This is a genomic window from Streptomyces sp. NPDC058470 (genome assembly GCF_042721055.1).
Lineage (GTDB): Bacteria > Actinomycetota > Actinomycetes > Streptomycetales > Streptomycetaceae > Streptomyces.
The window spans coordinates 1-57671 of sequence record NZ_JBHXMF010000007.1; the positions used below are offsets into that span (position 1 = coordinate 1).

Consider the following 57671-nt stretch of genomic DNA (forward strand, 5'->3'; position numbering starts at 1 on the left):
CCCGCTTCGCGTCCCGCCAGGACGACTCACCGCAGATGAAGATGGTCGCGGCACTACGCAACCAGTTCGGCGGCCACGCGGTCGAGAAGAAGTAATCCACAGATCCACAGGCCGAGGGCCCGCGGATCCACAACCTGGGGGAGGTCGGCGAACGACCATGCACGTCACGCATCTGTCGCTGGCCGACTTCCGTTCCTACGCCCGGGTCGAGGTCCCGCTCGACCCGGGCGTCACCGCGTTCGTGGGCCCCAACGGACAGGGCAAGACGAACCTGGTCGAGGCGATCGGCTACCTCGCGACCCTCGGCAGTCACCGCGTCTCCTCCGACGCCCCGCTGGTGCGCATGGGCGCCGACCGCGCGATCATCCGGGCCAATGTCCGTCAGGGCGAGCGCCAGCAGCTCATCGAGCTGGAGCTGAACCCCGGCAAGGCGAATCGTGCCCGCATCAACAGGTCCTCGCAGGTCAGACCCCGTGACGTGCTGGGCATCGTACGTACGGTGCTGTTCGCTCCCGAGGATCTCGCCCTCGTCAAGGGCGACCCCGGCGAGCGGCGCCGCTTCCTCGACGAGCTGATCACCGCCCGCTCCCCGCGCATGGCGGGCGTCCGCTCCGACTACGACCGGGTCCTCAGGCAGCGCAACACGCTCCTGAAGTCGGCCGCACTGGCCCGGCGGCACGGCGGTCGCACCATGGACCTGTCCACCCTCGACGTCTGGGACCAGCACCTCGCGCGGGTGGGCGCCGAGCTGCTCGCCCAGCGGCTCGACCTGGTCTCCGCGATCCAGCCGCTGTCCGACAAGGCGTACGAGCAGCTGGCGCCCGGCGGCGGCCCGATCGCGCTGGAGTACAAGCCCTCGTCACCCGAAATCGTCGGCCACGCGCGCGAGGAGCTGTACGAGCAGCTCATGGCCGCCCTCCTGGAGTCCCGCAAGCAGGAGATCGAGCGGGGTGTCACCCTGGTGGGCCCTCACCGGGACGAACTGCTGCTCAGGCTCGGCCAGCTGCCCGCGAAGGGATATGCGTCACACGGTGAGTCCTGGTCGTACGCGCTGGCGCTGCGCCTGGCCTCGTACGACCTGCTCAGGTCCGAGGGCAACGAGCCGGTGCTGGTTCTGGACGATGTCTTCGCCGAGCTGGACACCCGCAGGAGGGAACGGCTCGCGGAACTCGTCGCTCCGGGCGAGCAGGTGCTGGTGACCGCCGCGGTCGACGACGACGTACCCGGCGTACTGACGGGCACGCGTTACTCCGTTTCCGAGGGCGGGGTGGAGCGCGTATGACGGAGAACACACCCGACCCGGGAGCGGCACCCAAGGTGCCCGAGCCGTCCGGCGTCGACCTCGCGCGGGTGGCCCTGCGTGCCGCGAAGGAACAGGCACGCGCGCGTGGGGACGCCGCTCAGCAGAAGAAGCAGGCGCGGCGCGGTGGCGGGCTGCGCTCCGGCGCGCGCGCCGACGGGCGCGACCCCATGGCGCTCGGTGCCGCCATCAACCGGCTGCTCACCGAGCGCGGCTGGGAGACCCCGGCTGCGGTGGGCGGTGTGATGGGGCGCTGGCCGGAGATAGTCGGCGACGACCTGGCCAAGCACTGCGTTCCGCTGCGGTACGACGACGATCCGGCCGAGCGGGTGCTGACCGTGCAGTGCGACTCGACCGCCTGGGCGACCCAGTTGCGGCTGCTCGCCCCGGAGTTGGTGAAACGGCTGAATCAGGACCTCGGGCACGGCACGGTGCGGCTGATCAAGGTGCAGGGTCCCGGGGGTCCCCCCCGCCGCTTCGGGCCCCTGCGCGCCCCTGGAAGCAAGGGTCCCGGCGACACCTACGGGTGATCGGCACAGGCTGGAACCGTCGGCCGTGGTTGACCGGATGCGGTTGCGAACACCGACCTGACTCGGCAGTAGCCAAGGGTTGACACCCGGAAGCGCTGAGTGCCGCTGTAAGCCTCTTTGAGCCCGGGTCCGCATATGGGGAGTCGGCAGAGACCGGTTCAGGGCGGCACATGCGGACTCAGGTACCGGCAAACCCCCATCACTGTCGGCGCTACCGGTAGACTGGAAGCTAATCCCGCCCCACTTGTGGGACAGACCGAGCAACGCTGACTAGGGCTTACCAACGCAACACGCCGCAGCCTCTCCGGCCACCCGCCAGGAGTTTGGCTTGTGCTGTGCCAGAAAGGGCGCTTCGTGGCCGATTCCGGCAACCCCAACGAGAACATCCCGTCCACCGACGCAGGCGCGAACGGCGAGGCAATCTCCTCGAACGGCGAGGTCTCCGCCTCGTACGACGCCAACGCCATCACCGTCCTCGAGGGTCTGGACGCGGTCCGCAAGCGACCCGGTATGTACATCGGCTCGACCGGTGAGCGCGGCCTGCACCACCTGGTGCAGGAGGTCGTGGACAACTCCGTCGACGAGGCGCTGGCCGGTCACGCGGACACCATCGACGTGACGATCCTGGCCGATGGCGGCGTGCGAGTCATCGACAACGGCCGCGGCATCCCGGTGGGCATCGTCCCGTCCGAGGGCAAGCCCGCCGTCGAGGTCGTGCTGACCGTGCTGCACGCGGGCGGCAAGTTCGGCGGCGGCGGCTACGCGGTCTCCGGCGGTCTGCACGGCGTGGGCGTCTCCGTCGTCAACGCGCTGTCCACGAAGGTCGCCGTCGAGGTCAAGACCGACGGCTACCGCTGGACGCAGGACTACAAGCTGGGCGTCCCCACCGCACCGCTGGCGCGCAACGAAGAGACGGACAAGACCGGTACGACGGTCACGTTCTGGGCCGATCCGGACATCTTCGAGACCACCGACTACTCCTTCGAGACGCTGTCGCGGCGCCTCCAGGAGATGGCGTTCCTCAACAAGGGTTTGACCATCAAACTCACTGATGAGCGCGAGTCGGCGAAGGCCACGGCCGGTGCGGACGAGGCGGGGGCGGACGAGATCGCCGAGGTCAAGTCCGTCACGTACCACTACGCGGGCGGCATCGTCGACTTCGTGAAGTACCTGAACTCCCGCAAGGGAGAGGTCGTCCACGACACCGTGATCGACATCGAGGCCGAGGACAAGGAGCGCCTGCTCTCCCTCGAGGTCGCGATGCAGTGGAACAGCGGCTACAGCGAGGGTGTGTACTCCTTCGCCAACACCATCCACACGCACGAGGGCGGCACGCACGAAGAGGGCTTCCGGGCCGCTCTGACCGGTCTGATCAACCGGTACGCGCGCGACAAGAAGCTGCTGCGCGAGAAGGACGACAACCTCACGGGTGACGACATCCGCGAGGGTCTGACCGCGATCATCTCGGTCAAGCTCGGCGAGCCGCAGTTCGAGGGTCAGACCAAGACGAAGCTGGGCAACACCGAGGCGAAGACCTTCGTACAGAAGGTCGTGCACGAGCGTCTGACGGACTGGCTGGACCGCAATCCGAACGAGGCTTCGGACATCATCCGCAAGTCCATCCAGGCGGCCACCGCGCGCGTGGCGGCCCGCAAGGCGCGTGACCTCACCCGCCGCAAGGGCCTGCTGGAGTCGGCGTCCCTGCCCGGCAAGCTCTCCGACTGCCAGTCGAACGACCCCACCAAGTGCGAGATCTTCATCGTCGAGGGTGACTCCGCCGGAGGCTCGGCCAAGTCGGGCCGCAACCCGCAGTACCAGGCGATCCTTCCGATCCGAGGCAAGATCCTCAACGTCGAGAAGTCGCGGATCGACAAGATCCTGCAGAACCAGGAGATCCAGGCGCTGATCTCGGCCTTCGGTACCGGGGTCCACGAGGACTTCGACATCGCGAAGCTCCGCTATCACAAGATCATCCTGATGGCGGACGCCGACGTCGATGGGCAGCACATCAACACTCTGCTGCTGACGTTCCTGTTCCGCTTCATGCGGCCGCTGGTCGAGGCCGGGCACGTGTTCCTCTCGCGTCCGCCGCTCTACAAGATCAAGTGGGGCCGCGAGGACTTCGAGTACGCCTACTCGGACCGGGAGCGTGACGCGCTGATCGAGCTGGGCAAGCAGGCCGGGAAGCGCATCCGCGAGGACTCGGTCCAGCGCTTCAAGGGTCTCGGCGAGATGAACGCCGAGGAGCTGCGCATCACGACCATGGACCAGGAACACCGCGTCCTCGGCCAGGTCACCCTCGACGACGCCGCCCAGGCCGACGACCTGTTCTCGGTCCTCATGGGCGAGGACGTCGAGGCGCGCCGCGCGTTCATCCAGCGCAATGCCAAGGACGTCCGCTTCCTCGACATCTGAGTCGGTCTCAGCTGACCGCACCAGGAAGGATCTTCACCAGCAATGGCCGACGAGAACACTCCCAGTACGCCTGAAGAGGGCGCCATCGCCCAGCGCGTCGAGCCCGTCGGGCTCGAGACCGAGATGCAGCGCTCCTACCTCGACTACGCGATGTCCGTCATCGTGTCGCGCGCGCTGCCCGACGTACGGGACGGTCTCAAGCCCGTCCACCGCCGCGTCCTGTACGCCATGTACGACGGCGGCTACCGGCCCGAGAAGGGCTTCTACAAGTGCGCCCGCGTCGTCGGCGACGTCATGGGCAACTACCACCCGCACGGTGACTCCTCGATCTACGACGCGCTGGTCCGCCTCGCGCAGCCGTGGTCGATGCGGATGCCGCTCGTGGACTCCAACGGCAACTTCGGTTCCCCGGGCAACGACCCGGCCGCCGCCATGCGGTACACCGAGTGCAAGCTGATGACGCTGTCCATGGAGATGGTCCGTGACATCGACGAGGAGACCGTCGACTTCACGGACAACTACGACGGCCGCTCCCAGGAGCCGACCGTCCTGCCGGCCCGCTTCCCGAACCTGCTGATCAACGGCTCGGCGGGCATCGCGGTCGGCATGGCGACCAACATCCCGCCGCACAACCTCCGCGAGGTCGCGGCCGGCGCCCAGTGGTACCTGGAGAACCCCGAGGCCTCCCACGAGGAGCTCCTGGACGCCCTGATCGAGCGCATCAAGGGGCCCGATTTCCCGAGTGGTGCCCTAGTAGTGGGCCGAAAAGGCATCGAGGAGGCCTACCGCACGGGTCGTGGCTCCATCACGATGCGCGCGGTCATCGAGGTCGAGGAGATCCAGAACCGCCAGTGTCTGGTGGTCACCGAACTCCCCTACCAGGTCAACCCGGACAACCTCGCGCAGAAGATCGCCGACCTCGTCAAGGACGGCAAGGTCGGCGGCATCGCCGACGTCCGTGACGAGACGTCCTCGCGCACGGGCCAGCGCCTGGTCATCGTCCTGAAGCGGGACGCGGTCGCCAAGGTCGTACTGAACAACCTCTACAAGCACACCGATCTGCAGTCGAACTTCAGCGCCAACATGCTGGCGCTGGTCGACGGCGTCCCGCGCACGCTGTCGCTCGACGCGTTCATCCGCCACTGGGTGACGCACCAGATCGAGGTCATCGTCCGCCGGACGAAGTTCCGGCTGCGCAAGGCCGAGGAGCGCGCGCACATCCTGCGTGGCCTCCTGAAGGCCCTGGACGCCATCGACGACGTCATCGCGCTGATCCGGCGCAGTGACACCGTCGAGATCGCGCGCGTGGGCCTGATGGGCCTCCTGGAGATCGACGAGATCCAGGCCAACGCCATCCTTGAGATGCAGCTGCGCCGACTGGCCGCCCTGGAGCGCCAGAAGATCATCCAGGAGCACGACGAACTCCAGGCGAAGATCACCGAGTACAACGCGATCCTTGCTTCGCCGGTGCGTCAGCGGCAGATCATCAGCGAGGAACTCGCCGCGATCGTCGACAAGTTCGGCGACGACCGCCGCTCCAAGCTGATTCCCTTCGACGGCGACATGTCCATGGAGGACCTGATCGCCGAAGAGGACATCGTCGTCACCATCACGCGCGGCGGCTACATCAAGCGCACCAAGACCGAGGACTACCGCTCGCAGAAGCGCGGCGGCAAGGGCGTACGCGGCACGAAGCTGAAGCAGGACGACATCGTCGACCACTTCTTCGTGTCGACGACGCACCACTGGTTGCTGTTCTTCACCAACAAGGGCCGCGTCTACCGCGCGAAGGCGTACGAGCTTCCGGACGCCGGCCGCGACGCGCGTGGCCAGCACGTCGCCAACCTGCTGGCCTTCCAGCCGGATGAGCAGATCGCGCAGATCCTCGCGATCCGTGACTACGAAGCGGCGCCCTATCTGATCCTGGCCACCAAGGGGGGTCTGGTGAAGAAGACGCCTCTTAAGGATTACGATTCCCCGCGTTCGGGCGGCGTCATCGCGATCAATCTCCGTGAAACGGAGGACGGTTCCGACGACGAACTGATCGGAGCCGAACTCGTCTCGGCCGAGGACGATCTGCTTCTGATCAGCAAGAAGGCACAATCGATCAGGTTCACGGCTACGGACGACGCGCTGCGACCGATGGGCCGCGCGACCTCGGGTGTCAAGGGCATGAGCTTCCGCGAGGGAGACCAGCTGCTCTCGATGAATGTTGTTCGACCCGGTACGTTCGTGTTCACTGCCACAGACGGTGGGTACGCGAAGCGGACCAACGTCGCCGAGTACCGCGTCCAGGGTCGCGGTGGCCTGGGCATCAAGGCCGCCAAGATCGTCGAGGACCGTGGATCTCTCGTGGGCGCGTTGGTGGTCGAGGAGACCGATGAGATTCTCGCCATCACGCTGTCCGGTGGTGTGATTCGTACGCGAGTCAACGAGGTCAGGGAGACGGGCCGTGACACCATGGGCGTTCAACTGATCAATCTGGGCAAGCGCGATGCCGTCGTCGGTATCGCTCGTAACGCCGAGGCCGGTCGCGAGGCGGAGGAAGTCGACGGCGAGGACGCCGTGGACGAGACCGCCGAAGGCGTCGAGGCAGTCGGTACGGAAGAGGGCGAGCCGTCCTCGGCCGAGTAGCGCGAGGAGTGAGTCATCGTGAGCGGAGCCACGGGCGCCGGATCGACCGGTACGGAAACGGACGGCGGCCGTGGCCCCGCCATGGATGCGACTGACTCCCATGATTCTCATGGATCCCAGGGGGGAACTGTGACGGACACCCGAGGCCCGCAGGCCCAGAGTTACATGGGCGGGGAGGCCCCGGCAGGAGCGCCGCAGGCACCTGGTTCGCCGGTGGCGGGGCCACCGCAGCAGGGTTCGTCCCTGCCGGGCGCGCCCCTGTCGGGTTCACCATTGCCCGGTTCGCCGCTGCCAGGGGAGCGGCAGTCGTCGCAGCCCGCACAGCCGTACCACCCGCCGCAGGCGTACCCGGCTCAGGCGCCTTCGGGCGCGGTCCGCCGACCGCGCACCGGCGCGCGCACGGTGCCGCGGACGCGCAAGGCACGGCTGCGGGTCGCCAAGGCCGACCCGTGGTCGGTGATGAAGGTCAGCTTCCTGCTCTCCATCGCCCTCGGCATCTGCACGATCGTCGCGGCCGCGGTGCTGTGGATGGTCATGGACGCGATGGGCGTCTTCTCGACGGTCGGCGGCACCATCTCCGAGGCAACGGGCTCGAACGAGTCGAACGGCTTCGACCTGCAGTCGTACCTCTCCCTGCCGCACGTCCTGATGTTCACGTCGGTCATCGCGGTCATCGACGTCGTCCTCGCCACCGCGCTCGGCACGCTCGGCGCGTTCATCTACAACCTCTCCGCCGGCTTCGTCGGTGGCATCGAGCTGACCCTGGCCGAGGACGAGTAGGCACGAGTCGGCAGCCTCTCAAACGTCCGCCGACTATCGATTTTGGGACTGGCCGCGTCGTGCGCTAATCTTCAGAGGTCAGCGCGCGGGACGTACACCGCAAAGCGCGGCGGGGCTATAGCTCAGTTGGTTAGAGCGCATCCCTGATAAGGATGAGGCCACAGGTTCAAATCCTGTTAGCCCCACATCATGAAGGCCCCCAATCAATCGTGGTTGGGGGTCTTTGTTACGTCCTGACCTTTGCCACGTCCGTACCTTGTTGGCACCTACGTCCAGCGACGACCGCGGGCGGCGGCGGACGATGGACGGGGCCGTCGGCTCTCGTGTCGGACGACGCCGGAAGCGGCGTCGAGGAGGCCCTGGAATCGGCCGACGGCCCGTGGTGGCGCGGGCCTGATCGTGGACGGTCAGACGGTCAGACGGTCAGACGGTCAGACGGTCAGACGGTCAGCGGGTTCGGGGGCGAGGCCGTGCTGTCTATATTCAATCTTCGCGTAGATGTAGATAACATCAGAAGACAAGAGCCCGTGTGGACCGAGAGCACTGAGGGGTACGCCGTAGGACACGGGCAGCGCGGAATGTCACCCGTTCCCGGAATATTGGACGTCGAGCTGCGACCTACTTGCGCAAGCGGATGGTGTTGGTCGATGCTCGCAAACGTGACCAAACGCCCTCATCCATCCGGCGAACTCAGCTCCAGTGCGGACTTCGCCCACGGGGGTGAAGACCTGGCTGCCCTGTTGGAACGCCTTCTTACCCAAGCGCCGGGCCGGACACAGAAGGATCTGGCCGAGCAGGCAGGCATCTCGTACCCCACGCTCAACGCGTGGGTGAACCGGACCCGCGGCACGTCCCGCATCGACCGGGAGAAACTGCAGGCGATGGTGGAGGTGTTCCGTCGCTGGGGTGTGAAGACCACACCGCGGGACTTCTTCGCCTCCGTCGGACGGTCGGTACCCGGTCCCAGCTGCGAGGAACGAGAAGCGCAGCTGCTGCGGCTCTACCGGCAGCTGCCCGAGTCCAGGCAGCGTGACCTGGTCAAGAACGCCGAGGCGATGCTCCAGCTCAGCCGCGTCCTCTGAAGGTCACTGGCACCGCTGCGACTTGGGGGAATTGTGTCCACTTTCTCTGGAACTGCAGGAGATCCTCGCGACCGACCTGGACGCGCCGGCCACCGCCGAGGCGACACCGTTCTGCTTCTGCGGCACGCGCGTCGAACTGCCTGGCGAACTCGCGTGACACGGCTCAGGTAGATCTGCTGGCACCCTCTGACGTACGGGGCGGCACCTGTTGGTCATCGAGCGCCGGTGAGGCAGTCGACCGTGCTGGTGGATCCGGTTTCCGTCGTCGTGCCTGTTGTGGCCGAGGAGTCGGTCACCTCGGGCGCGGTTGCGTCCAGAGGCGGGCGATGACGGCAGGAGGGGGACGAACCGTGGGCCTCTGCCCGGATGCGCTGCTTCATCGTCGGAGGCAGGCCCCGATCGTGGGCCCCGGACCCGAGGGGCGCCGCCTGAACCGTCACGGCCGGGGCCCCGGCGTTGCGGACGGGCGCAGACTGAGGTACGGCCGCGGCTGCGGTCGTCGTGATGAATCCGGCCGCCGTGCACACGGAGAGGAGGAGCGTCACGATGGCGGTCCACAGCTTCATTGCCTGGTTCCTGGCCATGATCCCTCACTTTCGGGTTGGGTGATTTGCGTACTTTCCTCATGATGTGTATGGGGGTCGTGAAGTGGTGGACCGACGCTCGTGGCGTGTCGATCTTCCGATGAACTGTCACTCGGACGGGCGCATGAGGCCCGCAATCCGGAGAAGAGCCGGAGAAGAGAGAGCCAGGACGGAGGCGGTCACCTTCCGAAGGGGGGTGATCACCCTTTGATCGGAGCGGTTTCCCTGGCCTCTAATGCGCTGCCCCGGTGGTGAGTTGGTCGTCGACGCAGGTCACCGATCGATATCGGTCGGTGTGTATAGTCGGGCGCCAGAAGTCCCCTACGTCAAGGAAAGACGAGGTCGCGCGGTGAAGAAGCTCCTCCTGGTCGCACTGGCCGCCATCGGCGGGCTCCTCGTGTACCGCCAGATCCAGGCGGATCGCGCCGAGCAGGATCTGTGGACGGAGGCGACTGACTCCGTGCCCACGGGTTCGTGAGTATCGACAACAGTCGAGACGACAGTCTCAGAGCAGACCCCGGCCGCCTCGCGGTCGGGGTTTTGTGTTGCCCGGGAACCTTCGATTCACGAGAGCAAACGATTGAATTGCGATGAGGAACTCGAGCACTACGTAGAGGGGTCTTTCGGCCGCTCGTCCGGATAGCGCGGGTAGCGAGGTCGCGGTCGGGGCAGGATGGGCCACGATCCAGGGCGGCCACGGCTGTGCCGTACGGCTGCGTATACGCGTACGACCATGTCTACGAACATGCTGAGACAAGCTGACGGACAAGCTGACGAACATGCCGACGGACAAGCTGACGGACAAGCTGACGGGCATGCGAGAGGGCATGCCGACGGATAGGCCGACGGATAGGCCAACGGGTAGGCCTACAACGAGGGGTGGCGCGCGATGGGGCGGCGCAGGGCACGGTGGCGCGCGATGTCGTGGCACGGCCGGGCGCTCGCGGCCACCACGGCGATGACGGTCGTGGCAACGGCCCTGTGCGCGGCGGTCGCACTGCCGGGGCAGAGAGCCGCAGCCGGTACGCAGGTGCGAGCCGCCGATAAGCAGGTGGGAGCTTCCGGTACGCAGTGGGAAGCCTCCGGTACGCCGAAGCCGTACGCTTTCGCCGAGGACGCCACCCCGGTCGAAGGCACCGCGGACACCACCCACTCCGTACGTCTGGAGCCAGGAAGGGCATACAGGAGCTCCATAGGAAGGGACGGCAAGCTCTACTACCGTCTCGAACTCGATGCCACATCCAACGCGTACGTCTCTGCCACCGCCATTCCCGGGACGGGCGAAACGGTCACCTACGGGGATGGCATCAGGGTGTCCGTGCAGGACGGCAACAGCCGCAACTGCTCCTTCTCCGGGACCACCCACTTCGGCGCCACCCAGAGCTCCCACCCCATTGCCGCCTGGGCGTCGCGGGAGAGCGACGGTGAGCAGTACGCCTGCCAGACAGCGGGGACGTACTACGTCGTCGTCGAGCGCAGTGGTACGACGGGCTCCTCCTCCGGCGACTGGGACCTGGAGCTCACCTATGCGTCGGAGCCCAGCCTGAAGAAGGCCGGTTCGACGAGCGCGCCCGAGACGTGGAACTCCGCCCCGCCGGACGCCCTCACGGGTGACCCGGAGTCCCGCGGAGGTGGCGCGGGCTTCACCCGGGCGACCAGCCTTGAACAGGGAGTCTGGCAGGACACGATCAGTCCCGGACAGACGCTCTTCTACAAGGTGCCCGTCGACTGGGGACAACAGCTCTACACCACCGCCGAACTGGGCAGCTCGAACAGCGGCGGCGACGGCTATCTGGGCACGGCCCTGGCGATGTCCCTGTACAACCCCGTACGTGGCCTCGTCGACGACGAGGGTTCCGGATACGACGGCAGCCAGCGTTCGGCCACGCTGGATCCGCTGCCTCCCGTCGCCTATGAAAACCGCTATGCCCCCAGCAACCGCGTGAGCGAGATGCGGTTCGCCGGCTCGTACTACCTCGTGGTCCATCTCGCCGAGCAGGTCGCCGACAAGTTCGGCGACGGGCCGTTCGGGCTGACCCTTCGTGTGCGGGTGGGCGGCGCCGCGCAGGCGGGGCCGGCGTACGCGGGGCGGGCGCAGCCGCGGGACGCGTTCGACGTTCCGTCAGGGCCTTTTGAGGGCGCGGCGGGCGACGACGGTGATCGTGGCGGTAGCGGACGTAGCAGCGGTAGCGGCGGCGGCAGCGGCACGATGAAGCTGGTGGCCGCGGGTGGGATCGGCGTGGGGAGTTTCCTGGTGCTGGCGCTCGTCATGTGGACGGTGGTCGCGCGCCGGGCGGGGCGGGTGCCGGAGGATGCGGACGCGGACGCGGTTCCGGTTCCGGTTCCGGCTCCGAGTCCGCAGACGTCGACTCCGAGAAACCGTCGCGCGCCGCGCCACCGGTAGACCGACGAACCGGCCGTGCTGCGAGTCGTTGCTCCGGACGGGCTCCATTCAGATCTGGGTCAACGCCCAGAAACCCACCGCGAAGCAGACCAGCGCGAGAAGCAGCACCGGGACGGCCACCTTCGCGGGAGGTCCTGGACGCCGTCGCGCCCAGCCGAGGCCATGCTCCGAAAATGCCCCCGCCCGAGGTGGAACCTGCGGGGACCGAGCGGTGTATGAACCAGTAGGGGCGTAAACGTGCTGCGGCATCGCGGCGGACAGGGAGACGGGCCGATGGGGGGAGGGCACTTGTGTAGGCGTGGGCGTGGGTTCGAAAGGCTGAGCGTAGGGGGGAGTTGGAGCCGGGAGCGCGACCGCGGTGGGGGGAGTGGGGGGCTGCTCGGGCTGGTGTGGCGGCTGGTGCGGTGGTTGGTGGGGGGCGGGGTATTGCTGCGTCTCGTGCCACGCCTGGTGCGGCTCTTGCTGGGGGTGGGGCTGGGTGTGGGGGATGGCCGCCTGGGGTGGGGGCAGGTGGAAGCTTCCGGTGTCCGACATCGAGGAGGGCTGTGGAGGTACGGGGGCGGACGCGGGGTGCGGGGGTGCGGCACCATCATTGGCGGGGGGATTCGGTCGTACGTTGGTGGGGACAGATCCCGGCTGTCCACCATCGTCCCTGGACTCGGGGCGTATGCCATCGGAGACGGACCTCGGCCACGTCGCACCGGAGACGGGCCTCTGGGACAGGGATCCCGAGCCGTGATGCCATGGCCCGGAGCCGGAGCCGGAGCCGGAGCCGGAGCCGGAGCCGGAGCCGGAGCCCGAACCCGAACCGGAGCCCGAACCGGAGCCGGGCCCCGACCCGGGCCCCGACCCGGGCCCCGACCCGGGCCTCGACCCGGACCCAGACCCGGACCCAGACCCGGAGTCCTCACCTTGGTCGTAGCCCGAGCCCGGTTGCCAGGACCGGGAGTCGTGGGCAGAGCCGGGAACCGGGTCGAGCCCAGTCCCTGCCTCCGCCTCGGCCCCAGTGCCTGCCTTCGCCTCAGCCCAAGTGTCAGCTTCAGAAGCCCCCACGCCAGCCTCAGAAGCCCCAGTGCCAGCCTCAGACCGATGGTGAGAGCCAGCGCCGACCCCGGTACGAGTTCCACGGCCAGCGTCGGGGCCGGCTCCACCCTCAGCGTCAAGGCCGGCTCCACGCCCAGCGCCACGTGCCGAGCCAGGGGCAGGGCCAGACACAGGCTCCGCCCCCAACGGCACCTCACCCAGATCGAGTTGTGCCGCTACGGCGGTCGAGCCCGGCCGGAGAGATACGTCACCGGCGCGCACGCCCGGTGTGGCCCCGAGCGGACCCTCTGGGCCGAACCCCTCAGGGAGCGGCCCGAGTTGGTCGAATACGTCGATCAACTCGTCGTCGGGGCCAGGCTCCGGCAGCAGCTCGGCGGCGGAGACGAGCGCCTTGCGCGCCCCCGTGGCGGTGCGGAACCGCGCCTGCGGGTCGGGCTGCACCAAGGTGGCCACGACCTGCCACAGCGGTTCCGGGATGCCACGGGGAGCCGCCGGCGTGCCGTTCTCCGCGAAGTACTCGATCAGCGCCTTGGCATCCGGCCTGGCACCCTCCAGCAGATACAGGGCGACCAGACCCACCGCGAACAGATCGGCGGGAAAGTCCGGCTCGGCGCCCAGCATCTGCTCCGGAGCGAAGTAACCGGGCGTCCCCACCACGTAGTTGGGCTCCGTCAGCCGTGGCTCGCCCAGCCGCATCGCGATGCCGAAGTCGGACAGACGAAGCCGTGGCCGAGCCTTGCCGGTAGCCTCCAGCAGCACGTTGGCAGGCTTGATGTCCCGGTGCACGACCCCCTCGGCGTGCACGGCGGTAAGCCCGGACAGAAGCTGGTCGAGCAGGGTGCAGACGAACAGTGGCGGCAAGGGACCATAGTCCGCTACCAGGTGGACCAGCGAACCCCCGGCGACCAGGTCCATCGTGAACAGGACCTTGTCGTCGTCGGCGGCCCAGCTGGCGGGAGCGAGGACATGCGGATGATCGATGCGCATCGCCTGCTCACGGACGAAGCGGAGCAGGGCATGCGCGTCGCTCTGCTGCAACACCTTGGCCGCCACATACCGGCGCCGCCGGTGATCCCAGGCGCGCCAGACGGCACCGACTCCCCCACGCCCGATCGGGTCGACCAGTTCGTACCGGCCGGCGAAAACCTCACCCATGGTCGTGCGTCGCCCCCCTGCGGTGGTCGGTCCGATGACCTCTTCCGACGTGCACGGACGCCGGGACCTCTGTGAAGTCCCGGCCGTCCGGTACTTCACAGAGGCGCCCGGCCGCGCGAACCCCGATGAGGCGCTCGGTTGCCTGACATGCGGCGTCCGGAAACATCGCAAGCCCCCCAGGCGCCCGGCGCCCGGCGTGCGGCGGCCGGGCTTTGCTCAGCTCTGGTGCGACTGGTAGTGAGCGACCGCGTCAGAAGTGCGGCCGGCGCCGTACACCCGAAGGAACTCTGCCAGTTCCGGGTGGGTCGGGGCGAGAGTGTCCGCCGCGTCGATGATGTCCCCCGCAGCTGCGACCGAGCGCAGCAGGGACTGGATCTCCCGGACCACCCGCTTCACCGTGGGCGCCCCTGAACTGCTCGTAGATTGTGTGGTGTTGCTGAGCACCGAGCCCCCCTGCGACTTCTTGATCTCGTCCATACGCTCAGTTGCCTCAGCGGCGCTTACGCTGCCGTCCACGACCTGCCCCGCCAGGTCCTGCAACAGCTGCACACGCTGCACCACCGCCGGATTGCCGATCTTGGCGCGCTGACCGCTCATCAGCTGCGACAACATGGGCGCGGACAGGCCCAACACCCCGGCAAGACGCGCCTGGTTGAGCCCCAGATCGTCTATGAGCCTACGGAAGAGCTCCCCCAACGGCTCCCCGTACCAGTTCCGCTGCAGCTCCCGGGCTCTCGCGGTTGCTTCCTGCTGTGCGGCGTCCATTTGCGTCTCCCCATCGCTTCCCCAAAAACCGCGGTTCGCTGTAGCGAACCACGTCGAGCATCTTACGGAGAGTGGTTGTCCACGGGGACCCCAATCTTTTTGCGAGATCCCGGGGGTGACCCGGTACTCTGGTCTCCGGCGCCAGTCGGAAGGGGTTCTTTCGGCCGGACGTTCCACTTCCGGGGCCTTAGCTCAGTTGGTAGAGCGCTGTCTTTGCATGGCAGATGTCAGGGGTTCGACTCCCCTAGGCTCCACTCATATAGCCCCTCTGAACTGCGGAAACGCAGTTCGGAGGGGCTTTTTGTGTGCTGACATGTCAGCACGGTGGTGCTGACGGGGGCCCAAGGAGGCCCAATTTCTCCGGCGTTTGCGGAGCTCCCCGCTCCCCTGGCGTTTCCCTGGGTTTCATGGCTGGTCGGAGGCGTCGAGGGCGATGACAGCTTCGGACTTCCAGCTTTCCTACTTGTTTGTCAAACCGGGAGTATGCCCGGGACGACGTACAAAATCTGCGAGGGCCCGGCGACGCGGGTGAGCCTTTCGCTTCCGGAGGGGACGGCGGAGGCGATCAAGGCGCGGGTGGGCAAGCAGGAGTTCTCCGCGTTCGTCGCGACGGCGCCGGAGCTGTCGCGAAGGCGAGGCCGATGATCCGGCCCTGCTGACCGAGCAGCATCTTCAGTCGGAGTCGGAGTCGGAGTCGGAGTCGGAGTCGAAGTCGGAGTCGGAGTCGGAGTCGGAGTCGGAGTCGGAGTCGGAGTCGAATCGGTCGTACACGCGCCGGGAGAAGGGGTGCCGGAGATGGTCGTAGATCTACTGTGCTGGCCGCGCATCGATTCCCCGATTCTTCACCTGTCGGCGTACGGGGATGTCGCGGGTAGTTCCACAGTGATGCGGATTCCGCCGGCAGAGCGCGGGGTGAGGGTGAGGGTTCCGTCGTGTGCCTGGGTGATGGTTTTGACGATGGCCAGGCCCAGACCGACGCCTGTCCGGCCGGTGTGGATGCGCTCGGTGTCGCGCTGGAAGGGTTCGGTGAGGGTCGAGACCAGCTGGGGGGTGAGCTGCCTGCCGGTGTTTTCGACAGTGAGCACCACGGTCTTGGGGCGGACGCTGGTGTGGACCCATACGGTGCCGTGTTCCGGCAGGTTGTGGACGATCGCGTTCTGTACGAGGTTCGTGGTCAGCTGCAGCAGGAGCGCCTGCGATCCGATCGTGGGGGCGATGTCGCCGTTGCTCTCGAGGGTGACGCCATGCTTTTCCGCGAGGGGGAGGAGTGTTTCGGTGGCTTCTTCCGCAATGAGGGACAGGTCGACGTGTTCTCGGGTGAAGGACCGCTGGTTGGCGCGGCTGAGCAGGAGCAGTGCCTCGGTGAGGTCGATGGCGCGGGCGTTGACGGCGTGGAGGCGGTCGACGAGTTCGCCGGTGTCGTGGTTCGGATCGGTGCGGGCCACGTCGAGAAGTGCCTTCGAGATCGCCAGCGGGGTGCGCAGTTCGTGGGAGGCGTTGGCGGCGAATCTCTGCTGTTCGGCGACCTGTGCTTCGAGTCGTTCGAGCATGGTGTCGAAGGCGTCGGCGAGTTCGCGGAACTCGTCTTTGCGGCCCGGTAGCCGGATTCGGTGGGAGAGTGATCCGTTCGTCGCCATGCGGGTGGCGTCCGTGATGCGGGTCAGGGGGGCGAGCATGCGGCCGGCGAGGATCCACCCTCCCCCGAGGCCGAACACCAGCAGGAACGCCAGTACTGCGGCTGCCCTCGGCGCGAAAACGTCCAGGAGGTTGGACCGGACGGGAAAAACACCATTAGTGGGCTTGTCATCGGGGTTGATGAGCATCGCGCGGTCGGGGACATAACGGAGGAGGAACACCCACACCGCCGCGAGCAGCAGGGCACCGGCCACCATGAGGAACCCGGCGTAGCTGAGGGTGAGTTTGAGGCGAACACTCACCCCAGGTGACCTATCCACGCTCGTCTCCCTCGTGTCCGGCCACTGGTTGCGCGTCGATGCGGTAGCCGACGCCTGGCACGGTGGCGATCAGCCAGGGTTCGCCGAGCCGTTTGCGCAGGGCCGAGACGGTGATGCGCACGGCGTTGGTGAACGGGTCGGCGTTCTCGTCCCATGCGCGTTCCAGGAGTTCTTCGGCGCTGACGACACCGCCTTCGGCAGCGACGAGGACTTCGAGCACGGCGAACTGTTTGCGGGTGAGCGCGACGTAGCGGCCGTCGCGGTATACCTCGCGGCGGAACGGATCCAGCCGCAGGCCTGCGATCTCCCGCACGGGCGGCCTGTTGTGGGCGCGCCTGCGGTCGAGTGCTCTGAGCCTGAGCACGAGCTCCTGCAGTTCGAACGGCTTCGTGAGGTAGTCGTCGGCGCCGAGTCCGAACCCGGTGGCCTTGTCGTCGAGCCGGTCGGCGGCGGTGAGCATGAGGATCGGCATGCCGCTGCCGGAGGCGACGATGCGTTTGGCGATCTCGTCGCCGGAGGGGCCGGGGATGTCGCGGTCGAGAACGGCGATGCCGTAGGTGTTGATGCTCAGCAGTTCCAGAGCGGTGTCGCCGTCACCTGCGATGTCCGCCGCGATCGCTTCCAGGCGCAGGCCATCGCGGATGGCTTCTGCCATATAGGGCTCGTCCTCGACGATCAACACACGCATGCTGCCGATGCTAAGAGTCGGCACATATCGTCCGCGTATCGAAAACCGCATACGTGCCGGCAACACCGTGTTGCGTTCACTGGCGGCATGACTCGAACCCTGCCATCGGCACGAACAAGGACCCGCCGGGGTCCGCTGGCTGATTGCCGTCGGCCCGACAGTCGTCATAGCGGTGATCGCCTCAGACCCCGCCCACCAGGTGCCGCAGTCCTCGCCCCCGTCGTCTTCCTTGCCTTCTTTGTCCGCTCGCCTTCCTCGTCGCCCTCGGCCGCAGCGCGCTCGAATACGCCTAGGAGTGAGCGCCGTGGTGCCCCGGGCGAGGCTGACGATGTCGTTCTCGACGCTGTGACGGTCTTCGATGACGCGTTTTCGGCTGTGGCCAACCTCGATCCGGATCTGCTCAAGGCCCTCGACCGTGGCTGCCCGCGGATGTATGCCGACCCCACCCAGGATCCGAGGACGCACCGGTGAACAGCAGTGCAGCAGTGAGCAGTAACGAGCGAGGGCAGACGATGACGCAGGTGGACACGGCGGAGGCCGGACAGGGCAGCCCGGCGGATACCCGCGCGGCAGGTACCGGAGCCGGTGCCCCGACGGCCGGCACCGGCGGGACCTGGCGCGCGCGTGTACGCCGGGCGATCCGTAACGGCTTCCGGCCGGGGCCCTGGAAGCGCGGCCCGGTGCTCACGGCACTGGCGCTGCTCCTTGGCCTCTTTATGCTGCTGCACGCGAAGATCCCGAATCGGACCGGTGGCCTCGGCAGCCTGGTGGAGACCTTCCTGCCCTGGTTCGGCCTGTTCGTCCCGGTGCTGCTGGCCGGGGCGCTGTGGCGCCGCTCCGCCTCCGCGGTGGCCGCGCTGTTGTTGCCGGTCATGGTGTGGCTGAACCTCTTCGGCGGGCTGCTCGGCGACAAGTCCCACCCGGGCAGTGACCTCACCGTGGCCAGCCACAACGTCGGCGCCAACAACCCCGACCCGACCGGCACCGCCCGCGACCTGGTCGCCTCCGGTGCGGACGTGCTGGCACTGGAGGAGATCACCCCGCAGGCCCAGGGCGCGTACGAGAAGGAGCTGGCGAAGGCGTACCCCTACCACACGGTGCAGGGCACGGTCGGACTGTGGAGCAAGCTGCCGCTGTCCCACACCCAGCCGGTCGACATCAAGATGGACTACGGGCCGCTGGGGGACACCAAGCCGGTCGAGATCAAGCTGACCTACACCCGGGCGCTGCGCACCACGGTGACTACCGGCCACGGGCCGCTGGCGGTGTATGTGGCCCACCTGGGGTCCGTGCGGGTGAATCCCAGGGCGGGCTTCTGGACGGACTCGCGGGACAGAGGCGCGCAGGCGCTCGGCAAGGCCATCGCCGCCGATCGGAACGAGCGGGTGGTGCTGCTCGGTGACCTGAACGGCACCATGGACGACCGCGCGTTCGCCGGCATCACCTCGCAGCTGCGCTCGGTCCAGGACGCGGCCGGGGACGGCTTCGGCTTCAGCTGGCCGGCGAAGTTCCCGGTGGCGCGGATCGACCAGATCCTCGTCCGCGGCGTGGAGCCGAAGAGCTCGTGGCTGCTGCCGGCCACCGGCAGCGACCACCTGCCGGTGGCGGCCGGAATCAGCTGGTGAACATCGCGCAAAAGCCGGCGGAGGGGATCGGCCTCGTCAGGCACTGGCCCAGAACCTATCGTCGGCATATCGAAAACCACATACGCGCCGGCAACACCGCGGCGCCTTGGCTCATGGCATGTCCTGCAACGAACCAGCACGAACAGCAGCCCGGTCTCCGGTGTCCTTGTCCTCCTCGGTCGGCAGGGGGCGGGTGTGAGGCTGACCGTCGGGCCGATCAGCGTCGCCGAGCACTTGGCGTTCGTGCGGACACGGAGGTCGGTCAGCTTCCTGCAGACCCCGGCATGGGGCCGCGTCAAGACCGAGTGGCACAGCGAGCCCCTCGGCTGATTCGACGGTCGGCGGCTGGTCGGTGCAGGGCTTGTCCTGCGCCGCCCGGTGCCGCGGCTCGACCGCTTCATGCTGGCCTATCTGCCCGAGGGTCCGGTCATCGACTGGACCGGCGAGATCGACGCGTGGCTCGATCCGCTGGCGGCGTACCTCAAGGCACAGGGCGCGTTCGCGATCCGGATCGGGCCGCCGGTGTGCACGGACACCTGGAGCGCCGCCCAGGTCAAGGAGGGCATCGCCGACCCGGGCATCCACCGGCTCACCGGGCTGCGGAGCCAGTGGGCCGACCCGGTCGGCGCCCGCGTGACCAGTCGGCTCAGGGATGCCGGCTGGCTGCCGCAGAGCCCGGAGGACGGGTTCGGGGTCGGGCATCCGTAGTTCAAGTACGAGGTTCCGCTGGCCGGCAGGACTGAGGACGACCTTCTCAGGGGCATGAACCAGCAATGGCGCCGCAACATCAAGAAGGCGGCCAAGGAGGGAGACGAGGTCACGGTCGATGAGGACCTGAAGGCGTTTCACGACCTCTACGTCCACCTCTACGTCCACACCGCCGGGCGCGACCGCTTCACGCCCCGGCCGCTGCGCTACTTCGAGACCATGTTCGCAGCGCTGAGCGCCGAGGACCCCGAGCGGATCAAGCTCTACCTGGCCCACCACCAGGGCGATCTGGTCGCCGTCACCATCCTGGTCCGCGTAGGCGCCCACGCGTGGTACTTCTACGGCGCCTCCTCCACCGAGAAGCGCGAGGTGCGCGGCTCCAACGCCTGCCAGTGGGCGATGATCCGCGACTCGCCGGCGGCCGGCTGCGATGTCTATGACCTGCGCGGCATCACCCCCACCCTCGACACCGACGACCCGCACGTCGGACTGATCCAGTTCAAGGTCGGCACCGGCGGTCAGGCGATGCGGTACGTCGGCGAGTGGGACCTGCCGCTGCGGCCGATGGGACGCCCCGCCTAGTGCCGGTCGCCAAGGGCAACGGCTACGGCCTCGGCCCGGTGTCCGCGTACGAGTGACTCAGACGAGTGCGGCGGCGACCACGTCGAGGCGCGCTCCGCGGGAGGCCTTGACGAGCACCACATCGCCGGCGCCGATGTGGCCGCGCAGCCAGTCGACGGTCGCGTCGTTGTCGGCCGGCACCACCGCTCGCTCTTCCGCGCCGTCGGCGATCGGCCGGGCTGCCTCGCCGACAGCGGCCACTACGTCGGCCCGGGAGGCGGCGTACTCCCCGACGGTGCGGTGCTCAGCCTCGCTGTCGTCGCCGAGCTCGAGCATCTCGCCGAGGATGGCGATGCGGCGCCCGCCCTCGATCGCCGCCAGTGCGTCCAGGGTGGCGCGGGTCGAGTCGGGGTTGGCGTTGTAGGAGTCGTTGAGCAGCGTCGCGCCGCCGGAGAGGTCGTGCAGCTCCATACGCCACTTCGACAGTGAGACGGTGGCCAGCGCCGCCGTGGCCATGTCGAGGGGAACGCCGGCCTCCAGTCCCGCCGCTGCGGCAGCCGACGCGTTGAGCGCCTGGTGGGCGCCCACGATCGGCAGCGCGAAGGAAGCCGAGGCGGCGCCGGTCCGCAGCGTGCCGGACGGTCGACCGAGCCGGTCAAGAGCCAGGTCGAGTGCCCGCACGTCGGGGTGGACCGCCCGGCCGAAGGTCAGCACCGGACCGTCGGTGAGCGAGCGCATCGCGACCACCCGGGGATCGTCGGCGTGGAGGACGGCGGTGCCACCGGGGGCCAGCCCCTGCACCAGCTCGCCCTTGAACCTTGGCGATGGCCGCGCGCGACCCGAACTCGCCGAGGTGGGCCTGGCCGACATTGAGGAAGACGGCGATGTCGGGCCCGACCAGGCCGGTGAGCCCGGCGATGTCGCCGACATGGCGGGCTCCCCTCTCCAGAACGAGGAACCGGGTGGCCGCTTCGGCGCGCAGCATGGTGAGCGGCACGCCGAGCTCGTTGTTGAGCGAGCCGATCGTGGCGATCGTCGGCCCGGCGCTCGAAAGCACGGCGGCCAGCAGGTCCTTGGTAGTGGTCTTGCCCTGGGAGCCGGTCAGCCCGACAACGGTCAGTACGTCGCGCAGCCGGGCCACGGCGAGCTGCGGAAACGCAGAGCGGACGGGCTCTGTGCACAGCAAGGGCGACGACCCGGCCTCACGCCGACAGCTGTGGCTCCGGGTTCCCTCATCGGTGAGTCGGCCGGACTGCCCCGGGCGCACGACGCTGCCTGCTCGCCGGTTCCACGTGAAACATCGTCGCTCACAGCTGAGGCCCGAGCTGGTTCCACGTGAAACATCGCTGTGGGGCAGAAGACCCTCAAGCCTTCTGCCCCACAGCGAAATTGAGATCGAAGTCAGAACTCAGACGCAGAGATCACGGACGGTCCTCACGCCCCGCCGCTTCCTCCTCCGCCTCCTTGGCCTCGACCTCGGGATCCAGGCCGGCCTGGCCGCTGCCATCGACCGACGTCAGGTGACCCGGCTCGGGCACCTCCGTCGCGGCAGGCGGCTCGACGAGCCAGTCAGGGTTGGCCTGCTTGTCCCACCACTTCCACGCCGCGAAGGCACCGCCCGCGAGAATCCCCAGAACCGCCAGCCCCTTGGCAACACGGCCGGCCCGCGCCCGCCGCTCCTGCTTACGGACCAGCTTCTGGATCTCCTTCGGCGAGACCTGACCGCGCAACGCGGCCAACGCAGCCACCCCACGCGACGCGGCCTCCTCCCGAACAGGCTGCGCCGCGGCAACCGCCTGCTCGATCCTCGGCTTGGAATAGTCGGCGGCCTGACGAGCCGCCTTGCGGGTACGGACGGCAGCTTCATGGGCCGCTTGGTCGACCTTGGGCGGCACATGCGTACGGGCCTGCTCCACGCGCGGGGCGAGATGAACGTCGTACTGCACGCGGGCCTGGTCGGCGGCCTGCGACACCTTGGGCGCAAGACGCACACGCGCCTCGTGCGCATAGTGCGATGCCTTGTCCTTGGCCGTGTCGGCGTAAGGCGCCACCACTTCCGCGGCGTGCAGCACGCTGTCCTTCGCCGAGCCGCTCGCGGCGCGCACGCTGTCGATGCGGGTCACGGGTTTCCTCCTCCTCGGTGGCGTACGTCGGGGGTTCTGAGTACCCCCAAAGACACACAGTTCACCTTTCCACCCCTATCCGGATCATGCCCGTCCGACGGGACCGGGGCATGTGAGGGCGGGCATCCGGGTCACGGGCGGACTCCGGGTGAACTCAGAGCGAGAGCCGCTCACGTGTCGATCAACTGCAATAGCGCATTAATACGGGGCAACGGGAGCTTGTCGTCGACAATGCCACGGATCGCCGTGCAGCGCCCCGGTACGGAGGGGACTAGGCCGGATTTCTGTAGGGCCGACACCGGGAAGTTCGCCCAGAGGTGGCCGCCGGGCGACGCGCGTCCCCGTCCGTGCGAGGATCGGAGAGTCAAGAGAAGGCAACGGAAGGCAGATCGTGGCCGAGCAGCTTTACGCCACCCTGAAGACCAACAACGGCGACATCGAAGTCCGGCTCCTGCCGAACCACGCGCCCAAGACGGTCCGGAACTTCGTCGAACTCGCCACGGGCGAGCGCGAGTGGGTCAACCCGGAGACGGGGGAGAAGTCCACGGACAAGCTGTACGACGGCACGGTCTTCCACCGGGTGATCAGCGGATTCATGATCCAGGGCGGCGACCCGCTGGGCAACGGCACCGGCGGCCCCGGCTACCAGTTCGAGGACGAGTTCCACCCGGACCTCGCCTTCGACAAGCCCTACCTGCTGGCCATGGCCAACGCCGGCCCGGCCACCAATGGCTCGCAGTTCTTCATCACCGTCTCCCCGACGGCGTGGCTGACCCGCAAGCACACCATCTTCGGCGAGGTCACCGACCCCGCCAGCCAGAAGGTCGTGGACGCCATCGCCGGCGCCAAGGCCAACCCCCGCACCGACCGCCCCGTCAACGACGTCGTCATCGAATCGGTCGTCGTCGAAACCCGCGGAGCCTGAGCCCGGCCGGCTGAGTCCTGAGTCCTGAGTCCTGAGTCCTGAGAGTCGAGTCCCGAGAGCTGAGCCGAGCCCCAATAGCTGAGCCGAGCCTCGAGGACTGAGCCTCGAGGACTGAGCCCCAGGTATCGCCTGCGCACGGCAGAGTCCCGTACGCTCCCGCAGGGAACCAAACGCCCCGTTCATCCGTATGGATGGACGGGGCGGTGCATTGCGTACGACCGAGTGAGGGGACCCCATGGACCAGGCGCCAGGCAGCCCACAGGGCCCAAAGGGCCCCGGGGATCAGGAACCGCAGGACACTCCGAGCCTGCCCACCTGCTACCGGCATCCGGACCGCGAGTCAGGCATCCGCTGCACCCGCTGCGAGCGACCGATCTGCCCCGACTGCATGGTCAGCGCCTCCGTCGGCTTCCAGTGCCCCGAGTGCATCCGCGGCGGCTCCGGAACCGGCCACCCCCCGACGGCCACCCAGCCCCGTACCCTCGCGGGCGGCACGATCGCCGCAGACCCCAGACTGACCACCAAGATCCTGATCGGCATCAACCTCGCCGCCTTCCTGGTCCAGTTGTCATTGGGCGACCGCTTCACCGACAGCTTCGACCTCTTCGGGCAGGCCTGGCTCTCCGGACGGCTGCAAGGCGTCGCGGAAGGCCAGTGGTACCGACTGCTGACGGCGATGTTCCTGCACGGCAGCTACATCCACATCATGTTCAACATGCTCAGCCTGTGGTGGATCGGCGGTCCCCTGGAGGCCGCCCTCGGCCGCGCCCGCTACCTCTCCCTGTACTTCGTCTCAGGCCTCGCGGGCAGCGCGCTCACCTATCTCATCGCCGCCCCCAACCAGCCGTCGCTCGGCGCCTCAGGCGCCATCTTCGGCCTCTTCGGCGCGACCGCCGTCCTCATGCGCCGACGCAGGTACGACATGCGTCCGGTCATCGCCCTGCTGGTGATCAACCTGATCTTCACCTTCGGGTGGAGCAACATCGCCTGGCAGGCCCACATCGGCGGTCTCGTCGGCGGTGTCGTCGTCGGCTACGCCATGGTTCACGCTCCGCGTGAGCGGAGGGCTCTGATCCAGTACGGGGTGTGTGCCCTGGTGCTGGTCGCCGTGGTGGTTGCCACGCTGGTCAGGACCGTTCAGCTCACCTGAGGAAACGGTGTTGTCCACAGATCGTGGCGGATCTTGTGCACATTGTGCGGGAACAGCTGTGCCCCCTGTCGCTGAACTGGTTTTCCCCAGGTCAGGCAGGGGGCGAACAAGCTTCCGGATCCCGGTAGGTCTATCGCACCGGCGTCAACCTCGGATTAGTTATCCACAGATCTTCTTTCTTTTCCACCTGTGTGGATAACTGCTGTGGATAACTCAGTGGATAGCCCTGGGCAGAGCTGTCGGAGACCTGCCCCGAAGTGCTGCAGAGCTGCCTCAGAGCTGCCTCAGGGCTACTTTCCTGGGGCTACTTCCACTGTGTGGAGACGCCGAAGCCTGCGGCGATGAAGCCGAAGCCGACCACGATGTTCCAGTTGTCGAGGCCGTCGACGGGCAGCGAGCCGTCCGTGACGTAGAAGACGACGATCCAGGCCAGGCCGATGAGGAACATGGCCAGCATGACCGGTGCGACCCAGCCGTGGCTGGTCAGCTTGATATTGGTCGCCTGCTTCGCCGCGGGCGGCGTGTAGTCGGCCTTCTTGCGGATACGTGACTTCGGCACGAGGGTCTCTCCTGTCGATGCGCTGCGTGGCCGCGCAGGGAACTGGGGCGGGCTCCGGGGCAGCGTACAAGGGGACACTGAGTGCTCCCCCGGGCGTCCGTTAGCGTAGTGCTTCCGCGGCGCCGAAGGAGATAAGGGTACGTTGAGCAATTCTGCCGACTCCCCCGGTACGGGTTCCAGCCCTGCCGGTAAGCGCCGTTTCAGGCCCGTTCGCGTACTAACGGCGGCCGTTTTTGCCCTCGCGGGCCTCATTTTCTTCACGAGTTTCAACACGGCCAAGGGCACCAACATCCGCACGGACGCCTCTTTGCTGAAGCTGTCCGACCTGATCGAGGAGCGCAGCCACAAGAACGCGTCGCTGGATGAGTCCAACGGAATCCTGCGTGACGACGTCGATGCGCTGGCCGGGCGCGAGGACGGCAGCACGGCCGCCGAGGACGCCAGGCTCGCGGCGCTGGAGAAGAACGCGGGCACCCAGAAGCTCAAGGGCGAGGCCGTCACGGTCACGCTCAACGACGCTCCGCCGAACGCCACGGCCAAGCTGCCCGGCTATCCCGAGCCGCAGCCCGACTACCTGGTCATCCACCAGCAGGACCTCCAGGCGGTCGTGAACGCCATGTGGGAGGGCGGTGCGGAGGGCATCAAGGTGATGGACCAGCGGCTGATCTCCACGAGCGCCGTGCGCTGCGTCGGCAACACCCTCATCCTGCAGGGCCGCGTCTACTCACCCCCGTACAAGATCACCGCAATCGGTGACCCCGGCAAGCTTCACGATGCGCTGTCCGCCTCCCCCGCGATCCAGAACTACATGGTGTACGTCAACGTCTACGGGCTCGGCTGGAAAGTCGAGGAGGACGGGACGGTGACTCTTCCCGGGTACTCGGGCACAGTGGATCTCCACTACGCGAAGCCCGTGGAGTAGTTCGAGGTTGTTCGAGGTGGTTCGGGCCGGCTCGGAGTAGTGCCTGATCAGCTATTGCTGCCGCTGGGGGACCTGTGTCGGTGCGAGTGGTCGTCAGGACGGTCAGTGAACTGTGCATCACTGTCGGTACCTTGATCGTGCTCTTCGTGGTCTACGTGCTGTTCTGGACGGGTGTGAAGGCCGACAGCGCGATGGACCGGCAGATCGACCAGCTCCAGGAACAGTGGTCGAAGGGGAGCGTGCGGTCGCCGGCCGCGTCCCCTCCCCAGAGCCCCGGCTCCGGGCAGAGCCAGAGCCCGAGCCCTGGGCAGATCGAGACCCCCGTGGCGGCTCCGGCGCCGCCCGCCCCGTACACGTATGACAAGCCTTTCGCTGTGATGTACATCCCACGGCTTGGTTTCACGTGGAACAAGCCTCTGCTCGAAGGCACCGGCACCGACGTTCTCAAGAAGGGGCTCGGCCACTACAGGGGGACGGCCCAGCTCGGGCAGCCGGGGAACTTCGCCGTCGCGGGGCACCGCCGTACGTACGGAGACCCGTTCAAGGACTTTCCCGAGCTGCGCAAGGGGGACGCGGTGGTGCTGACCGACGGGACAACCTGGTTCACGTATCGGATCGACAAAGGCCCGTACAAAACAGTGCCCTCCGATATTGAGGTGATCGATCCTGTGCCGCGTAAGTCCGGGTATACGCGTCCGGGCCGCTATCTCACCCTGACCACGTGCGACCCGGAGTGGGGGCACAGTCATCGGCTGATCGTCTGGGCGCACCTTGATTCCACACAGCCTGTGGAGGCTGGGAAACCGACGGCGCTACGCCGTTAGTCTGGTGCCGTACGACGACGGAAGGGACGGCATGTACGGCTGGATCTGGCGGCATCTGCCGGGGAACGCGTGGGTGAGGGCGCTGGTCGCCCTCGTACTGGCCCTCGCGACGGTCTACGTGCTCTTCCAGTACGTCTTCCCGTGGGCCGAACCGCTGCTTCCCTTCAACGATGTGACGGTGGACAACCAGTGAGCGCGCGGATTCTCGTCGTCGACAACTACGACAGCTTCGTCTTCAACCTGGTCCAGTACCTGTATCAGCTGGGTGCCGAGTGCGAGGTGCTGCGCAACGACGAGGTGTCGACGGCGCACGCCCAGGACGGTTTCGACGGGGTGCTCCTGTCGCCGGGCCCGGGCGCTCCCGAGCAGGCCGGTGTCTGCATCGAGATGGTCCGGCACTGTGCCGCGACCGGTGTTCCCGTCTTCGGTGTCTGCCTCGGCATGCAGTCGATGCAGGTGGCGTACGGCGGTGTGGTGGACCGTGCGCCCGAGCTGCTGCACGGCAAGACCTCGCTCGTGGAGCACGAGGGCCAGGGCGTCTTCGCGGGTCTTCCGTCCCCCTTCACGGCGACCCGTTACCACTCGCTCGCGGCCGAGCCGGAGACCGTGCCGGCCGAGCTGGAGGTCACGGCCCGTACCCACGACGGGATCATCATGGGGCTGCGGCACCGTGAACTCGCGGTCGAGGGTGTGCAGTTCCACCCCGAGTCGGTGCTGACCGAGCACGGGCACCGCATGCTCGCCAACTGGCTGGTGGTGTGCGGCGACCAGGGGGCCGTGGCGAGGTCGGCGGGGCTCGCCCCGGTGGTGGGCAGGGTCACGGCGTGACCGCGCTGCGCCCCGAGCGCGAGAGCTCCTCCTATGGCGGCGAGGCCGCGTACGGGGGCGCCGAGGCGTTCGAGGGTGCTGAGGGTTTTGCGGGCGCGGAAGGCTTTGCGGGTCCGGAGGGTTTTGCGGGCGCTGAGGCCTTCGAGGTTGCGGTCGAGCAGCTGGCCGATCCGCTGACGGATCCGCTGCCGGGGCAGGGGGCGGCCACCGGGCAGCAGCAGTCGGCCGCCGGGCTCCGGCCGCCGACAACCGGGCTGCAGGGGATTCCTCCGCAGCCCGCCTCTTCGAACCCGGTCCCTCCGCCGCAGACTCCTGAGCGGCAGGAGTGGTACGACCCGGAGGGGTACGCGCACGACTGGTACGCGGCGCCCGAGCCGACGCGGCCGCGGCAGTCGTCGTACGAGGAACCGGTCACGGCGTCGTTCGAGGAGCCGGTTGCTCCGCCGTACCGGGAGCCGGCTTCCGCGCCGTACGAGCAACCGCGCGCGGCGCCCGCACCGTTGGACGACGAGACGGTGGCCCTGCGGATGTCGGGGGCGACGCCGGGTTCGATTCCGGGGCCGCTGCCGGGGCCGATGCCGGACTTGATACCGGATGCGTCCCGAATAGCCGGAAATACGAGCGCGCCCGTGCCCGCCTCGGGAGGCCGGGCCGCCCGGCGTAAGGCTGCCCGGCGTCACGGGCGGCATGGAGGCCCTCAGGAGCCTCTGGAGTCCCAGGACCCCCAGGAGTCCCTGGCGTCGGCGGAGAAGGGCGCTGAGGCGCCTCTGACGCGGATGGAGGCGCGGCGGGCGGAGCGGGCGCGGAAGCCGGGTGCCGCCGTCATCGCGAGCCGGATGATCGGTGAGGTGTTCATCACCACCGGTGTGCTGATGCTGCTGTTCGTGACCTACCAGCTGTGGTGGTCGAACGTGCGGGCGCACCAGCAGGCGGACAGCGCCGCGAACAACCTTCAGCAGGACTGGGCGACGGGCAAGGGGAACCCGGGGACGTTCGAGCCGGGGCAGGGCTTCGCCATCCTGCACATTCCGAAGCTGGACGTGGTCACGCCGATCGCCGAGGGCACGAGCAAGACGAAGGTGCTCGACCGTGGAATGGTCGGTCACTATGCGGAGGGCAGCCTGAAGACGGCGATGCCGGATGCCGCGACGGGCAACTTCGCGCTGGCGGGGCACCGGAACACGCACGGGGAGCCGTTCCGGTACATCAACAAGCTTGTGCCCGGAGACGAGATCGTCGTCGAGACGCAGGACGACTACTTCGTCTACAAGATGACGTCGATCCTGCCGGTGACGAGTCCGAGCAACACCTCCGTGATCGACCCGGTGCCCAAGGGTTCGGGTTTCACCGAGCCGGGCCGCTACATCACGCTCACCACCTGCACACCGGAATACACCAGCAAGTACCGGATGATCGTGTGGGGCAAGATGGTCGAGGACCGGCCGCGCAGCGAGGGCAAGCCGGAAGCGCTCGTTCAGTAAGAGCGCCCGAGAGCATGCAGTAGCCGCACACGGGACAACCCGCGACCGACCAGACGGGGCAGATGCACAGTGTCAGCGAGGACCGACCGCGACGAGCGCACCGACGTCGAGGAACCGGTGCCGGCGCCGCGAGGCCGCGGCTCGGGCCGGCTGGCGTTGGCGGTCAGTGTCTTCGGTGAACTCCTCATCACCGCGGGTCTGGTGCTCGGTCTGTTCGTCGTCTACTCCCTGTGGTGGACGAACGTCGTCGCGGACCGCGCGGCGGACAAGCAGGGCGACAAGGTCCGCGACAACTGGGCGACGGTGGACACCGGCCCAGGGTCCCTGGACACCAAGAACGGCATCGGTTTCCTGCACGTCCCGGCGATGAGGAACGGCGAGGTCCTCGTCGAGAAGGGCACGTCGTCCGAGATCCTCAACGACGGCGTCGCCGGCTACTACACGGACCCCGTTAAGTCCGCCCTGCCGACGAGCGACAAGAACGGCAACTTCACCCTCGCCGCCCACCGCGACGGCCACGGCGCCAAGTTCCACAACATCGACAAGGTCAAGAAGGGCGACGCGATCGTCTTCGAGACCAAGGACAAGTGGTACGTCTACAAGGTCTACGACATCCTCCCGGAGACCTCGAAGTACAACGTCAAGGTCCTGCAGCCCGTCCCCAAGCAGTCCGGCAAGACGAAGCCGGGGCACTACATCACGCTGACGACCTGCACGCCGGTGTACACGTCGCGGGATCGGTATGTGGTGTGGGGGGAGTTGCAGCGGGTGGATGCGGTGGACAGCGATCGGACTCCGCCGAAGGAGCTGAGTTAGCGTGACGTGTTGTCACGCTTGACATGAGCCGGGCCCGAAGCCGCAACTTTCCTTTGCGGCTTCGGGCTCTTTCGGTTGTGTCCGGTGAGGCCTACTGGAGGACTGGCAGCGGAACTCCCGCGCTCCATTTCTCCAGGTGGGAACGGTCCACGAGGGTGACGCCATAGGTCTCCGCGATGGCACGTGCGTCGGGCGCGAATGATGTCGTGGCGACGAAGAGTGCCACGTTGGCTGCGTGCTGGACGCGTGAGGCGCCGAGGAACTTCTGCAGTTCACCGCTCCATACGGGGCGGTACGGAGCGAAACTCTTGCACTGCGCGACGACCGAACGGCCGTCGGCGGTGCGCGCGGTGACGTCCACTCCCCGGTCGCCCGGTCCGCCGTGCACGATGACGTCCGTGCAGCCGTCGCGGCGCAGCAGGACGGCGACGTGGTGTTCGAACTCGCGCCAGTTCATGGCATCGATGGAGGCCATGATTCCGGTGTACAGGCGTGGGCCGCGGGTGTGTTCGAGATCGGTGATGCGGGTGTCGTGGTCGCACAGCCGCTGCTCGATCCGTTGGACGTCCTCACGCAGGGAGATGAGTTCCTGACGGTGCTCGCCCGATGTCTCGATCAGGGCGTTGAACATCGGGACGACGGTCTTTCCGAGGATGTGGGTGATGCGCTGGTCGATGCGGTCGTCCAGCGGCACGCCCTCGCTCGGAGCCGGTTTCTCCACCGGGAGAGTTCGCGCCAGGTACTCCATGTCGAGGAGGTAGGTGCGGACCTGTCGGGCGACATCGCTGTCACGGAGGAGCATGGCGACGTTGAGGACGGCTCGACGGGACCAGAGAGCCAGGCTGGAGCGGGGCTGTGGATAACTCTCAGGATAGAGAGACAGCGTGTCTCCCTTGAATCGCGCCAGGTCTTCTCCTCGTAGGACCCGTAGGCCGTTCACCGTCAGTTCGTCCCGGTGCCGTTGTGCCATCCGGTTGATGACACGCTCCGCGACTTCGAAGTACGCCGCCACCATCGCCGTCGTCACATGCATGCCGTCCGGCAGCAGCGACAGCGCCTTCACCCTGTTGAGCACGTCCGTGCGTTCCAGCACGCTGTCCCGCAGTGTCTTCGATTCCAGCAGAGCCGCTTCGTTGATCACGTTCCGCACCTTTTGCTCGCGTCATGGCCGTCTGGCCAGGGCAGAGCTCTGTTTCCCCACCCCATCGGTTCAACGAGTCGGGGTATATGAAGATGTGGTCGGATCTCGCACGGAATGTCGAAGAGCTGGGTGGGTAGGACCGGAGTCCTGGCCATCAGTGGGTGAATGACTGAGTCCCGACCGCCCTCTACGGGTGGCCGGGACTCAGTCGTCGTACCGGGCGGTGGCGGTTCTTCGTGCCGGCCTATCCGGTGGAGCCGCCGAAGAAGCCGTTGTTGCCGCCGTTGTTGCCGCCGGTGCCCACGGTGGTGAGTGTGATCGTCGTGTCACCGGGATCGTCGACCTGGGTGTTGACCGGGTCCTGATTGGTGACGATCGCGTTGTCGCCCTGGTCGCTGCCGTCGGCGAACTCGATGTCGTTGAAGCCGGCCTGCTGAAGCGTCTGCTTCGCCACCGCCACGGTCTGGCCGACTACGCTCGGCACGGCGGTCTGAGCCTTCGCCTTGCCGATCTCGATCTGCACGTTGGACCCGGGGTCGGCCTGCGACCCGGCCTGCGGGGTGGTCCGGATGACCTTGCCGACCTGGTTGGGGTCGTCGGTCTCCACCTCGGTGCAGTTGCCGACCAGGTTGCTGTCCGACATCTGTGCCTTGGCTTCGTCGCAGGACTTGTTCAGGACGTCCGGGACGGTGGACTGCTTCTTCGCGATGGCGACGGTGAGGGTGATGGTGGATCCCTTCTCCACCTCCGCGCCGAGCTTCGGGTCCTGGTCCAGGACGGTGTCCGGATCCTCTGAGGACTCCTGGGTCTTCGTCTTGACCTCGAACTGGTAGTCGTCGCCCTCGAGTTCCGACTTGGCGTCGTCCAGGCTGTCGCCGAGGACGCTCGGAACCGTCACCTTCGGCGCCCCCGTGGAAACCACCAGATTGACGGTGTCGCCCTTGTTGACGTCCACGCCCGCCTTCGGGTCCTGCGAGCAGATGTTGCCCTTCGGCTGGTCCTCGCAGGTCTTCTCGGTGGTCGCTGCCACCAGGTCGCTGTTGGTCGCCATCTTCTTGGCGTCGTCCAACGTCTGGCCGACGAAGTTGGGTGCGGCGAACGCCGAGTTCGTGGCACTGTCGCCGCTGAACACCCACTTCCCGATCAGGATCGCACCGACCAGCACGAGAACCCCCGCCACGACCAACAGAATCGTCGAGGTGTTCGACTTCTTCTGGCGGCGGCGGTCGGGCCGGTCGTCGTAGCCGTAGCTGCCGTCGTCCGGGTTCATCGGGGGGAGCATGGAGGTGGCGTCCGCGGAGTGCAGGGCGGTGGTGGCCTGGTCGGCGCCGTAGCCGCCGTATCCGACGGAGCCCATGGCCGCGGTGGCCGCGACGGGCTGGCCGTCGAGGCAGGCCTCGATGTCGGCGCGCATCTCGTCGGCGGACTGGTAGCGGTAGTCGGGGTCCTTGACGAGGGCCTTGAGTACGATCGCGTCCATCTCGGGCGTGATCTCGGGGTCGAAGACGCTCGGGGGCTGCGGCTCCTCGCGTACGTGCTGGTAGGCGACCGCGACCGGGGAGTCGCCGATGAACGGCGGGCGGACGGTCAGCAACTCGTACAGCAGGCAGCCCGTCGAGTACAGGTCGGAGCGTGCGTCGACCTGTTCGCCCTTCGCCTGCTCAGGCGAGAGGTACTGCGCCGTACCTATGACGGCGGACGTCTGCGTCATCGTCATGCCGGAGTCGCCCATGGCGCGGGCGATGCCGAAGTCCATGACCTTGACCTGGCCGTTGCGCGTGAGCATGACGTTGGCGGGCTTGATGTCGCGGTGGACGATGCCGGCGCGGTGGGAGTACTCCAGGGCCTGGAGGATCCCGATGGTCATCTCCAGGGTGCGCTCGGGCAGCAGTCTGCGGCCCGAGTGCAGCAGCTCGCGCAGCGTGGATCCGTCGACGTACTCCATCACGATGTACGGGATGGACGTGCCGTCGATGTAGTCCTCACCCGTGTCGTACACGGCGACGATCGCGGGATGGTTGAGCGAGGCGGCCGACTGGGCCTCCCGGCGGAACCGAGCCTGGAACGATGGGTCGCGTGCGAGGTCGGCCCGCAGCGTCTTCACCGCCACCGTGCGCCCGAGCCGGGTGTCATGCGCGAGGTAGACCTCCGCCATGCCACCACGGCCGAGCACGTGGCTCAGCTCGTACCGGCCGCCGAGGCGACGCGGCTCTTCCATAGCTACCTACCAGCCCTCTCCTCGGTCCCGACCGCACCTTTGTGTGGTCCGGCGGTGTGCCGTCCGGGCATACCGTACCCGGCTCGGCTTCTGTGACCTGGCCACAATCGTCACTCGATACAGGACCGGTATCCCAACGTGCACGGATGTGCAGGAGACGTGACGGGGGTCACTTGGTGCTGTCGATGACTGCTTGCATCACACTTTTCGCGATGGGGGCCGCGAGGCCACCACCAGAGATGTCGTCACGGTTGGCGCTTTCGTCCTCGACCACCACGGCGATGGCGACCGGTGAGCTGCCGTCGCTGAGCTTGGCGTACGAGATGAACCAGGCGTACGGGTTCTCGCTGTTGTCGACGCCGTGCTGGGCGGTACCGGTCTTGCCGCCCACCGTGACGCCGCCCTCGTTGATCTGGGCGTTCTTGCCCGTGCCGTCCTTGACGACCGTCTCCATCATCGACTGCAGGATCGCGGCGTTCTCGGGGGACAGCGGCTCGCTCATCTTCTCGGGCTCGGTCTGCTCGATGACGTCCAGGCTCGGAGCCTGCAGCTTGTCGACCATGTACGGCTTCATGAGCGTGCCGTTGTTGGCGACGGCCGAGGCGACCATGGCCATCTGCAGCGGGGTCGTGGCGGTCTCGAACTGACCGATCGAGCTGAGCGCGGTCTGCGGCTTGTCCATCTCCTTGGGGAAGACGGAGGCGCTGGAGCGGACCGGCGTGAACTGCTCGGAGTTGAAGCCGAACTTCTCGGCCTCCGTGAGCATCTTGTCCTTGCCGAGGTCGGCGCCGATCTTGCCGAAGACGGTGTTGCAGGAATACTGCAGGGCGACCCGCAGAGTCGCGTCCTTGCAGGGGATGTTCCCCTCGTTCTTCAGCTCGGTCGTGGTGTCCGGCAGGGTGTACGGCAGCGGCGAGTCGGTCTTCTCGTCCGCGGACGTGTACAGGCCGTCCTCCAGGGCCGCGGCCGCGGTGACCACCTTGAAGGTGGAGCCCGGCGGGTAGGTCTCGCGCAGCGCCCGGTTGAGCATCGGGTCGTCGGGGTCGTTCTTCTTCTGGAGCGCCGTCCAGGCCTTGCCGTCGACGCTCGTCGAGTTCCCGGCGAACGTCGAGGGGTCGTACGAGGGGGTGGAGGCGAGGGCGAGGATCGCGCCGGTCTCCGGGTCGATCGCGGCGACGGCGCCCTTGCCCTGCTTGAGCAGTCCGTCGTACGCGGCCTTCTGCGCGGCGGCGTTGAGGGTGGTGACGACGTTGCCGCCCTGCTGGGGCTTGCCCGTGATCATGTCGAGGGTGTTGCGGAAGAAGAGCCGGTCGTCGTTGCCGGTGAGGATGCCGTCGTCGATGGATTCGAGCTGGGTGGCGCCGAAGGCCTGCGAGGCGTACCCGGTGACCGGCGCCCACATCGCGCCGTCCTTGTAGGTGCGCTTGTACTCGAAGTCGTTGTAGCTGTCGCCCGACGTCTTCTTGGACCCGGTGATCGGGTCTCCGTCGACGATGATGTTGCCGCGGGGTGTGGCGTAGCGGGCGATGGCGACGCGGCGGTTCTTGGGGTCGTCCTTGAGGCTGTCGGCCTGGACGTACTGGAGCCAGTTGTCGCGGATGAGCAGGGCGAGGACGAGGAGCCCGCAGAAGATCGCGATCCGGCGCAGGGGCTTGTTCACGGGCGGACCACCTGGGTCATTTCGGCGTCGGGGTTCGGGGCTGGGGCTGGGGCCGGGCGGCGTGCGGTGTCGCTGATGCGGATCAGGATGGCGATCAGGACCCAGTTGGCGATGACGGAGGAACCGCCGGAGGCGAGGAACGGCATGGTCATACCGGTGAGCGGGATCAGGCCCATGACGCCGCCGGCGACCACGAAGACCTGGAGTCCGAAGGCGCCGGACAGACCGACGGCGAGGAGCTTGCCGAACGGGTCGCGGGCGGCGAGGGCGGTGCGGATGCCGCGCTCCACGACCAGGCCGTAGATCAGCAGGATCGCCATGAGGCCGGCCAGGCCCAGTTCCTCGCCGAAGGTGGCGAGGATGAAGTCGGAGTTGGCGGCGAACCGGATGAGGTCGGAGTGGCCCTGGCCGAGGCCGGTGCCGAGGGTGCCGCCGGAGCCGAAGGCCCACAGCGCCTGCATGGCCTGCTCGGAGTGGACGACGCCGTCCTGGGTCCCGGCCTGGCTGAGCGTGTACTCGTGCATCGGGTCGAGCCAGGCCTGGACGCGGGTCTGGACGTGCGGTTCGAAGCTCGCCACGCTGACGGCGCCGGCCGCGGACATCAGGAGACCGAAGACGATCCAGCTGGTCCGCTCGGTGGCGACGTACAGCATGATGATGAACATTCCGAAGAACAGCAGCGAGGTACCGAGGTCGGTCTCGAACACCAGGATGAGGATCGAGATCATCCAGACGACGATGATCGGGCCGAGGTCGCGGCCGCGCGGCAGGTACAGGCCCATGAAGCGGCGGCTGGCCAGGGCCAGTGCGTCCCGCTTCACCATCAGGTAGCCGGCGAAGAAGACGGCCAGCACGATCTTCGCGAACTCACCGGGCTGGATGGAGAATCCGGCGACCGAGATCCAGATCTTGGCGCCGTAGGTGATTTCGGCGCCGAGGCCCGGTACCAGCGGCAGCAGCAGGAGGACCAGGGCCAGCGCCATGGAGATGTATGTGTAGCGCTGCAGGACTCGGTGGTCCTTGAGGAAGATCAGTACGACGACGAACAGGCCGATGCCGAGCGCGGTGTACAGCAGCTGGCGCGGCGCGGCGTTGCCGGCCTGACCGATCTCCTGGAGGAGCTTTGACTGGTCGAGCCGCCAGATGACGACCAGACCCAGGCCGTTCAGCAGCGTCGCCAGCGGCAGCAGCAGCGGGTCGGCGTACGGCGCGAACTTGCGTACGACGAGGTGGCCGACGCCCGCGAGGAGGCCGAGACCGAGGCCGTAGCTCAACAGGCCCGGCGGCACCGAGTCGTTGATGGCGAGGCCCACGTTGGCGTACGCGAAGACCGGGATCACCACCGCGAACACCAGCAGGGCCAGTTCGGTGTTGCGTCGGCTCGGTGTGCCGATCGACCCGATCGTGGACGTGTGGTGCGTCGGTGTGTTCGTACTACTGCTCATGGTGTGACAGGGCCCCTCACGGCTGCTTACTGCTTACCGCACAGCGAGACCAGCTTCTGCTCCTCGTCGGAGAGGCTGGGGCCGGGTGTGGGAGTGGGTGCGGTTGTGGACGTGGACGCCGAGGGGGTCGGCGTCGGCGTGGCTTTGGACGTCAGGGAGGTTGTTGTGGTTCCCGTGGTTCCGCCTGCCTCGCCCTCACCGGTCTTGGCGTTGCTGTCGGCTTCGGCGGCGCGGCGCTCGGAGTCCTTCTTGCAGGCGGAGGCCTGCACGGCGAGCTCGTCGATCTTCGACTTGGCGTCGCTGAGGCCGCCTTCGGCGATGGTCGCCTCGACCTGCTGCTGTTGGTAGGGCGGCAGGTACTTGAGTTCGATCTCGGGGTGGTCCTTCTCGACCTTCGAGAGGGAGACCCAGGCCAGGTCCTGGCTGATGCCCTGGTAGAGCGCGACGTGTTCGCCCTTGGCGCCGACGTAGTACTGCGTCTGTGTCCAGCGGTAGCCGCCGTAGAGGCCGCCGCCGATGATGCCGAGCGCGAGCACGATGTAGAAGGATCTCTTCAGCCACCTGCGTCCGGTGCGCGGCTTGACGAAGTCCTCGTCGGAGTAGCCGCCGAAGCCGCTGGTGTCCACGTAGCCCGTGGTGTCGCCGCTGCCGGGCGGGCCGAACTCGCCGCCGCCCTGTCCGGGCACGGGGCGGCCGAGGCTGGAGGCCCGGCCGGCCGGTGTCTGCATGGCGCCGTTGTCGTGCAGTTGGTGCTGATGCTGGTTCTCGGCGACCGCGCCGACGACGACCGGGGTGTCGGAGAGCTGGGCCGCGAGGGTGTCGCCGCCGTCGATGTCGAGGACGTCGGCGATGATGACCGTGATGTTGTCCGGGCCGCCGCCGCGCAGCGCGAGCTCGATGAGCTGCTGCACGGTTTCCTGGGGGCCCTGGTAGCTGGCGAGGGTGTCTTCCATCGTCTGGTGGGAGACGACGCCGGACAGTCCGTCGGAGCAGATCAAGTAGCGGTCGCCGGCGCGGACTTCACGGATGGAGAGGTCGGGCTCGACGTGGTCGCCGCTGCCCAGCGCGCGCATGAGGAGTGACCTCTGCGGGTGGGTGGTGGCCTCTTCCTCGGTGATGCGCCCCTCATCGACGAGGCGCTGCACCCAGGTGTGGTCCTGGGTGATCTGCGTCAGTACGCCGTCCCGCAGCAGGTACGCGCGGGAGTCGCCGACGTGCACGAGACCGAGCCGCTGACCGGTCCACAGGAGGGCCGTGAGGGTGGTCCCCATGCCTTCCAGCTGGGGATCCTCCTCGACCATCATCCGCAGCTGGTCGTTGGCCCGCTGCACGGCGGTGCCGAGCGAGGTGAGGATGTCGGATCCAGGCACGTCGTCGTCCAGCGCGACGATCGTGGAGATCACCTCGGAGCTGGCGACCTCACCGGCGGCCTGGCCGCCCATCCCGTCGGCGATCGCGAGGAGGCGGGGACCGGCGTAACCGGAGTCCTCGTTCCCCTCGCGGATCATGCCTTTGTGCGATCCGGCGGCGAAGCGCAGTGACAGACTCATGCGCACCTCGCCCGTCGGCTCCGGGTACATCCGCACGGTGCCCACCCTCCGGTCGGGAGCGCGCGGGCGTCCTTCGTCTGGACCGCCGCCGCGTGCTCGCTCCGCTCGCGCCTATTCATGATGTAGCACTACTTCCGCAGCTCGATGACGGTCTTGCCGATGCGGATCGGCGCGCCCAGCGGAACCGGTGTGGGGGTCGTCAGCCGGTTCCGGTCGAGATACGTGCCGTTGGTGGATCCGAGGTCCTCGACGATCCACTGACCGTCGCGGTCCGGGTAGATCCTGGCATGCCTGCTGGACGCGTAGTCGTCGTCCAGCACGATGGTGCTGTCGTGCGCGCGGCCCAGGGTGATGGTCTGCCCCTGCAGTGCGACCGTCGTGCCCGTGAGGGTGCCCTCCGAGACGACGAGTTTGGTCGGGGCGCCGCGCCGCTGGCGGCCGCCGCTTGGTGCGGCCTGCTGGCGTTGCGGCGGTGGCGCGGCCTGGCGCGCGGCCGGCTGCTGCCTGTTGGCGTCCCGTCGCGACCCGCGCTGTGTGACACGCGTTCCGAACAGGTCGCTGCGGATGACCTGCACGGCCACGATCACGAACAGCCACAGTACGGCCAGGAAACCCAGCCGCATGACCGTGAGGGTCAGCTCTGACATTGCCCCCGCTTCACCCTTCGGCTTGCCGGTAAATGATGGTGGTGCTGCCCACGACAATCCGCGAGCCGTCGCGGAGCGTAGCGCGGGTGGTGTGCTGCCCGTCCACCACGATGCCGTTGGTGGACCCAAGATCCTGGACGGTCGAGGGCGTTCCGGTCCGGATCTCACAGTGCCTGCGCGATACGCCGGGGTCGTCGATCCGCACGTCGGCTTCGGTGCTGCGACCCAGCACCAGCGTCGGGCGGGAGATCTGATGGCGGGTGCCGTTGACCTCGATCCAGTGCCGCGTCCGGCCGCCGGGCTGCGCGCCCGGTGCCGCGGTGGGCCGCTGGCCCATGGGCGCGGGCGCCGCGTGTCCGCCGGGCGGTGGTGCGGCCGGCATGGGCGGTGCGCCCGCCGGCTGGGCGGCGGGCGGGTAGCCGTAGCCACCGGCCCTGCCCGGGGCCGGAGCCGCCGGGCCCGCGGGAGCGCGCTCGGGGGCCTGCTGGTTGGTCGAGGAGGCGAGCGTACGGCTACGCACCCGGTACAGACCGGTGTCGAGGTCGTCGGCCTTCTCCAGATGGACCTTGATGGGGCCCATGAACGCGTAGCGCTGCTGCTTGGCGTAGTCGCGCACCATGCCGGCGAGCTCGTCGCCGAGCTGCCCCGAGTAGGGGCTGAGGCGATCGAAGTCCGGCGTGCTGAGCTCGACGATGAAGTCGTTGGGTACGACGGTCCGGTCGCGGTTCCAGATCGTGGCGTTGTTGTCGCACTCGCGCTGGAGTGCTCCGGCGATCTCCACGGGCTGGACCTCGGACTTGAACACCTTGGCGAAGGTGCCGTTGACCAGGCCTTCGAGACGCTGCTCGAACTTCTTCAGGACTCCCATGGGGCACCTCCTCCTTCGTAGCCGTCCTGGTGCAGATTGTTGCCGTAGTTGTGGTGCTGGTGTTGCGGGCCTCGCTGGTCTTGCCGATGCAGCGGGTGCTGCGGGTCGTGCTGGTACTTCGGGTCGTGCTCGTGTCGCTGGTCCAGCTCGTCGTGCTTGGCGTGCTCGTGGTGCTTGGCGTGCGGGTCCTGCTCGTACTGCTTACTGATCGTATCCACGCGCCGGGAATTCGGGTGGTTCCCCCTGTCGGCCCGGTCGACGGATGTCGACGGATGTCGACGGCTTCCGGAGTCCCTTCCCGAAGTTCCCTGTGAAGCGCCTTTTCGAACTCCCGCAGGCGCTACTCCTGCCATGGATCGTAGAGGCGGCCCGCGACCAGTGTCCCGCACCTGACTGTGCGGGCTGTCCTGCTCCTGGGTAGATGCTCAGGACCGGTACGAGGTTGATACGTGAACCGGTTCGGCTTGATACCTGCGGCCGACGCCGACCCGGGCGCGGGCGAGGTGGCCTGGGCGGGAGCCCCGTTCCGGAGGGGTGTGGGTGTGCTCTCGCGGGGGTGTGGACGCGGTCTGCGCGGGGGCGCGGGCCCACCGAAAACGGATGTGATTCCACCCTGAGCAGCGTGCTAATCTTCTCGATGTCGGCAGGCGCTCACACCACTTGGTGGGAGACGGACGACACACCAAATGCGCGAGTGGCGGAATGGCAGACGCGCTGGATTCAGGTTCCAGTGCCCGCAAGGGCGTGGGGGTTCAACTCCCCCCTCGCGCACCACACGAAGAACCGACGGAACGGGTCTTCACCAGAGACGAAAGTCCTGGTGGGGGCCCATTTCTCGTTGTGCGACAGGTGGGCGTGCCCATGCCCGGACGGTGACGTGACCGGGCTCCGGCGGTGAGGTATCTCACGGTCGGAGCCCAGTTCTTGAGGGACCACCTGCAAGATCGATCCGATAGGGAGTAACTCTCCCCGGACGTTGTCTCGCTAGGGAAAGGCGTGCGCGCATCTCTACGGCTGTGGGGTGCGGCTGGTGAGTCCGCGCGACCGCATGACGAAGCGAGCCGTTCATGATCGAGCAGCAGCAGCAGCAGCAGCAGCAGCACCGGAACGGGCGGGAGTCGGGGGAGGCGCGACGGCGGTCGTCGGCTGGGTTCGCTGCGTTTGTGGCGGGTTCTGTACTGACGCTGAGGCTGACGCTGGTGCGGTGTCGTGCCTGCCGCGCCTTGCGGTGTCGGCCGTTCGTCGCGGTGTCCGGGCTTCCTGGGGTTCCCGGAGTTCCTACGGGATAGCGGCCCCGTGTGATCGTTCTGCGTGAGGACAATCACACGGGGCCTTGCTGCGGATGGTGCGGTCGCGCTCTGGAGGGGCGACGGGTTACGCGGCGAGGCGTTCGGCGAGTTCCTTGGCCTTGCTGACCGCTTCGTCGAGAGCCTTCGTACGGGAGGCCTCGAAGAGGGGGATCAGCTCGGACATCGCCGGGTTGTGCGGTGCCGCCGTGAGTTCCGGGACGATGAAGGTGAGGTCCAGGGCGAGGGCGTCGCGCAGGACGGCCTCCAGGTAGTTCTGCACGTACTCGAAGGGCTCGCGCGGGGTGCCCGGCGCGTAGGAGCCGCCGCGGCTGGCGATCACGGTGACCGGGGTGCCCGCGATCTTCGAGTCCTCGGTCGCGGCGGTGCGGCCCATGAGGATGACGTTGTCCAGCCAGGCCTTGAGGGTCGACGGGATCGTGAAGTTGTACATCGGGGCGCCGATCAGCACGGCGTCCGCCTGCTCCAGCTCCTCTATGAACGTCACGCGCTCGGCGAAGGCGGCGGCCTGCTCGGGGGTGTGCGTGTCCGGGGAGGCGAGGCCGGCGGAGAAGGAGGCGGCGGTGATGTGCGGTACGGGGTTCGCGGCGAGGTCGCGGTAGATCACCGTGCCCTCCGGGTGCTGTTCCTCCCAGGCCTTGCGGAAGGCGTCCGTCACCGCGCGGGAGGCGGAGGCGGAGCCCGGGAAAACGGACGAGTCGATGTGGAGGAGGGTGGCCATGGGGATCTCCAAGGGAATCTGGGGGTGTGGACAGCCGGGAAGCCGCAGCACGGGGCGCCGAGTTCGGAGCCGGGGCTCCGGGGGCCGGGACCCCCGATAGGCTTCTGTTTCGTACTCGACTATAGATAACACAGGTACTTACTTTTTTTCATCCCGTTGTGTGAGCGCAGTACTCTGAAGCCATGCCAGAACGGGGAAGCCACGAGGACGCAGGGCCGTGCCAGAAGGTCGATGACGGCATGACCCGGGTCTTCCAGCTGTTCGGGAAGCGCTGGACGGGCCTGATCGTGTCCGTTCTGCTGCAGCGGCCTGTTCACTTCGCCGAGCTGCGCAGGGCGATCCCCGGTATCAGCGAACGGATGCTCTCGGACCGGCTCACCGAACTCGGCGCCGCCGGACTGGTCGTGCGCGAGGTCGATGAAGGCCCCCCGCTGCGTGTCGCATACCGCCTTACAGAGGTGGGGACGGCACTGGAACCCGCGCTCAAGGAACTCGGGGCCTGGGCGGAGCAGCATCTGCCGGAGGGCGGGCAGTGCCCGAGGTGACCTGGCCCGGCGCCACTCCTTGCCCGTTTCCGCGAAACCCGTTTTCGCGAGCCTGCGGAGTCGTCCACAGACTCCGAGTTGTCCACAGGCTCTGACGCCTCCGCGCGACCGGCTGTACGGTCGTGGCAAGTTGATGTTCGTGCACGGGGGAGGCGGTCGGAGTGACCGAGCTCGGTACAGACGTTCCGGTCCAGGAAGTGGTCGGAGCACCCGAAGCGGTCGAAGCGCGGGAAGTGCTCGAAGCGCGGGAAGTGGTCGAAGCACAGAGAGCGGTTGGGGCGCGGGAAGCGCGGCAGACGCAGCAGACGTCCAGGGCTTTCGCCGTACGTGGATTCGCGGCGTGGCCCGTGCAGGGTTCGCCGAAGGAAGAGGGCAAGGCCCTGCGTCGGCATGTGCCGCGCGCCACCCACGCGGAGTTCACGCCGGACGCCGACCGGCCGGACGCCGTCTGCGCGGTGGAGGAGTCCAACCTCGGCCGGATCCCCGGGCTCACCCCGATACGGGTCGGCAGGATGGCGGCCACGCCCTTCGCGTTCCTGCGCGGTTCGGCAGGCCTCATGGCGTACGACCTCGCGCGCACCCCCATGACCGGGATCAGCGCCCAGATATGCGGTGACGCACACGCGGCGAACTTCGGCCTGTACGGGGACGCGCGCGGCGGACTCGTCATGGACCTGAACGACTTCGACGAGACGGTGCACGGCCCCTGGGAATGGGACCTCAAGCGCCTCGCCACCTCACTCGTGCTCGCGGGCCGGGAAGCCGGGGCGGACGAGGACATCTGTCGCAAGGCCGCACACGACGTGGTCGGTGCCTACCGGCGCACCCTGAGGCTGCTCGCGAAGCTCCCGGTGCTGGACGCGTGGAACGCCATCGCGGACGAGGAACTCGTCTCACACGCCGACGCCCACGATCTGCTCGGCACGCTGGAGCGGGTCTCCGAGAAGGCGCGGGGCAACACCAGTGGGCGGTTCGCGGCGAAGTCGACGGAGGCCGTGGAAGGCGGCGGCCGACGCTTCGTGGACGCGTCTGCGGTGCTGCGCCGCATACCCGACGCGGAGGCGGCGGCGGTCGCGGCATCACTGGAGGAGTACCTGACGACGCTGTCGGCGGACCGACTCCCCCTCCTCGCCCGGTACACCGTGCACGACGTCGCCTTCCGTGTCGTCGGCACCGGCAGCGTGGGCACCCGGTCCTACGTCGTCCTGCTCCTGGACCACCGTGGCGAACCCCTCGTCCTCCAGGTGAAGGAGGTTCGTGCTTCGGCGCTGCTCCCCCACCTGGTGACCGCCGGCCACGCGATACCCGACGTCTCGCATGAGGGCCGTCGTGTGGTCATCGGCCAGAAGCGCATGCAGGTCGTCAGCGACATCCTGCTCGGCTGGACCTCGGTCGACGGACTCCCCTTCCAGGTACGCCAGTTCCGCAACCGCAAGGGCAGCGTCGACCCCGCGGCCCTCGCCGCCGACCAGATCGACGACTACGCACGCATGACCGGCGCCCTCCTCGCCCGCGCCCACGCCCACAGCGCCGACCCGCGCCTCATCACCGGATACTGCGGCAAGAGCGACGAACTGGACGAAGCCATAGCGTCGTTCGCCGTGGCGTACGCCGACCGAACCGAGGCGGATCATGCGGAGCTGGTGGGGGCGGTGCGGGCAGGGCGGATTGCGGCTGAGTTGGGGGTTTGAGGGTTGGGGGCAGCGGTCGCGCCGGCCCTGGAGGCCGGGTGTCCCTTGCGGGTCCCCAGGCAGTAGCCCCGAGTAGCCCCGCCCCACCGTGGCCTACGCTGGTCGGGTGACGACGCCGGAAGCCGAGCAGAGCCAGTCCGAGCCCATTGACGAGGGGGCCCGGGAGCGGTCCGGTGCCCTGGAGAGCGAGGCGGACGGTTCCGCCCCGGCGGATTCCTACGAGGCCGGGCCCGCGGGCGGGACGTCCTTGCAGACGGGGGCTGACGGGAAGCCGTCCCAGGGGGCCGGCACCAGGGGTGAGCCGTCTTCACAGACGGAGCCACCCGCGGAGGCCGTGCCCGCGGAGGCCGTGGAGAAGACGCCCCAGCCGGCCGGCACGGAGAGTGGGACGTCGGCGCAGGCCGGCACTGAGAGCGAGTCGGCGGCGCAGACCGGCACGGAGAGTGAGTCGGCGGCGCAGGCCGGCACTGAGGGGGAGTCGTCGGCGCGGCAGGCGGGTACCGACGGTGTGGCGAGGCCCGAGGAGCGGTTGGAGCGGGCTGTTCGGGCGGCTGAGCAGGCGTTGATCGAGTTCGAGATCGCGGTGGAGACCTTCCGGGTCGAGGTCGACAACTTCTCGCGACTGCATCACCAGAAGCTCGGCCCGATGTATTCGCGGCTCGACGAGCTGGACGCTCAGATCGCCGAGGCGCGGGCCGCGCGCACCGGGGACCCGGAGGACGTACGCAAGGCGGACGAGGCGCGGGCGCGGGTCATGCCGATGCCGGGTGTCGAGGAGTTGTTCCACGGTTGGATGGACTCCGAGGGGCTGTTCCCGGAGGCCGTGGCGATGCTGACGGACCAGCCCGTGCGGTCCCCGCAGCGGGTGCGTCCCAGTGATGAGGCCCGCAGGCTCTACCGGGATCTGGTCCGCAAGGCCCATCCCGACCTGGCGCAGGACGATGACGAGCGCAAGCGGCGCGACGAGTTCATCACCCGGGTCAATGCCGCGTACGCCCGGGGCGACGAGGCGCTGCTGAGCGAGCTCTCCGTTGAGTGGGCCGCGGGGCCCGTGCCCGAGGAGTGGAAGCCGAGCCGCAGCGAGGAGCTGTACGTCCGGCTCGAGTGGCTCTCCCAGCGCAAGGAGATGCTCGCGTTCGTCGCCGGCGAACTGGAGGAGAGTGCCATCGGCGCGATGCTCAAGCTGGCTCCGGAGGATCCCGATCGTCTCCTGGAGGAGATCGCCGAGCAGTTGCTGGCCCAGGTCGGTGAGCGTGAGACGGAGCTGGCCGAGCTGGTCGGCCAGGCTCCCGAGGCCGGCTGACCGGTCCCGGCCTGTGTGGCTGAGGGCCGGGATTCCTGAAGGGGATCAGGCTGTCGGTGGGGTCGGGTAGCGTCGGAGGTATGAGTTTCGGAGCTGGTGTGCCCACGGTCGAGGTCGGGGATCTCGCGGACGGAGACTTCCTGCTGGACGTCCGGGAGGACGACGAGTGGGAGGCAGGTCATGCCGATCGGGCGCTGCACATCCCCATGAGCGAATTCGTCGCGCGTTTCGGTGAGTTGACCGAGGCGGCACCGCAGGACGGCAAGGTCCACGTGATCTGCCGCTCCGGCGGCCGTTCGGCGCAGGTCACCATGTATCTGGCCCAGCAGGGAATCGACGCGGTGAATGTCGACGGCGGCATGCAGGCCTGGGCGGCCACCGGTCGCCCGGTCGTGGACGACGAGGGGCAGCCGGGCTTCGTGGCGTAGATCACTGGCGCCGGGGAGGTGCTGGGCGGCTGGCCCCGGGTGGGCCGGAGCGGGCGTTCAGGCCAGGGGGTGGGCAGCGAGCAGATCCCCCAGTGCCTCCTCGTGCGCTGCCGCCGACCCGAGCGACAGTTCAAGCTGCTTGGCCCAGGCGTGGTACCGATGCAGTGGATAGTCGGTGTCGGCGCCGAACCCCCCGTGCAGGTGCTGCGCGGTCTGCACGACCCGTCGTACCCCTTCCGACGCCCAGATCTTGGCGACGGCCACGTCCCCGGACGCCGGAAGTGCACCGCCCGCTCCCGTACTGATCCGCCATGCTGCCTGCCAGAGCGTCACCTCCATCGCGCGCAGGTCGATGTAGCGGTCGGCGGCCTGCACGGCGACGGCCTGGAAGGTGGCGACGGGGAAGCCGAACTGCTCCCGCTTGCTGGTGTACTCGCTCGTCATCCCGAGCACGCCCTCCCCGAGTCCGAGCGCCAGCGCGCACGTCCCGGTGGTCAGCAGTTCGCGCAGCCACTCCCATGCGCCGTCCGCCTCGATGACATCCCGGGCGGCGATCCGTGCGGACTCCAGGCGCAGTTCACCGAGTCGCTCGCCGCTGGTGGAGGTCTGTTCGGCGAGTACGGCTCCTTCGTGGACGCGGGGGACGAAGGCGAGAACGGTCCGGTCGGCCGCGGTGTGTGCGGGTACGAGGGTGAAGTCTGCGTTCTGCGCCCAGGGAATGGCGGTCTGGGTGCCGTCCAGCACCCAGGCGTCGCCGTCCTGCCGTGCGGTCACGGCGAGTTCGGCCGGGTCGTGGCCGCTGCGGCCGTTCGCGGCGACGGTCAGCACCAGCTCGCCCCGGCCGGCCCGGGTGAGCAGCCGCGTCTTCAACTCCTCGCCGCCGTATCGCTGCACGGCCACCGCCGCCGCGCTGCTCTCGAGCAACGGCACCCGTGCGAGCACCCTCGCCGACTCCCGCAGCACCAGGCACAGCGCGACGGCGTCGAGGCCCGCTCCGCCGTACTCCGCGTCGAGGAGCAGGCTCAGCAGGTCCGCGTCGGCGAGCCTCGCCCACAGGGTCCGGTCGAGGTCCTCGGCCACGGCGCCCGGGGTGAGCGCGGGGCTGGGCACCCCGTCCGGTGCGACTCCCGCGAACACGGCCTTCGCCGCCTCGACCGCCGCCTGGTGTTCCTCGGTGAAGGTGAAGTCCACGGTCCCGTCCTCCCATGCACCGGTCGGCCGACCAGGCGGGCGCCTGATCTGACGGAGCGTCAAGATAGAACAGGTTCTACGAGAAGGGAACGGTCGGCCGTGATCTGCCTCAACTGCGGCCTGCCGATGCGGTCAGCGCAGTCAGTCCGACTCGGCCGTCGCCGTGGCCCACCGGTCGGACTCCAACCGAGCGGCCACGGTGAAGGTCCAACTCGACCTGCTCCGTGGCCCACCGGTCGTACCCCAACCGACCGTCTCTGTGGCCTGTTGCCGGTCGAGGTCCAGCCCGTCCTCCTCCGCGACCTGCCGGTCGGGTCCAACTCCACCTTCTCCGTGGCCGGATGCGACTGGCAGGCCAAGTACGTATCCCGCGTCCGTCGAGCCGGGCATTCACGGTGCTGTGTGCGGGGTCCGGTACGCCGGGAGGCGTCGTCGCCCCGTCGGCCACGTGGAGTATCTCCTCGTGGATTCGGGTCCGTGGCACGCCCAGCCCGCGCAGCGCCCGCTCGGCCCCCTGCGCCAGGCCGAAGGGCCTGCACGAGCTGCCGCCGACCACCGCCCCGTACGGCCCCGCCGAGGGCTCCGGCGTGGCTGGGCGATCTGCCGGACCGGTGCGGAGCGGTGCGCGTCGGGCACCCGGTCGCCGGGTTCGATGTGCTCGTCGGCCGCCACGGCCGCGTCGAAGAAGGCCTCGTACGCCGCCGTGCATGCCGCCCCGTCCGTGGATCCGTCGGCGGTTTCGCAGGCGGAGTCCGCCGCCTGCGCCTGCGTGTGGGCCGTGTGGTGCCGCTGCCGCTGTCGCCATGAGGGCCCCCGCGATCCCTCATTCCCAACCGACCGGTCGGTTGTCCAGCTCGATCCAATGGTGGGACGAGTCGCCGTAAGGTGTCAACCGCTGTGGATAACCTCCTGGCCGCAGAGGTGGCCGCTGTGGCTCCTGAGGCTGTGCCGGGCGATCCGGTCTGAGTACCGTTCCCGTGCGAACGCCGCAGCGTGGGGCACGCGCGCGGCACGACCACGCCGCGCGGTCTCGGCGGCGAGGAGTGCGAACGGATCGGGGATAGGGGCGGAATGGACGCGTACGACGAGGGCTCGAACGGCCGGCACGGTCCGGACGCGCCCGATGGGCCCGCGCCTGACAGGCGCGACGACCCCAGCGCACCCGACCATCTCAGCGGGTCCGACGACCCCAGCGGGTCCGACGACCCCAGCGCGCCGGACACCGCCGCCGTACGCGAAAACCCCGGCGCACCCGAGAACCCCGACGCGCCCGCCGTGTCGAGCCCGAGCGCCTCTGACCTGCCAAACGCTTCCGGGGGGCCGAAAGTGCCCGACGGTCTCGTCGGTCAGCAGCTGCCCGTCGATCAGCAGCCGCCCGTCCACGGGACGCCGGCAGGCGCAGCCCACGAGCCGCGCCCCACGCACCCCACATCCGTCCGCCCCTCCACCGCGGAAGCCGCCCCGCCCATCCCCGCCCCCGCAGGGATAGCCGCCCTCTCCGTCGGCTACCAGATCGCCGCCGCCTTCGCCCTCGCGATCGTCGCGCTCACCGCCTGTGTGCACCTGGGGATGGTGTTCCTGCACCTCGCGCCCTCGAACACCGTCACCAAGCAGCATGGGCGGGCGATCGAGGAGTGGATCTACCCGGAGTTCGAACAGAACTGGAAGCTGTTCGCGCCCAACCCCTTGCAGCAGAACATCGCCGTCCAGGTCCGTGCCCAGGTCCGTACGTCGGACGGCACCAGCCAGGAGACCGGCTGGTACGACCTGTCCGCGCTGGACGGCGCCGCCATCGACGGAAACCTGCTGCCGAGCCACACCCAGCAGAACGAACTACGCCGGTCCTGGGACTTCTACGTCGGCAGCCATGATGGCGAGAACCGCCCGACGGGCCTGCGCGGTGACCTTTCCGAGCGCTATCTGCGCCGGATCGTCGTGCTGCGCCTGGACCGGCTGGACGCCGGCGGCAAGGACGCGGTCGTCGAGAGCGTCCAGGTCCGCTCACTGACGACCAGCGTGGCGCCCCCCAAATGGAGCGAGGAGCAGGTGTCCGGCAAACCCGTGGTCCGCGAACTGCCCTGGTGGTCCGTCCCCGAGGCCGACCTGCAGCAGGAGACGGCGGAGGCGAGCGCCCGATGAACACCTTTTCCCTGTCGCTCGCGCGTGGCATCACCCGGGTCACCGAGGCGGCCCTCGGCCCGTACCAGACCGCTGTGGTCCGTATCGGGTTCGCCGCGACCTGGCTGCTGTTCCTGCTGCGCGAGTTTCCGCACCGGCAGGAGATGTACGGGCCTGACGCGCCGTGGAGCTGGGACATGGCCCAGCAGCTCATCGCGACCAACCACGCCTTCACGATCCTGATGTGGTCCGACAGCCAGATCTGGTTCGAGATCGTCTACGCCCTCGCCGTCCTGTCGAGTCTGCTACTCCTGCTGGGCTGGCGGACCCGCGCGGCGTCCGTCCTGTTCATGGTGGGTGTGCTCTCGCTGCAGAACCGCAGCGTGTTCATGGGCGACGGCGGCGACAACGTCATCCACCTGATGGCGATCTACCTGGTGTTCACGCGTTGCGGCCAGGTGTGGTCGCTGGACGCGCGGCGGGCGCGGCTCGGACGGGAGGCACGCGCGCGTGGAGAGCGGTTCGGGCCCGACCGGGTCGGCCCGGTCCTGTGGGGGGTGCTCGGCCTCGCGCTGGCGGCGCCGACGCTCGCGGGACGGCTCAGCGCGGGCTGGCTGGTGGTCTTCTGGGGGCTGTGGGCGGCGCAGGCCCTGTGGTGGGTCGTCGTCGGCCGCGTGCGCAGCGCCGAGCCCCGGGTCCTGCTGGACGTCGTCGCCAAGCTCGTGCACAACGCGGCCCTTTTCGTGATCATGGCCGAGGCCTGTCTGATCTACGCGACCGCCGGCTGGTACAAGATCCAGGGCTCGCGCTGGCAGGACGGCACCGCGGTCTACTACCCGCTCCACCTGGACTACTTCTCGCCCTGGCCGGCCCTGTCCGACCTGCTGTCGGGGTACGGCACGATCGTGATGCTGGTGACGTACGGGACGGTGATCGCCCAGGTCGCCTTCCCCTTCACCCTGTTCAACCGGCGGATCAAGAACATCCTGCTCGTGGCCATGATGACCGAGCACGCGGTGATCGCCGTGGTCCTCGGGCTGCCCTTCTTCTCGCTCGCGATGATCGCCGCCGATGCGGTGTTCCTGCCGACGTCGTTCCTGCGGCGCCTGGGCGGATGGGTCACGCGCGCGCGTGGAGGGCTGTTTTCGGGCAGCGGCGGCGGTCGTATTCTGCCGGGTCCGCGCGAACAGCCGCCGAGCGCCCCGGATCCGGCCGAGCCCACGCACGTAGGCTTCAGAGCATGAACGACCCCGACAGCGGCCTCGGAGCGGACGGCGTAAGAGACCCCCTGGAGGCCGTGCGGGCCTGGCACCGGCTCGCCGAGGGTTCCGTCCTGCTCGACGGCTTCCACGCCCTCAAGCACGCGGTGCGCTTCCAGGCCCGTATCCCGGTGGCCGTCACGACCGACCGGCAGGCGGCGCTCGCGCTGGCCGACGACCTGGCTCCTGACGTACGGGCCGCCGTCGACGGGCTGTTGGTGGAGGTCCCGGAGGCGACGCTGAAGGCCCTGGTGCCGCGTCCGCACCCCACTTCGGTGGCCGCTCTGGCCGTACGTCCGTCCCGGGCGGCCCATCTGGAGCTGCTGGCCAAGATGCCCCGGCGCACGCCCGTCGTGGTCCTCGACAACCCCCGCAACCTGGGCAACGCGGGGGCCGTGATCCGGCTCGCTGCGGGCTTCGGCGCGACCGGGGTGGTCACGACGGGCTCGCTCGACCCCTGGCATCCCACCGTCGTACGCGGCGGGGCGGGCCTGCACTTCGCGACCGCTGTGGAACGGCTGACGGTGGACGAGCTGCCGCCGGGCCCGGTGTTCGCCCTGGATCCGGAGGGCGAGGACATCCGGGGGCTCAAGCTCCCCGACGACGCCGTCCTTGCCTTCGGCTCCGAGCGCAGCGGCCTGTCCGCGGAACTCCGTGCCCGCACCGACCACTTGGTGTCCCTGCCGATGCGCCCCCAGGTCTCCAGCTACAACCTCGCGACCAGTGTGGCGATGACGCTGTTCCACTGGAGTGCGACCGGGGGCGCGACGGCCTGAGGGACGGGGTGTCCGACCATCTCCGTCTGCCCCGCGACTCCGGGCGACGACGGCAATGGTCAGACAGGCCTCAGGAGTCCCGGCGTACCTCCACCACGCGGAAACGGTTGGCGACGAACGCCCCGTCGGACAGGGCCGCGTTGGCCGCCGGGTTGCCGCCCGAGCCGTGGAAGTCGGAGAACGCGGCCGTCTGGTTGACGTACACCCCGCCCGTGAGGTTCAGGGAGAGCTGGGCGCACTCCTCCAGGCAGACCTCCCGCACGGCCTCCTCGAACTCCTCCGAGCTCGTGTACGCGCCGACCGTCATCGCGCCCTTGTCGCGGATCGTGCGGCGCAGCAGCTCCACCGCGTCCGTGGCCGAGTCGACCGCGACGGCGAAGGAGACGGGGCCGAAGCACTCGTTCAAGTAGGCGGCCTCGTCGTCGGGCTTGGTGCCGTCGAGTTTCACGATCACCGGTGTACGGACGACCGCGTCCGGGAACTCCGGGTTGCTGATCTCCCGTGAGGGGAGCGCGACTTCGCCGAGGCCGGAAGCGGCTTCCAGGCGGCTCTTCACGTCGGGGTTCACGATGGCTCCGAGGAGCGCGTTGGCGCGGGCGTCGTCGCCCAGGAGAGCGCCGACCGACTTGGCGAGGTCGGCGACCACCCCGTCGTAGGACTTGGGGCCCTCGTCCGTGGTGATGCCGTCGCGCGGGATCAGCAGGTTCTGCGGGGTGGTGCACATCTGGCCGCTGTACAGGGACAGGGAGAAGGCCAGGTTGGACAGCATGCCCTTGTAGTTGTCCGTCGACTCCACGATCACCGTGTTGACGCCGGCCTTCTCCGTGTAGACCTGCGCCTGGCGGGCGTTGGTCTCCAGCCAGTCGCCGAACGCGGTGGACCCGGTGTAGTCGATGATCCGGATCTCGGGCCGCAGGGCGAGGGTCTTGGCGATGCCCTCCCCGGGGCGCTCCGCGGCCAGTGCCACCAGGTTCGGGTCGAAGCCGGCCTCGGCGAGCACCTCGCGGGCCACCTGGACGGTGAGCGCGAGCGGCAGCACCGCGCGCGGGTGGGGCTTCACGAGCACGGCGTTGCCGGTGGCGAGGGAGGCGAACAGACCCGGATAGCCGTTCCACGTCGGGAAGGTGTTGCAGCCGATCAGGAGGGCGGTGCCGCGCGGCACGGGCGTGAACTGCTTGGTCAGGGTGAGCGGGTCCCGCTTGCCCTGGGGTTTGACCCACTCCGTGCTGTCCGGCGTGCGGACCTGCTCCACGTACGCGTATGCCACCGCCTCCAGGCCGCGGTCCTGTGCGTGCGGACCGCCCGCCTGGAACGCCATCATGAAGGCCTGGCCGCTGGTGTGCATGACCGCGTGCGCGAACTCGTGGGTGCGGTCGCTGATCCGCTTGAGGATCTCCAGACAGACCGCGGCACGCGCCTCCGCGCCCGCGTCGCGCCACGCGCGCTGCCCTGCGCGCATGGCGGGCAGCAGAATGTCGACGTCCGCGTGCGGGTAGGTGACACCCAGCTCGATGCCGTACGGCGAGACCTCGCCGCCCACCCAGTCGTCGGTGCCGGGCTGGCCGAGGTCGAGGCGGGTGCCCAGGAGGGCGTCGAAGGCGGCCTTGCCCTCCGCCATGCCCAGGCTGCCGTGCTCGCCGTACGCCTTGGGGTGTTCGGGGTGGGGGGACCAGTACGCGCGCGTGCGGATCGCTTCCAGCGCCTGGTCGAGGGTGGGCCGGTGCTGGGTGATCAGCTGGTGCGCGGTGAGTTCGGCGGCCATCGGGGGACCAACTCCTCCTCGAAGCAGCTCTTCGTCGAGCTGGTGATCTGGGCAGGATTACGGAAAAGGTGCGGCGCCCGGCGCCTCTGTCAGGGTGGTGGTGGGCGTTGGGCGGGTACTCACAGCTAGAGTAACCGAACGATCGGTCGGGACAAGAGGGTCCGCCGCATCTGTGGAAAACCCTGTGCGGGAGGATCGCGAGCATGACAGCACTCGACCTCAGCGGCCCGGTGGCCGTCGTCGGCAGCGGCACCATGGGCCAGGGCATCGCCCAGGTCGCGCTGGTCGCGGGCCACCTCGTGCGGCTCCACGACGCCGTGCCGGGGCGTGCCGAAGCCGCGGCCGGGGCGATCGGCGCACGCCTGGACCGGCTGGTCGAGAAGGACCGGCTCAGCGGCGCCGACCGGGACGCCGCACGTGCCCGGCTGCGACCGGCGCAGGATCTCTCCGACCTCGCGGACTGTGTGCTCGTCATCGAGGCGGTCGCCGAACAACTCAAGGTGAAACAGCAGCTGTTCCGCGACATCGAGGAAATCGTCGACGCCGACTGCCTGCTCGCCACCAACACCTCGTCCCTGTCCGTCACGGCCATCGCCGGCGCCCTGCGCAACCCTGGCCGGCTCGTCGGACTGCACTTCTTCAACCCGGCGCCGCTCCTGCCCCTCGTGGAGGTCGTCTCCGGGTATGCGAGCGACTTCTCGTCGGCCACGCGCGCGTACGAGACGGCACGCGCCTGGGGGAAGACCCCGGTCGCCTGCGCCGACACCCCCGGGTTCATCGTCAACCGCATCGCGCGGCCCTTCTACGCCGAGGCCTTCGCGGTGTACGAGTCGCAGGCCGCCGACCCGGCCACCATCGACGCGGTGCTGCGCGAATCCGGCGGCTTCCGGATGGGCGCCTTCGAACTCTCCGACCTCATCGGGCAGGACGTCAACGAGTCCGTCACCCACTCCGTGTGGCAGGCCTTCTTCCAGGACGTGCGGTTCACCCCCTCGCTCGCCCAGCGCCGGCTCGTGGAGTCCGGTAACCACGGCCGCAAGACGGGGCAGGGCTGGTACGACTACGGGGACGGCGCCGAGCGTCCCGAGCCGCACACCGCGGAGAGGGCCCAGCCGCCCGCGTACGTCGCCGTCGAGGGCGACCTGGGCCCGGCGGCCGGGCTTCTCGCGCTGATCCGCGAGGCGGGCATCCAGGTCCGCGAGGACGAGGAGGACCATGGCACGCGGCTGATGCTGCCCAGTGGCGGCCAGCTGGTCCTCGCCGACGGCCAGACCTCGGTCGAGTTCCGTGACGTCGTCTACTTCGACCTGGCGCTCGACTACCGCAAGGCGACCCGCATCGCCGTCTCGGCCTGCCAGGACACCGCTCCCCAGACACTCGCGGAAGCCATCGGCCTCTTCCAGGCACTGGGCAAGGACGTCAGTGTCATCGGTGACGCGCCGGGCATGATCGTCGCCCGGACCGTGGCCCGGATCGTCGACCTGGCGCACGATGCCGTCGCCAAGGGAGTGGCGACCGAGGAGGACATCGACACCGCCATGCGGCTCGGGGTGAACTATCCCCTCGGTCCCTTCGAATGGAGCCGCAGGCTCGGCAGGACCTGGGCGCACGACCTCCTGGAGGAGCTGCATCTGCGCGAACCCTCCGGCCGGTACGCACCCTCACTCGCGCTGTACCGTCACGGACACACCGCCGAGAAGCGGGAGGGCACCTCATGACCACCGCCAAGCGGGACACCTACACCCCGGAGACCCTGCTCTCCGTCGCCGTCCAGGTCTTCAACGAGCGCGGCTACGACGGCACCTCCATGGAGCACCTCTCCAGGGCGGCGGGCATCTCCAAGTCGTCGATATACCACCACGTCGCCGGCAAGGAGGAGCTGCTGCGCAGGGCCGTCAGCCGTGCCCTGGACGGCCTCTTCAGGATCCTCGACGAGGAGCACGCGCGCGTGGGGCGTGCCGTGGAGCGCCTGGAGTACGTCGTGCGGCGCATGGTCGAGGTACTCACCGCCGAGCTGCCGTACGTGACGCTGCTGCTGCGGGTGCGTGGCAACACGGACACCGAGCGCTGGGCCCTGGAGCGGCGCCGCGACTTCGACCACCAGGTGGCCGAGCTGCTCAAAGCGGCGGCTGCGGACGGTGACGTACGCGGTGACGTGGAGGTCCGGCTCGCGACCCGGCTGGTGTTCGGGATGATCAACTCGATCGTGGAGTGGTACCGGCCCGACGGGCGGGGCATGAACGAGCGGGAAGTGGCCGACGCCGTCGCCCAGCTGGTCTTCGGAGGGCTGCGCAGCGAGTCCTGAAGCCCAAGCCGCCCGGGCGCGCAGCGAGTCCTGAAGCCCAAGCCGCCCGGGCGCGCAGCGAGTCCTGAAAGCCCAGCACGCCGGGACGCGCAGCGAGTCCTGAACTCCCCGGTCGCCGGGGAGTCGCCGGGCACCGGGGCGTTCAGGACTGTGGCTCCAGGTCCTCCTCCTCGAACACCAGCAGTGTCCGGGTGCTGAGGACCTCCGGGATGGCCTGGAGGCGGGTGAGAACCAGTTCCCGTAGCGCCTTGTTGTCCGGGGTGTGCACCAGAAGGAGTACGTCGAAATCGCCGCCCACCAGGGCGATGTGGGAGGCCCCCGGGAGCACCCTCAGCTGTTCGCGGACCGTGCGCCAGGAGTTCTGCACGATCTTCAGGGTGATGTACGCCGAGGTGCCCTGACCGGCGCGTTCGTGATCCACACGTGCCCCGAAGCCGCGGATCACGCCGTCCTCGATGAGGCGGTTGATACGCGCGTAGGCGTTGGCCCGCGACACATGGACGCGTTCGGCCACGGACCTTATCGAGGCGCGGCCGTCCGCCTGGAGCATCTGGAGGATGTCCTGATCTATGGCGTCGAGCGGGCGGGCAGGCGGGAGGGCGGGGCCGGCCTCCGGCGGCTCGGCCATTTGTTCAGGTGCCATGTCCCCCCGCTTCCCTATCATGGACGTACTGCGTCCATCTCAGGTTGTGCAGAACCGTTTGTCCACAGCTTGCAGGGGTCTGTAGCCAAAATGTGCCGACGACCGAACAATCGGTAGGTGAGGCGCATCACAACCGTGACGCGTCCGGAGCCGTCTCCCACGAGGAGGTGCCGTTATGACGGTCATGGAGCAGCGAGGCGCTTACCGGCCAACCCCGCCGCCCGCCTGGCAGCCCCGCACCGACCCCGCGCCGCTGCTGCCCGACGCACTGCCGTACCGCGTGCTCGGCACCGACGCAGCCGCGCAGGTCGACCCGGGTCTGTTGCGCCGTCTGTACGCGGAACTGGTGCGCGGCCGCCGCTACAACACGCAGGCCACCGCCCTCACCAAGCAGGGCCGCCTCGCCGTCTACCCCTCCAGCACCGGCCAGGAGGCCTGTGAGGTCGCCGCGGCACTCGCCCTGGAGGACCGCGACTGGCTCTTTCCCAGCTACCGCGACACCCTCGCCGCCGTCGCCCGCGGCCTCGACCCCGTCCAGGCGCTCACCCTCCTGCGCGGCGACCGGCACACCGGCTACGACCCCCGCGAGTTCCGGATCGCGCCCCTGTGCACCCCGCTGGCGACCCAGCTCCCGCACGCCGTGGGCCTCGCGCATGCCGCCCGCCTCAAGGGCGACGACGTGGTCGCGCTGGCGATGGTCGGCGACGGCGGCACCAGTGAGGGCGACTTCCACGAGGCGCTGAACTTCGCCGCCGTCTGGCAGGCCCCGGTCGTCTTCCTCGTCCAGAACAACGGTTTCGCCATCTCCGTACCGCTCGCCAAGCAGACCGCCGCCCCGTCGCTGGCCCACAAGGCCGTCGGCTACGGGATGCCGGGCCGTCTGGTCGACGGCAACGACGCGGCGGCCGTGCACGAGGTGCTGAGCGAAGCCGTCCTCCGTGCGCGCGCGGGGGGCGGCCCGACCCTCGTCGAGGCCGTGACCTACCGCATCGACGCCCACACCAACGCCGACGACGCCACCCGTTACCGCGGTGACTCCGAGGTGGAGACCTGGCGTGCGCACGACCCGATCGCGCTCCTGGAGCGCGAGTTGACCGAGCGCGGGCTGCTCGACGAGGACGCGCGGCGTTCCGCGCGCGAGGGCGCCGAGACGATGGCCGCGGACCTGCGGGCGCGCATGAACCAGGACCCGGTGCTCGACCCTATGGATCTGTTCGCCCATGTGTATGCCGAGCCCACACCGCAACTGCGTGAACAGGAGGCGCTGTTGCGCGCGGAACTGGCGGCGGAGGCCCACGGGCCAGAAGGAGCCGGGCGATGACGACCGTTGCCCTGAAACCGGCCACCATGGCGCAGGCCCTCGGGCGCGCGCTGCGCGACGCCATGGCCGCCGACCCCACCGTCCATGTCATGGGTGAGGACGTCGGCACCCTCGGCGGCGTCTTCCGGGTCACCGACGGGCTCGCCAAGGAGTTCGGCGAGGACCGTGTCACGGACACACCGCTGGCCGAGGCGGGCATCCTCGGGACGGCCGTCGGCATGGCCATGTACGGGCTGCGGCCGGTCGTGGAGATGCAGTTCGACGCGTTCGCCTACCCGGCGTTCGAACAGCTGATCAGCCATGTCGCGAAGATGCGCAACCGCACCCGGGGCGCGATGGCGCTGCCGATCACCATCCGCGTCCCGTACGGCGGCGGCATCGGCGGCGTCGAGCACCACAGCGACTCCTCCGAGGCGTACTACATGGCGACTCCGGGGCTCCATGTCGTCACGCCCGCGACGGTCGCCGACGCCTACGGCCTGCTGCGCGCCGCCATCGCCTCCGACGACCCGGTCGTCTTCCTGGAGCCCAAGCGGCTGTACTGGTCGAAGGATTCCTGGAACCCGGACGAGCCGTCGACCGTTCAACCGATAGGCCGCGCGATGGTGCGGCGCTCCGGCCGGAGCGCCACGCTCGTCACGTACGGGCCGTCCGTGCCCGTCTGTCTCGAAGCCGCCGAGGCGGCGCGGGCGGAGGGCTGGGACCTGGAAGTCGTCGATCTGCGCTCCCTGGTGCCGTTCGACGACGAGACGGTGTCGGCTTCGGTACGGCGGACCGGGCGCGCGGTCGTCGTACACGAGTCGGGTGGGTATGGCGGACCTGGCGGGGAAATCGCTGCGCGGATCACCGAGCGCTGCTTCCATCATCTGGAGGCGCCGGTGCTGCGCGTGGCCGGGTTCGACATCCCGTATCCG

Annotated in this window: 48 protein-coding genes, 3 tRNA genes and 3 pseudogenes (1 of these 54 running past the window's edge); 34 read left to right on the forward strand and 20 right to left on the reverse strand. The window is 68.6% G+C overall.

Going from position 1 to position 57671, the window contains the following annotated elements; all coding sequences use genetic code 11:
- From ACFWP7_RS06925 to ACFWP7_RS06965, 9 genes and pseudogenes are all read left to right on the forward strand, one after another.
- Nucleotides 1-95 (forward strand): annotated as a pseudogene (locus ACFWP7_RS06925) (6-phosphogluconate dehydrogenase); the annotation flags it as partial.
- Between the two features lie 62 nt (nt 96-157).
- Nucleotides 158-1282 carry a DNA replication/repair protein RecF gene (gene recF, locus ACFWP7_RS06930; protein WP_384377209.1) on the forward strand — a complete coding sequence of 375 codons (1125 nt, stop codon included), beginning with the start codon at nt 158-160 and terminating at the stop codon, nt 1280-1282.
- Nucleotides 1279-1830, forward strand: coding sequence for a DUF721 domain-containing protein (locus ACFWP7_RS06935; protein ID WP_384377212.1), 552 nt, complete (start codon nt 1279-1281; stop codon nt 1828-1830). Before recF ends, ACFWP7_RS06935 begins: the two co-directional genes overlap by 4 nt.
- A 330-nt stretch (nt 1831-2160) precedes the next feature.
- Nucleotides 2161-4245 (forward strand): DNA topoisomerase (ATP-hydrolyzing) subunit B, encoded by a 2085-nt coding sequence (gyrB, locus tag ACFWP7_RS06940; protein WP_384377215.1) that lies wholly within the window; start codon nt 2161-2163, stop codon nt 4243-4245.
- 42 nt (nt 4246-4287) lie between these two features.
- Nucleotides 4288-6879 (forward strand): DNA gyrase subunit A, encoded by a 2592-nt coding sequence (gene gyrA / locus ACFWP7_RS06945; protein WP_384377218.1) that lies wholly within the window; start codon nt 4288-4290, stop codon nt 6877-6879.
- Nucleotides 6880-6897: 18 nt separating this feature from the next.
- Nucleotides 6898-7659 (forward strand): DUF3566 domain-containing protein, encoded by a 762-nt coding sequence (locus ACFWP7_RS06950; protein WP_384377221.1) that lies wholly within the window; start codon nt 6898-6900, stop codon nt 7657-7659.
- Between the two features lie 111 nt (nt 7660-7770).
- Nucleotides 7771-7844: transfer RNA gene (locus ACFWP7_RS06955), tRNA-Ile, on the forward strand.
- 474 nt (nt 7845-8318) lie between these two features.
- Nucleotides 8319-8741 (forward strand): helix-turn-helix domain-containing protein, encoded by a 423-nt coding sequence (locus tag ACFWP7_RS06960; protein ID WP_384377224.1) that lies wholly within the window; start codon nt 8319-8321, stop codon nt 8739-8741.
- A gap of 31 nt (nt 8742-8772) precedes the next feature.
- On the forward strand, nt 8773-8898 hold the full coding sequence (locus ACFWP7_RS06965) for a hypothetical protein (RefSeq protein WP_384377227.1): 126 nt from the start codon (nt 8773-8775) through the stop codon (nt 8896-8898).
- Nucleotides 8899-8953: 55 nt separating this feature from the next.
- Here ACFWP7_RS06965 and ACFWP7_RS06970 read toward each other — a convergent pair whose 3' ends face one another.
- On the reverse strand, nt 8954-9325 hold the full coding sequence (locus ACFWP7_RS06970) for a DUF6344 domain-containing protein (protein WP_384377230.1): 372 nt from the start codon (nt 9323-9325) through the stop codon (nt 8954-8956).
- Between the two features lie 349 nt (nt 9326-9674).
- Here ACFWP7_RS06970 and ACFWP7_RS06975 point away from each other — a divergent pair, with 349 nt between their 5' ends.
- Both ACFWP7_RS06975 and ACFWP7_RS06980 read left to right on the forward strand, forming a co-directional pair.
- Nucleotides 9675-9803 (forward strand): DLW-39 family protein, encoded by a 129-nt coding sequence (locus ACFWP7_RS06975; protein WP_003999697.1) that lies wholly within the window; start codon nt 9675-9677, stop codon nt 9801-9803.
- 441 nt (nt 9804-10244) lie between these two features.
- Entirely contained in the window at nt 10245-11729 is a 1485-nt protein-coding gene (locus ACFWP7_RS06980) for a hypothetical protein (RefSeq protein ID WP_384377233.1), read from the forward strand.
- A gap of 48 nt (nt 11730-11777) precedes the next feature.
- Here ACFWP7_RS06980 and ACFWP7_RS06985 read toward each other — a convergent pair whose 3' ends face one another.
- Nucleotides 11778-13928: a protein kinase gene (locus ACFWP7_RS06985; protein WP_384377236.1), complete on the reverse strand. Its 2151-nt coding sequence runs from the start codon at nt 13926-13928 to the stop codon at nt 11778-11780.
- A 216-nt stretch (nt 13929-14144) separates the two neighbouring features.
- Nucleotides 14145-14693 (reverse strand): helix-turn-helix domain-containing protein, encoded by a 549-nt coding sequence (locus tag ACFWP7_RS06990; RefSeq protein ID WP_384377239.1) that lies wholly within the window; start codon nt 14691-14693, stop codon nt 14145-14147.
- Between the two features lie 181 nt (nt 14694-14874).
- On the opposite strand from ACFWP7_RS06990, the gene ACFWP7_RS06995 reads away from it, so the two are divergent.
- Nucleotides 14875-14947 (forward strand) — tRNA-Ala (locus tag ACFWP7_RS06995).
- A gap of 588 nt (nt 14948-15535) precedes the next feature.
- On the opposite strand, the gene ACFWP7_RS07000 is transcribed toward ACFWP7_RS06995, so the two are convergent.
- Complete coding sequence (locus ACFWP7_RS07000) at nt 15536-16648, reverse strand: sensor histidine kinase (protein ID WP_384377242.1); 1113 nt, start codon at nt 16646-16648, stop codon at nt 15536-15538.
- Complete coding sequence (locus ACFWP7_RS07005; RefSeq protein ID WP_384377245.1) at nt 16641-17336, reverse strand: response regulator transcription factor; 696 nt, start codon at nt 17334-17336, stop codon at nt 16641-16643. Before ACFWP7_RS07005 ends, ACFWP7_RS07000 begins: the two co-directional genes overlap by 8 nt.
- A 512-nt stretch (nt 17337-17848) precedes the next feature.
- On the opposite strand from ACFWP7_RS07005, the gene ACFWP7_RS07010 reads away from it, so the two are divergent.
- Together ACFWP7_RS07010 and ACFWP7_RS07015 are read left to right on the forward strand one after the other, a co-directional pair.
- Nucleotides 17849-18961, forward strand: coding sequence for an endonuclease/exonuclease/phosphatase family protein (locus ACFWP7_RS07010; protein WP_384377691.1), 1113 nt, complete (start codon nt 17849-17851; stop codon nt 18959-18961).
- Nucleotides 18962-19162: 201 nt separating this feature from the next.
- Nucleotides 19163-20251: pseudogene (locus tag ACFWP7_RS07015) on the forward strand (lipid II:glycine glycyltransferase FemX).
- Between the two features lie 57 nt (nt 20252-20308).
- Here ACFWP7_RS07015 and murF read toward each other — a convergent pair.
- Both murF and ACFWP7_RS07025 read right to left on the reverse strand, forming a co-directional pair.
- Nucleotides 20309-21374, reverse strand: a pseudogene (murF, locus tag ACFWP7_RS07020) (UDP-N-acetylmuramoyl-tripeptide--D-alanyl-D-alanine ligase); the annotation flags it as partial.
- Nucleotides 21375-21651: 277 nt separating this feature from the next.
- A complete protein-coding gene (locus ACFWP7_RS07025) occupies nt 21652-22353 on the reverse strand; it encodes a DUF5324 family protein (protein WP_384377248.1) in 702 nt (233 codons plus the stop codon).
- Between the two features lie 391 nt (nt 22354-22744).
- On the opposite strand from ACFWP7_RS07025, the gene ACFWP7_RS07030 reads away from it, so the two are divergent.
- Both ACFWP7_RS07030 and ACFWP7_RS07035 read left to right on the forward strand, forming a co-directional pair.
- On the forward strand, nt 22745-23278 hold the full coding sequence (locus ACFWP7_RS07030; RefSeq protein WP_384377250.1) for a peptidylprolyl isomerase: 534 nt from the start codon (nt 22745-22747) through the stop codon (nt 23276-23278).
- A gap of 235 nt (nt 23279-23513) precedes the next feature.
- The gene (locus ACFWP7_RS07035; RefSeq protein ID WP_384377253.1) at nt 23514-24428 is read left to right on the forward strand and encodes a rhomboid family intramembrane serine protease; all 915 of its coding nucleotides are present in this window, start codon (nt 23514-23516) and stop codon (nt 24426-24428) included.
- Between the two features lie 304 nt (nt 24429-24732).
- Here ACFWP7_RS07035 and crgA read toward each other — a convergent pair whose 3' ends face one another.
- A complete protein-coding gene (crgA, locus tag ACFWP7_RS07040; RefSeq protein WP_384377256.1) occupies nt 24733-24987 on the reverse strand; it encodes a cell division protein CrgA in 255 nt (84 codons plus the stop codon).
- Between the two features lie 142 nt (nt 24988-25129).
- Between crgA and ACFWP7_RS07045 the strand changes: the two genes are divergently transcribed.
- The 6 genes from ACFWP7_RS07045 to ACFWP7_RS07070 all read left to right on the forward strand — a co-directional run bounded on the left by ACFWP7_RS07045 (nt 25130) and on the right by ACFWP7_RS07070 (nt 29858).
- Complete coding sequence (locus ACFWP7_RS07045) at nt 25130-25909, forward strand: DUF881 domain-containing protein (RefSeq protein WP_384377259.1); 780 nt, start codon at nt 25130-25132, stop codon at nt 25907-25909.
- A gap of 80 nt (nt 25910-25989) precedes the next feature.
- Nucleotides 25990-26733 carry a class E sortase gene (locus ACFWP7_RS07050; RefSeq protein WP_384377262.1) on the forward strand — a complete coding sequence of 248 codons (744 nt, stop codon included), beginning with the start codon at nt 25990-25992 and terminating at the stop codon, nt 26731-26733.
- A gap of 4 nt (nt 26734-26737) precedes the next feature.
- A complete protein-coding gene (locus ACFWP7_RS07055) occupies nt 26738-26926 on the forward strand; it encodes a hypothetical protein (RefSeq protein WP_384377714.1) in 189 nt (62 codons plus the stop codon).
- A complete protein-coding gene (locus ACFWP7_RS07060) occupies nt 26923-27561 on the forward strand; it encodes an aminodeoxychorismate/anthranilate synthase component II (protein ID WP_384377265.1) in 639 nt (212 codons plus the stop codon). The genes ACFWP7_RS07055 and ACFWP7_RS07060 overlap by 4 nt, the downstream gene beginning before the upstream one ends.
- Nucleotides 27558-29042: a class E sortase gene (locus ACFWP7_RS07065; protein ID WP_384377268.1), complete on the forward strand. Its 1485-nt coding sequence runs from the start codon at nt 27558-27560 to the stop codon at nt 29040-29042. The genes ACFWP7_RS07060 and ACFWP7_RS07065 overlap by 4 nt, the downstream gene beginning before the upstream one ends.
- A gap of 69 nt (nt 29043-29111) precedes the next feature.
- Complete coding sequence (locus ACFWP7_RS07070) at nt 29112-29858, forward strand: class E sortase (protein WP_384377271.1); 747 nt, start codon at nt 29112-29114, stop codon at nt 29856-29858.
- Nucleotides 29859-29949: 91 nt separating this feature from the next.
- On the opposite strand, the gene ACFWP7_RS07075 is transcribed toward ACFWP7_RS07070, so the two are convergent.
- The 8 genes from ACFWP7_RS07075 to ACFWP7_RS07110 form a co-directional block, all read right to left on the reverse strand.
- Nucleotides 29950-30999: a restriction endonuclease gene (locus tag ACFWP7_RS07075; protein ID WP_384377274.1), complete on the reverse strand. Its 1050-nt coding sequence runs from the start codon at nt 30997-30999 to the stop codon at nt 29950-29952.
- 244 nt (nt 31000-31243) lie between these two features.
- Nucleotides 31244-33217 (reverse strand): Stk1 family PASTA domain-containing Ser/Thr kinase, encoded by a 1974-nt coding sequence (pknB, locus tag ACFWP7_RS07080; protein WP_384377277.1) that lies wholly within the window; start codon nt 33215-33217, stop codon nt 31244-31246.
- A 169-nt stretch (nt 33218-33386) separates the two neighbouring features.
- Nucleotides 33387-34877: a peptidoglycan D,D-transpeptidase FtsI family protein gene (locus tag ACFWP7_RS07085; protein ID WP_384377280.1), complete on the reverse strand. Its 1491-nt coding sequence runs from the start codon at nt 34875-34877 to the stop codon at nt 33387-33389.
- On the reverse strand, nt 34874-36322 hold the full coding sequence (locus tag ACFWP7_RS07090) for an FtsW/RodA/SpoVE family cell cycle protein (protein WP_384377283.1): 1449 nt from the start codon (nt 36320-36322) through the stop codon (nt 34874-34876). Before ACFWP7_RS07090 ends, ACFWP7_RS07085 begins: the two co-directional genes overlap by 4 nt.
- Nucleotides 36323-36348: 26 nt before the next feature.
- Complete coding sequence (locus tag ACFWP7_RS07095; RefSeq protein WP_384377694.1) at nt 36349-37902, reverse strand: Stp1/IreP family PP2C-type Ser/Thr phosphatase; 1554 nt, start codon at nt 37900-37902, stop codon at nt 36349-36351.
- Nucleotides 37903-38000: 98 nt separating this feature from the next.
- On the reverse strand, nt 38001-38519 hold the full coding sequence (locus ACFWP7_RS07100) for an FHA domain-containing protein (RefSeq protein WP_384377286.1): 519 nt from the start codon (nt 38517-38519) through the stop codon (nt 38001-38003).
- Between the two features lie 10 nt (nt 38520-38529).
- Nucleotides 38530-39387, reverse strand: a complete 858-nt coding sequence (locus ACFWP7_RS07105; RefSeq protein ID WP_384377289.1) for an FhaA domain-containing protein — start codon at nt 39385-39387, stop codon at nt 38530-38532.
- Nucleotides 39375-39605, reverse strand: a complete 231-nt coding sequence (locus ACFWP7_RS07110; RefSeq protein ID WP_384377292.1) for a hypothetical protein — start codon at nt 39603-39605, stop codon at nt 39375-39377. Before ACFWP7_RS07110 ends, ACFWP7_RS07105 begins: the two co-directional genes overlap by 13 nt.
- 470 nt (nt 39606-40075) lie before the next feature.
- On the opposite strand from ACFWP7_RS07110, the gene ACFWP7_RS07115 reads away from it, so the two are divergent.
- A tRNA-Leu gene (locus ACFWP7_RS07115) sits at nt 40076-40161 on the forward strand.
- A 600-nt stretch (nt 40162-40761) separates the two neighbouring features.
- On the opposite strand, the gene ACFWP7_RS07120 is transcribed toward ACFWP7_RS07115, so the two are convergent.
- On the reverse strand, nt 40762-41415 hold the full coding sequence (locus ACFWP7_RS07120) for an FMN-dependent NADH-azoreductase (RefSeq protein ID WP_384377295.1): 654 nt from the start codon (nt 41413-41415) through the stop codon (nt 40762-40764).
- 182 nt (nt 41416-41597) lie between these two features.
- On the opposite strand from ACFWP7_RS07120, the gene ACFWP7_RS07125 reads away from it, so the two are divergent.
- The 4 genes from ACFWP7_RS07125 (at nt 41598) to ACFWP7_RS07140 (ending at nt 45382) form a co-directional block, all read left to right on the forward strand.
- Nucleotides 41598-41960 carry a winged helix-turn-helix transcriptional regulator gene (locus tag ACFWP7_RS07125; RefSeq protein WP_384377298.1) on the forward strand — a complete coding sequence of 121 codons (363 nt, stop codon included), beginning with the start codon at nt 41598-41600 and terminating at the stop codon, nt 41958-41960.
- 347 nt (nt 41961-42307) lie between these two features.
- The gene (locus ACFWP7_RS07130) at nt 42308-43651 is read left to right on the forward strand and encodes a DUF2252 domain-containing protein (protein ID WP_384377697.1); all 1344 of its coding nucleotides are present in this window, start codon (nt 42308-42310) and stop codon (nt 43649-43651) included.
- A 508-nt stretch (nt 43652-44159) separates the two neighbouring features.
- Complete coding sequence (locus ACFWP7_RS07135) at nt 44160-44954, forward strand: hypothetical protein (protein ID WP_384377700.1); 795 nt, start codon at nt 44160-44162, stop codon at nt 44952-44954.
- Between the two features lie 98 nt (nt 44955-45052).
- Entirely contained in the window at nt 45053-45382 is a 330-nt protein-coding gene (locus tag ACFWP7_RS07140) for a rhodanese-like domain-containing protein (RefSeq protein ID WP_384377702.1), read from the forward strand.
- A gap of 57 nt (nt 45383-45439) precedes the next feature.
- On the opposite strand, the gene ACFWP7_RS07145 is transcribed toward ACFWP7_RS07140, so the two are convergent.
- The gene (locus tag ACFWP7_RS07145; protein ID WP_384377301.1) at nt 45440-46573 is read right to left on the reverse strand and encodes an acyl-CoA dehydrogenase family protein; all 1134 of its coding nucleotides are present in this window, start codon (nt 46571-46573) and stop codon (nt 45440-45442) included.
- A gap of 1071 nt (nt 46574-47644) precedes the next feature.
- Here ACFWP7_RS07145 and ACFWP7_RS07150 point away from each other — a divergent pair.
- Genes ACFWP7_RS07150 through ACFWP7_RS07160 form a run of 3 tightly spaced genes read left to right on the forward strand, consistent with a single transcriptional unit; the run spans nt 47645 to nt 50726 of the window.
- Nucleotides 47645-48712, forward strand: a complete 1068-nt coding sequence (locus ACFWP7_RS07150; RefSeq protein WP_384377705.1) for a DUF5819 family protein — start codon at nt 47645-47647, stop codon at nt 48710-48712.
- The gene (locus tag ACFWP7_RS07155) at nt 48709-49935 is read left to right on the forward strand and encodes an HTTM domain-containing protein (protein WP_384377304.1); all 1227 of its coding nucleotides are present in this window, start codon (nt 48709-48711) and stop codon (nt 49933-49935) included. The genes ACFWP7_RS07150 and ACFWP7_RS07155 overlap by 4 nt, the downstream gene beginning before the upstream one ends.
- Entirely contained in the window at nt 49932-50726 is a 795-nt protein-coding gene (locus ACFWP7_RS07160; RefSeq protein ID WP_384377307.1) for a TrmH family RNA methyltransferase, read from the forward strand. The genes ACFWP7_RS07155 and ACFWP7_RS07160 overlap by 4 nt, the downstream gene beginning before the upstream one ends.
- Nucleotides 50727-50796: 70 nt before the next feature.
- Here ACFWP7_RS07160 and paaN read toward each other — a convergent pair whose 3' ends face one another.
- Nucleotides 50797-52488: a phenylacetic acid degradation protein PaaN gene (gene paaN, locus ACFWP7_RS07165; protein ID WP_384377310.1), complete on the reverse strand. Its 1692-nt coding sequence runs from the start codon at nt 52486-52488 to the stop codon at nt 50797-50799.
- A 203-nt stretch (nt 52489-52691) separates the two neighbouring features.
- Between paaN and ACFWP7_RS07170 the strand changes: the two genes are divergently transcribed.
- Nucleotides 52692-54206 (forward strand): 3-hydroxyacyl-CoA dehydrogenase, encoded by a 1515-nt coding sequence (locus tag ACFWP7_RS07170; RefSeq protein ID WP_384377313.1) that lies wholly within the window; start codon nt 52692-52694, stop codon nt 54204-54206.
- Complete coding sequence (locus ACFWP7_RS07175; protein ID WP_384377316.1) at nt 54203-54793, forward strand: TetR/AcrR family transcriptional regulator; 591 nt, start codon at nt 54203-54205, stop codon at nt 54791-54793. The genes ACFWP7_RS07170 and ACFWP7_RS07175 overlap by 4 nt, the downstream gene beginning before the upstream one ends.
- A gap of 142 nt (nt 54794-54935) precedes the next feature.
- On the opposite strand, the gene ACFWP7_RS07180 is transcribed toward ACFWP7_RS07175, so the two are convergent.
- The gene (locus ACFWP7_RS07180; protein WP_384377319.1) at nt 54936-55436 is read right to left on the reverse strand and encodes an Lrp/AsnC family transcriptional regulator; all 501 of its coding nucleotides are present in this window, start codon (nt 55434-55436) and stop codon (nt 54936-54938) included.
- 175 nt (nt 55437-55611) lie between these two features.
- Here ACFWP7_RS07180 and pdhA point away from each other — a divergent pair, with 175 nt between their 5' ends.
- On the forward strand, nt 55612-56757 hold the full coding sequence (gene pdhA, locus ACFWP7_RS07185) for a pyruvate dehydrogenase (acetyl-transferring) E1 component subunit alpha (protein WP_384377322.1): 1146 nt from the start codon (nt 55612-55614) through the stop codon (nt 56755-56757).
- Nucleotides 56754-57671: the 5' portion of an alpha-ketoacid dehydrogenase subunit beta gene (locus tag ACFWP7_RS07190; protein WP_384377325.1), read on the forward strand. The gene runs 87 nt beyond the window's last position; only the first 918 of its 1005 coding nucleotides appear in the window; it begins with the start codon at nt 56754-56756; its stop codon lies off the right edge, out of view. Before pdhA ends, ACFWP7_RS07190 begins: the two co-directional genes overlap by 4 nt.

Excerpts from the sequence above, each read along its gene's own strand:
- recF (WP_384377209.1), top strand. The coding sequence starts at position 158 with ATGCACGTCACGCATCTGTCGCTGGCCGACTTCCGTTCCTACGCCCGG.
- ACFWP7_RS06935 (WP_384377212.1), top strand. The coding sequence starts at position 1,279 with ATGACGGAGAACACACCCGACCCGGGAGCGGCACCCAAGGTGCCCGAG.
- gyrA (WP_384377218.1), top strand. The coding sequence starts at position 4,288 with ATGGCCGACGAGAACACTCCCAGTACGCCTGAAGAGGGCGCCATCGCC.
- ACFWP7_RS06970 (WP_384377230.1), bottom strand. The coding sequence starts at position 9,325 with ATGGCCAGGAACCAGGCAATGAAGCTGTGGACCGCCATCGTGACGCTC.
- ACFWP7_RS06980 (WP_384377233.1), top strand. The coding sequence starts at position 10,245 with ATGTCGTGGCACGGCCGGGCGCTCGCGGCCACCACGGCGATGACGGTC.
- ACFWP7_RS06985 (WP_384377236.1), bottom strand. The coding sequence starts at position 13,928 with ATGGGTGAGGTTTTCGCCGGCCGGTACGAACTGGTCGACCCGATCGGG.
- ACFWP7_RS06990 (WP_384377239.1), bottom strand. The coding sequence starts at position 14,693 with ATGGACGCCGCACAGCAGGAAGCAACCGCGAGAGCCCGGGAGCTGCAG.
- ACFWP7_RS07005 (WP_384377245.1), bottom strand. The coding sequence starts at position 17,336 with ATGCGTGTGTTGATCGTCGAGGACGAGCCCTATATGGCAGAAGCCATC.
- ACFWP7_RS07010 (WP_384377691.1), top strand. The coding sequence starts at position 17,849 with ATGACGCAGGTGGACACGGCGGAGGCCGGACAGGGCAGCCCGGCGGAT.
- ACFWP7_RS07035 (WP_384377253.1), top strand. The coding sequence starts at position 23,514 with ATGGACCAGGCGCCAGGCAGCCCACAGGGCCCAAAGGGCCCCGGGGAT.
- pknB (WP_384377277.1), bottom strand. The coding sequence starts at position 33,217 with ATGGAAGAGCCGCGTCGCCTCGGCGGCCGGTACGAGCTGAGCCACGTG.
- ACFWP7_RS07090 (WP_384377283.1), bottom strand. The coding sequence starts at position 36,322 with ATGAGCAGTAGTACGAACACACCGACGCACCACACGTCCACGATCGGG.
- ACFWP7_RS07095 (WP_384377694.1), bottom strand. The coding sequence starts at position 37,902 with ATGTACCCGGAGCCGACGGGCGAGGTGCGCATGAGTCTGTCACTGCGC.
- ACFWP7_RS07100 (WP_384377286.1), bottom strand. The coding sequence starts at position 38,519 with ATGTCAGAGCTGACCCTCACGGTCATGCGGCTGGGTTTCCTGGCCGTA.
- ACFWP7_RS07105 (WP_384377289.1), bottom strand. The coding sequence starts at position 39,387 with ATGGGAGTCCTGAAGAAGTTCGAGCAGCGTCTCGAAGGCCTGGTCAAC.
- ACFWP7_RS07120 (WP_384377295.1), bottom strand. The coding sequence starts at position 41,415 with ATGGCCACCCTCCTCCACATCGACTCGTCCGTTTTCCCGGGCTCCGCC.
- ACFWP7_RS07125 (WP_384377298.1), top strand. The coding sequence starts at position 41,598 with ATGCCAGAACGGGGAAGCCACGAGGACGCAGGGCCGTGCCAGAAGGTC.
- ACFWP7_RS07150 (WP_384377705.1), top strand. The coding sequence starts at position 47,645 with ATGGACGCGTACGACGAGGGCTCGAACGGCCGGCACGGTCCGGACGCG.
- ACFWP7_RS07155 (WP_384377304.1), top strand. The coding sequence starts at position 48,709 with ATGAACACCTTTTCCCTGTCGCTCGCGCGTGGCATCACCCGGGTCACC.
- ACFWP7_RS07160 (WP_384377307.1), top strand. The coding sequence starts at position 49,932 with ATGAACGACCCCGACAGCGGCCTCGGAGCGGACGGCGTAAGAGACCCC.
- paaN (WP_384377310.1), bottom strand. The coding sequence starts at position 52,488 with ATGGCCGCCGAACTCACCGCGCACCAGCTGATCACCCAGCACCGGCCC.
- ACFWP7_RS07170 (WP_384377313.1), top strand. The coding sequence starts at position 52,692 with ATGACAGCACTCGACCTCAGCGGCCCGGTGGCCGTCGTCGGCAGCGGC.
- ACFWP7_RS07175 (WP_384377316.1), top strand. The coding sequence starts at position 54,203 with ATGACCACCGCCAAGCGGGACACCTACACCCCGGAGACCCTGCTCTCC.
- ACFWP7_RS07180 (WP_384377319.1), bottom strand. The coding sequence starts at position 55,436 with ATGGCACCTGAACAAATGGCCGAGCCGCCGGAGGCCGGCCCCGCCCTC.
- pdhA (WP_384377322.1), top strand. The coding sequence starts at position 55,612 with ATGACGGTCATGGAGCAGCGAGGCGCTTACCGGCCAACCCCGCCGCCC.